A 40,404-nucleotide genomic window follows, 5' to 3' on the forward strand; every position below is an offset into this window, starting at 1 on the left:
GCTTATGCATATATCAACACCCTGCTAAAACAGAGCCTAATTTTTTAATAATGTTTCTTATGACTTTCTAAATGAGATATTCTATCTGCTCTTTCTTGATACTTTCCTGGACCAAATCTCTCATCTAAACTTAAATATCCTGTTACTCTACTTACACCTTGTATATCAGTACTATCACAAGTTGGACATTTACTTTCGTTACTGTGTAAATAAGTTCCACAATCTTTACAATATCTTATATGGAAATTTACTCCCATATAACTTATATTAGTGTTTTTATATGCATAACTTATTATATCCATAATAACATCTTCAGTTGGGAAATCATCAACTTCTATATAAGTTATATGTCCTCCATTACAAAGTTTATGATATGGAGCTTCTATATCAATTTTATCCTTAATTGATATGGCATGCCCTACTGGTACATGATAACTATTTGTATAGTATTCTTTATCAGTAATACCTTTTATCATTCCAAATGTTTTTTGATCTTGCTTTATAAATTTACCTGATAATCCTTCAGCAGGAGTTGCATAACAGCTCCAATTTAAACTATATTCTTCTGTTAATCTATCGCAATACTCTCTTATATGACCAATTATCTTTAATCCTAATTCTCTTGCTTCTTCAGTTTCTCCATGATGACTACCTATTAATGCTGTTAATGTCTCAGCAAGACCTATAAATCCGATACCCCAAGTTCCTTGTTTTAATATAGGTTCAATAGAATCTTCTGGCTTTAAATTTTCTGAACCCACCATTAAATTTTGACCTGCTATAAATGGTAAATCTTTAACCTTTAGATTCTTTAATACATTATATCTATGCAATAAAGATTCCTTAGATAAAGATAATCTAGCATCTAAAATTTTAAAGAACTTATCTACATCACCTTTGGCTTGTAATCCTATTCTAGGTAAATTAATTGTAGTAGGAGCTATATTTCCTCTTCCTTTACATCCTGGTTCTCCATTTACATTTTTCATAAGATAAGTTCTACATCCCATAGTAGCTGGAACATATCCTTTATCATAATATTCTTTATTGAAATCTGCATCAATGTTCATAAAAGTAGGATTCATTCTTTTAGCTGCTACTCTACAAGCTAATTTATATAAATAATAGTACGGATCATTTTCTTCTCTATTAACCCCTTCTTTTACTCTAAAAATTATGTTAGGGAAAATAGGTTGTTCTCCTTTACCTAATCCTCTTTCATATTCTAAAAGAAATACTTCACAAACTAATGCTGCATCATCATTAGTTGGTATTCCTATATTTACAGAACTAAAAGGTACTTGTGATCCAGCTCTACTATGCATAGTATTTAAATTATAAATAACACCTTGCATTGCTTGATGAACTCTTTTTCTTAAAGTTTTCTCTATAAGTCTGTTCATCTTTTCTTTTGGAATATCTAATTCTTCTAATTCTTTTTTTATCTCGTCTCTTGTTGGAGGAATAAAAACTGCCAAATCATTATCAAAGTCTGGATGAGATTGCCCCCCAAACATATCATTTTGAGTAGATTGTAATAATATGCATGATAATTCTGCAGCTGTCTCTATTCTCTTAGGTGCATTTATTGTTCCATATCCTGTATTAAAACCATTAATTAGAATTTCTTTAGTAGGTATATGAAGACAATTAGTAGTTAAATTATAACTATCTAAATCATGATAATAAAGATCACCTGTTTCGTGAGCTTTTGATAAATGTTTGGGCATAGTAGATAAATTATGCCATTTATTAGATTCAGAAGCTATTCTTAATAACTTAGAACTAAAATTGTTTCCTACATTCGCATTATCTCTATCAGTTTCAACACCTATTTTTTCTATTGCTTTCATTAAATCTGACTTTATGTCTCTTACTCTTGTTCTTTCTCTTCTATATGATGAATATGCAAAAGCTATATTTTTATCCTCTTCACCTAAAGCTTTCTCAACCAAATTTTGAATTGCTTCTACTGTAATTTTTTCTTTTTTCGTATCTTCTATATAAGTAATCACCTTTTGTACAGTTTCCAAAACTTGGCTTTCTCTTAAAGTAACCCCAATTTCTAGCGCAGCACCTTTAATCGCTTGAGAAATCTTCTCTCCGTTAAACTCAACCGTTCTTCCATCTCTTTTTACAACATATAGCATTTTGCTTACCTCCACAACACAATATATAGTACTTTAATAATACTGTACTATTATACTTGATTAAATATGCGTTAGCAATACCGTTAATGTTTAGTTTTATTGGTGATATTTTTTAATTATTAGTGAATATATCTTTTTATCTCTATATTTGGTTAAATTTTAAGGTTGTTTTCAATTTGACTTCTTATAATTAACATTATACAAGAACTTATCACTATTGATAACTATANNTATAGTTATCAATAGTGATATAATTAATAAATAGAATATATTACTAGGAGGAATTTTTAGTGGATAAAATTGCATTACTAACTGACAGTGCATCCGATATATGTACTGAGGACCTAAATAAATATAATATAAAATTATTACCTTTTAAAATTATCTTTTCTGATAAAGAATATGATGATAAATTGGAAATAACTTCTGATGTTCTTTATGAATTACTTCCTAGAGAAATTCCAAAAACATCATTACCAAGTATCGAAAGACTTAACAACACTCTTAATCAATTAATTGCTGAAGGATATACACATGCAATTATAGTAACATTATCAAGTGAATTTTCAGGAACATATAATTCAATGAGATTAGCATGTGAAAGCTTTGAAGGTATAGAAACCTTTGTATATGATTCAAAAAGTTTAAGTATGGCAGAAGGTGTAATAGTATTAGAAGCCGCAAAACTTATTGAAGAAGGAAAATCATTTGATGAGATAGTAAAGATAATTCCTAAACTAAGATCTAATATAGATATATATTTTACTATAGATACTTTAGAATATCTAAAAAAAGGTGGAAGAATAGGTAGAGTTGCTGGAACTATCGGGGACGTTCTTAACTTAAAGCCTGTTATAACAATAGATAACAATGGTTGCTTCCATACTTACTGTAAAGCTCGTGGTAAAAAGCAATCTGCATCAAAATTATTAAAAGTCGCTAAATCTTATACCGAGAATAATAAATGTAAATTCTGGGTTATGGATGGTAATGCACTGGATGATGCAAAAGCATTATGTGAAAATATTAAGAGTTTAAATAATGTAATAGAATGTAATTTAGGGTATAGTATAGGACCTGCACTTGGAGTTCATACTGGACCTGGTCTTTTTGGATTCATTGTTGAAAAGGTAGATTAATATGTCTGACTTTAATTTTTCTCATATAGATGATATAAAAAATGAAGAAAAAAGATTATACCAAGAATATAAGAGTAAAATTTCTGAATTAAAAAAAGTTAAGAAAGAAAAGGAAGCTGTAGGGCAAGTATTTACCAAAGGTCTTTTGCCTATATATGTTTTATATATATTATCATTAAATCCCACAAACGGAAATGAAATTTCAAATCAAATAGGTATAAGAACTAATAACAAATGGATTCCTAGTACTGGTGGAATATACCCCCTACTAAAAAAGTTAGAAAAAGAAGCTCTTATTGTTGGAATATGGGATGATCCCAATAAAAAATTTCAAAAAATATATCATTTAACTCCAAAAGGAAAAATAGAATATGAACATAAGAAAAAACTTCTAAAACCTAAAATCGAAGAATCCTTAGAAGTATTTAAAATAATTTATAATGACCTTTACTAATTTTGTGCCTTGTTTTAAAATAGTTTATATTTTAAAGCAAGGCACTTTTTAGTTAAACTATACTTTTACAGAGTGTTTATATCTATATAAGAACAGCTGGAAAGAGTAATTAAATTTAACATCACAAAATTCCTTAATTCTATTAATGTATATTTATTTAAATAATACTAAAAATACTATTAAAGGATGGTGTTAATTTATGAAAGGCTTTATTATTGATTCAACTTATAAAGAAGATATTGTAATAGATAAAAATAATATTAATTCTACAGTGCCATGTAATAACATTCCTAATAATTCATTAAATGGTTCTAAAATCCATTTAAATGATGTTTCATCAAGTTATATCACTCATTATAATAAAGACAATAAATATAACCCATATAACGTAGTTGACTACCTATAGTTATATGGGTAAAATAAATATATATTATAGTGCTAGGGGAGCCTTTGTGCTGAGATTTGATTTATTTCATAAACCCTCGGAACCTGATCCAGTTAATTCTGGCGTAGGAAAGTATAACCGCTTAATATATATTTATTATACTAATAAACATTAAAAGTCTTTTAGTATATTTTATTGTTCTATTTGAATAATAAAAATTTATATTTATTGGTTAACAATCTCCTAAGCACAATTAAGGAGGTTTTTTTTATGAATATTTTTAACGATTGGGCGAAACAAATTTCGAAATTGTATAGTCATTTGCCCGAAAATGTACAAACTATTATTTCTAATCCATTATCACTTATTACTTTATTAGGGTGTATTGCTATACTAGTTGTATTAGTAAAAGCAAAAAAAATTAAATTTACACCTCAATTAATTGCTAGAATCGGTATAGCCTTAGCATTGGCAACAATTCTAAAAATTCTTAGAATTTATCATTTTCCACAAGGCGGAAGTATAACCTTTGGTAGTATGGTTCCTATTTTGCTAATTGCATTTATGTATGGACCACAAGTTGGATTCCTAACTGGATTCCTTTATGGAATGATCACTTTAGTTATGGATCCTTATATTCTACATCCTGTTCAAGTATTATTTGATTATCCATTACCATTCCTATGTTTAGGTATCGCTGGATTTTTTCCAAATAAAAAGTATTTAGGCGTAACACTCGCAGTGTTAGGCAGATTTATATGCCACTTTATATCTGGAGTTGCTTTCTTTGGATCTTTTGCACCTGAAGGAATGTCTCCAGCATTATATTCTCTATCAATAAATGCTCCTATAATCGGAATAGAAGGAGTCATTTGTTTAGTTATAGTTGCTGCTCTTCCTATGGCAAGAATAATTTCAGTCGTATCAGATAATAATAGAGTAACAACATAGATTAAATATTATAATAATATATTTTTCATTTTTATAATAGGCTATGTTTTAGCAGAGTGTTGATATATGCATAAGCAAAGTGGACTGAGTAAATTAAATTCTGTAATATATAATACTAAATGTGATTAATAGATATAAAAAAATGTGGTGTTAANNTTAACACCACATTTTTTTATTCTACTGAGATTGCATTAACCGGACAACTTGTTTCTGCTTCTTTTGCAGAATCTTGGCATGCGCTTGGTACCTCTTCAACTATAGCACCAGCTTTGCCGTCATCTTCCATATCAAAACATTCTGGACATATTGATGGGCATAAGCCACATCCTATACAAGTATCTTTATCTACTTTTGCTTTCAAAAAACTCACCCTTCCATTATAAAATTACATTTATAGTATTTCCATAAGAAAGATGAGTTATGTATATTAATATAAAGCTTCAAATATTAATGAATATAAATCATTATCTATAACGTAAGCTTCTGCTTTACCTTTTTCTAGAGCCTCTGTTAACTCTACATTTATAGGTAATTCACCTATTAAAGGTAGTCCTAAATATTCTGCATGTTCATCAGAAGATTTTGTACTAAATACTCTTATCTTCTTATCGCAGTCTGGGCAAGTAATATATGCCATATTTTCAACTACTCCTCTAATTTTTATCCCTATCTTTTGAGCCATTATAACTAGCTTTTTAACAATCATTGATACCATGTCTTGTGGAGTTGATACTATTATTACCTCAGTAATAGGAAATTCTTGCATTACTGTAAGAGCTATATCACCAGTTCCTGGTGGCATATCTATAAGTAAATAATCTAATTCTTCCCAATTAGTTTCCATAAACATTTGCTTTAATACTCCTGTAATTACAGGTCCTCTCCATATAACTGGATCTTCTTCAACTGCTGTTAAAAGATTCATAGATATAACTTTTATTCCTGAATCAGTAATTACAGGTTCAAATTTTACCATATCATTTTCTAATGGAATTATCTTTCCTCTTTTTTCATTAATGCCAAAAAATCTAGGCATAGATGGTCCTGTTATATCTGCATCTAAAACTCCTACTTTATATCCTTTTTTAGCTAAAGTAGTTGCCATTATTCCTGTAACGGTAGACTTTCCTACTCCACCTTTTCCACTAATAACGCCTATTACATTTTTAATTTTTCCATATGTAGGTATGATTTTAGGTATAGAATTTTCACATCCTTGACCTTTTGATCCACATGAATCTTTACTTGGACAATTGTCACAGCTTCCCATTATTTGTTCCTCCTCTTACCACTCATTTGGCATTTTATTCACTTCTCCAATATCGATATCCCAATTTCTAAAATTATATTCTGCTGATATATAATAAGTATTGAAAACTTTATCCTTTTTATTATCAACGGTAATCATAGTTTTAAAAATGGTACTATTATATCCTCTGTTTTTAACTTTAATTATTGTATCAAATTCATTAGAATTGTTTTTAACAAGTTTAGCATTTGGAATGACTTTATCAATATTTTTTTCAAATTGTTTCAAATCTGTTGAAAGTATGTATTTTAAACAATCAATATCACCACTTATATCTATTCCTACTTTATTAGAAGCATCTATTTTAGATTTTTCAGATTCCAATACTGCTAAAATAGTTTGATAATATACATATTCAAAATTTCTTGGTTTTCTTACAAAAGATAAGTTTTGTATTATTGTATCATCTAAACGGTTTGAAATTGAAAAACATTCTTCATCATTAAAGAAATTTCCTTTTCCTCTTTCATCAGCACCAACTATATAGTCATACTTTTTAACCTCATCTCCCATGCAAATTTCAAAATAATAATCTGCATCTAATGAGCTTCGTTCAGATACTTTTTTACCATTTGACAATAATTTGTACATATCATTTATTGCATTAGGCTCAGTAATTATAAATCTAAATCCAGTATCTCTAGCACTTTGAATTACAATTTTATCCACTTTGCTTTGATTTACATATTCGAAATTATTGTTTTTAATCCCTAGTGTGATAGCTAATTTATCGTAAGTACTGCATCCAACCAAAATAGAAGTAATAGTAATTAGAGTTAGAAGCAATATAAAAATTTTTTTCTTAAACAACTTATTTCTTCGCTCCCTTAAAAAATTTATGAAAATTAAAAATAACTAATCCAAGAACTAATGTAAATACAGCTATAAATTGAGATGTTGATAATAACCCAACATTCCCCCTTGGATCATTTCTAAAAAATTCTACCATAAATCTTCCTATACTATATATTATCAAGTACATAGAAACTACTTTACCTGATTTCTTTTCTTTTTTAGAATAATATAACAAGAAAAATCCTAGTAAAAAATCAAAAATTGATGAGTAAATTTGAGTTGGATGTACATGAATACCTGCTGGTGCAAGTGAATTTATTGGAAACTCTACCCCTATTGGAAGATTAGTTTCTTTTCCATAACAGCATCCAGCTAAAAAACATCCTATACGTCCAAATCCTTGTGCAATAGCTAACCCTGGTGCAACTAAATCTAAAATCTTAAGTACTTTCCAGTTCTTACTTTTACAATATAAATATATTGTTAATGCACCCAGTATTAATGCTCCATACACAACAAATCCATAACCAAAATTCAACAATATACTTGGATCTTCTAATATACTTTTAAATTCAGTTATAATAAAAAGTAATTTACCCCCTATTACTCCTCCAATTACAGTTAAAATAATTAGATTTAATAAGGAATCTTCATCATATCCTTTTTCTCTTCCTTTTTTTAAAAGCAAAGATGCTGCCGCAAGTATTCCTATAGCAATCATTAAACCATAACTTTTTATTTCTAGACCAAATGCCTTAAATAAAATTATTTTCATGCATATCTCCTTAAAATATTTAAGTATCATAGATGAATTCTTAATCCCTCCATGATACTTAAATTATAATACTTATACATATTAATATCAAATTTTATTAACTTTGTATGTTTATCCTAGATATTATAGTATTAAAAACAGTTTTTACATTTTCCTTATAATCGTCTTCCTTTACATTAAATAAAACTTTTATAATTTTGCCATCATTACTATTTAAATAATAACAACTATTTTCAAATGTATAACCCTTTTTTACTTTAGTTTTATATTGAGATAAAACTCCTGATGTTCCTTCTAATTTAAAAGGCATTATTTGCTCATTTTTATATGATAAAGGTAAATTTTTTAAGTCACTTTCTGCAAAATTTCCAAGATCAATTTGAGTATTTATAACCTCTAAGTATCCAGTGATTTTATCATTTTTATCTTTAAAATTTGCCTTATAACTAATATACTGTCCTTGGCTTTCCTTTTCCGATACGCTCCATTCACTTGGTAATGAAAATATATATCTTCCCTCATCAAAATTATAATCCTTAAATTCGTTTATCCCATTTTCTACAAGAGCAACTTCTGTAAATGTTTCTTTAAAAAACGATTGTGTTACACCTAACACTATCATTAATGAAAGTAAAATGGACAATATTAGTATTTGCTTTTTATTCATATTGCCTCTTCTACTTCATAGGAACTACAACTGTTGAGTTTTGGAAATCATAGAACATAAGCCAATAGCCAGAGCTTCTAGTATCGTTATGTGCCCATGTAACATATCCTGTTTTGCCCTCATATGGTTGTTCTGAAAGATCTTTACTTCCTGGTATTGCATAAACAATATGAGTCAATTCTCCTACAGAATTACACTTATATCCTAATAGAAAATACTTAGTTTTACTTATATAAGGATAATAATTTAACATCGGATAATATACTAATGTATATTTGTTGTAATCTGATATATTAAATAAATCATCAATTCTATTTATAGGTACCTTATACCATTTACAATTTTTAATACCATCTAATCCTTCATGATATTCTTCAAATCCTTGTGCAATTTTTTCAAAGTATTCACCAATTTTGCCTTTTATATTAAAGCTATTTGATGACTCCATCTTTAACTTTTCAATATCTTTTTCATATTGTTCAAAATCAGCACCATCAATTCTAGTATTTTCTTCTATTCTTCTGTGATTTACTGTCTTTGTACAATAAGATTCGTCATTTAACTCATCAATAATTTTTTTGCATTTTTCAGTTTCGCTAAAATTATATTTATCTTTCTTTGTTTTCTCTTCTTCATTCTTCTTTTCTTTTTTATATTCTTTTTTATGTTCTTCTTTTACTACTTCACACTTATCCTTGCATTTTTCTTCACACTTTTCTTCACATTTCTTTTCACATTTTTCTTCACAGACATCTTCACATTTCTTTTCGCATTTTTCTTCACAGACATCTTCGCATTTCTTTTCGCATTTTTCTTTGTATTTCTTTTCGCACTTATCTTCACAGGCATCTTCACATTTTTCTTTGTACTTCTTATTTTTATTGCGATTATCATCTTCGTTGCATTCAAAATCCATATCTATATTTATCTTATCAGAATTGTTTATAGACTCTTTCTTTTCACTACCTTTATCTTTCATATTTGAGGTAGTATCTGATTTTATAGATACTTTACTTCCAGTATCTTCTGGTTTTATAATTGTTTTACTTCTAGTATCATTGGTAGTTATTTTCTCTGAAGCATCATCTTCTTTTGCAACTTTAAGCTTTTTCCAATTTTCTTTTGGTTCTTCTCCATTTATGAAGCCATACATCATAAATGCAACTTCTCCTGAATTTGCTTTACAAATAGCAGCGCCATTTATTTTTTCATAAGATATGCCTAAACCAGCTATGTTATTTATATAGTATTCTTTACTTGTATCTCCTTTTCCAACATCATTTATTTTTAGAGACCCCAAATCAATTAATTGTTTCATGTCCTTTTTACAACAGATAAGTACTACGGAATAATCTTCTTCTTGTTTCAGATTTTGAGCATAAAAAGATATTTTACACTTATCTCCCTTTGCTTCCACTTTAGCATATCCAGACAAAGCTTTTTCGGTAGACTCTGAGTTGATTTTTTCATCTTGCTGTAAAATTATAAAATTTCTATATAATTTATTATGTGCCACTACCATAATCCCTCCACATATATTTATTCAATAAAGTATATGCTTTTATTGATAGATTATGATTAAATACTATAATGCTAGATCGTCTTTTAATTAAATATTTATATTTATCTATGAGCTTTTATACTCAAAAATCAACACTAATTTTAAATTAAATATATAATTTAATTATTTTTTCTAAGATCATATATGCTATCTGCTAAAGCTGCAAATTCTTCAATAGTTAATGTTTCCGCTCTTCTTTTCGGATCTATATTGCAAGAATCAAAAGCTTTTTGTAAATTTTCTTTTGAAAGACCTATTAACTTAGTAGCATTCCATAAAGTTTTTCTTCTCATATTAAAACCTGATCTAACTATATCAAATAAAAGTTTTTCATCTTGTACGTTAACTCTTGGTTCATTTAATCTGTCTAATCTTATAACTATAGAATCAACCTTAGGTCTTGGCATAAAACTTTCCGGTGATACTTTTCTTATAATTTTAGTATTACAATAATACTGAACCAAAACAGATAATGCTCCGTATTCTTTACAATTAGGTTCCGCATTTATTCTTTCAGCCACTTCTTTTTGTATCATTATAGTTAAAGATTCAAACTTATGATTTTCCTTAAGTAACTTTACTATTATAGGTGTTGTAACATAATAAGGAAGGTTTGCAACTAGTTTAACATGTTCTTCATCTTTCATTATTTCATTAAAGTCTACTTTTAAAGCATCATTATGTATTAATTCAAATTTATCATATTCACCTAATTCTTGTTGTAAAATAGGAATCAAGTCATTATCTAATTCTATACAAGTTACTCTCTTAGCTTTTTGCAATAACTTAGCTGTTAAAGTACCTACTCCCGGACCTATTTCTATAACAAAATCATTTTCATTAACGTCTGCTCCATCTACTATATCTCTAAGAACAGAATCATCTAATAAAAAGTTTTGACCTAAACTTTTTGAAAACCTAAAATTATATTTTTTAACTAATTCTTTAGTTTTTATATCCATTAAATCCATCTATTTTATCCCTACTTCCAATTGTTTTTCTATTTTTTCTATAGCGTCTGCAAATTCCTCTTTTGTTATTCCATAATTATTTAATCTAGAAATCATTTGAGCTGTATTACAATATCCTATACCTAAAATTTTACCAAGCATACTTCTTCTTACTTTAGATGTTGAGTCATTTGTTAATTTAAAGTAAAACATATCTTGCATAGTAAAAAAGTTTCTTTTTTCCTCAACAGTTATTTTAGCTGTTTCAAGTGCTTTTAATATTACTTCAGGACAAGCATTTTCCACCCCTATATCTCCATCTTTAAGACCATCTTCTTTAGAAATATACGCATGCTTTATTCCTTCTACTCTTTTAGAAATAATTCTTCTTATCTTTTCACCAGCAAAATCTGGATCAGTAAGAACTATTACACCTTTTCTCTTTTGAGCTTCTTTTATTCTCTCTATAACCTTAGCATTTATTCCAAATCCACCTACTGCTATTATTTCAGCATCTAATGCTTTTTTAACAGCATCAACATCGTCTCTTCCTTCAACCACAATTACTTCTTTAATCAATCTTATACTTCCTTTCATTACTGCATGATTAATATACCTACTAATAATAGTATATCAAACTTCAAATTATTTAAATAAAAAAAAGAGATAACTAACATGTTATCTCCTAAAAATCAACTACCATTCTCCTGGATAAGCTACTATGAATAAATTGACGGGTCTTCTTCCCCATTTTATACATTCATTTGATGAATCTAAGTATAAATCAATTATATTTCCTTTTATTGCACCACCAGTATCAGCTGCAATGGCGTATCCATATCCTTCAACATAAACTTTACTTCCTAAAGGAATAACTGATGGGTCAACAGCGATTGTACTTAATCCATTAGAATTTCTAACAGGTCTTCTGCCTGTAGCTGTAGTACTATGTCCACTATATGCAGTTGCAACAACAGATAATTTTTTCTTATATGCTATATTACCTGCTCCCCTACTTGCATATACATTGCCTGTCCCTTTTACAACAATCTTATTTACAGGTTCAGCAATAACTTTAGTACTTTTTACTTCTTTAGAAATCTCTTGACCATCTTTAATAATAACTTTATATGTTATTTGTTTTTCTCCATTAGTTCCTTCACTCTTAACTTGTTGAACGCTACTATCAAGACTTGAATCTTTTTGTACCACTGTATCGAAGTTTATTTTTTCCTTTTCTACAATGTCTTTAGTCTCTACCTTAACAATCTTAACGTCTAAGTTTTGTTCTATTCCTGTATCTAAAGAAGGTAATACTTCATCTGTTCCTTCTTCAAATTCTACACCTTGCTCTTTTAGTACGTCTGATTCTGTTTGTAGCATATCTCCAATAGTATCTTCTGCTGTTTCTAATGTTACAACTTTATCACTAAAAGTAATATTTACTGGAATAGCTTTCTTAATTGTAATTAATTCTTTTTCAGATACTCTAGAATCCAATGATGGTTCTACCTTATCTTTTTCTGCCAATTCTATTCCATTATCTTGTAACACATCTTTCACAGTCCATTTATACGTGACAAAATTTTCTTCTTTTCCGTCTATACTTATAGTAAGTGTTTTTCTTACACTCATTAATGTCGCTGTAATAACAATCGCCACAGCAATTGTTGTTATTATGATTTTTGCCTTCGGACCGTTAGAAAAACTTTTCTTAAAATAATCTTTTAATTTTTCTACCATTGATTTCCCTCCTTTGGCAAGAGCGTATACTGAATTATATCCTAAAGACTTAATCTTGTCAAATTTGATAATCTCTTGCACCTTATAAACCCCTGTAATAATGCACTTTTGCATAATTTTTTTAAAATAATTAAATATAATAATTATAATAGCGATATTTATGGGTTTTTTATATCAATGTTATTGAATCAAAAAATTATAAATTGTTTATGAATTATCTTAGAAATTAAGTGAAAAACAAAATTATTTTTCTAAAATATTACAATTAATATTTTACCTTATTTTTCCTTTTTAATCAAGCTATAAAAATTCTCATTAAATCTCATATTCAATTCATATGGATCGATTTCTCTTATATGAGCTATTTTTTTTATTATATATTCTATATAGTCTGATTTGTTTCTTTTTCCTCTATTAGGCTCCGGCGCCATATACGGACAATCAGTTTCCACTAACATTCTATTTAATGGTATTTCCTTTGCAACCTCAACAACTTTTTTTGCATTTTTAAATGTTACAACACCTGTAAATCCTATATAATACCCTAACTTAATACATTCCTTTGCAAATTCAACACTTCCAGAAAAGCAATGTACAACACCAGTTACATCTGGAAATTCTTTTATTATTTCTAATGTATCTTGATGCGCATCTCTGTCATGAATTATTACTGGCAAATTAAGTTCTTTAGCTAAATTCATTTGCTTTCTAAATACTTCCTTTTGAATTTCTTTTGATGGGTTTTCATCCCAATAATAATCTAATCCAATTTCTCCTATAGCTACTATTTTGTCATTAGATTTTATATATTCTTTAATTTCATCTAACGTATTATCTTTAAATTCATTGGCATTTTCAGGATGTATTCCTAATGCTCCATATATAAAATCATACTCCTTAGTCAATTCATAAGTAGTTTTTAAGCTATTATAAGATGCTGCACAATTTAAGACTCTAACCACACCATTTTTTTGAATTTCCTCTAATACTTCTTTACGATCATTTTCAAAAGATTCATCATCATAGTGAGCATGACTATCTATTATTTTAAATATTTTTTCCATAACAGCATATCCTTTCAAGTATTGAATATATCTCTTCCTTAATTTACTTTCAAATATTCAATGTTAAATTTTAAATTAATTTTAAATTGTCACAGATTTGACATATTCAAATAGTATATTTAAATTGTAAAGTAGTTAAAGCATTATTATTTACCCCTTTTAACCATTATATATTAATGGTTACGGAACACCTCACCCCCTAAATGAGGTGTTCCTTTTATTTTATATTTATCTAACTATACTTCCGCTTAAAATTTCACCTGGATCTACAATCTTTAATTCACTATCATCATCAGGTGCTGCACATAAAATCATACCTTGTGACAATTCTCCTCTAAGTTTTACAGGTTTTAAATTTGCAACTAAAACTACATTTTTACCTATTAATTCTTCTGGTTTGTAGTATTTAGCAATTCCTGACACCACTTGTCTTTCTTCGCCACCTAAATCAACCTTTAATTTTAAAAGTTTTTTAGCACCCTTTATTGGTTCACATGCTAATACCTTAACAACTCTTAAATCCACTTTTTCAAAATCATCAATTGTGATTTCTTCTTTTATAGGAGTTATTTCTCTTTTAGCTGGTGCTTGTGCTGCCTTTAATGCTTCTAACTCTTCAAGTTTCTTTTCTACATCTATTCTTGGGAATAAGTTTTCGCCTTTAACTACCTTAGTTCCAGCTTTTATTCCATCAAATGACTTTAAAGATTCCCATGATATTTCAGAAGTATTAATTTGTTCATTAATCTTCTTAGCTGTATCTGGTAAGAATGATGAAATCATTACTGAAGCAAATCTTAAACTTTCAATTAAGTTGTAAAGTACTGTTCCTAATCTAGACTTCTTACTTTCATCTTTAGCTAAAATCCAAGGAGTTGTTTCATCTATATACTTATTAGCTCTGCCTATTAATTCAAATATATGCTCTAGTGCTAAAGGAATGTTTAATTCATCAATAGCTTCTTGAACTTTGTTTGGAGCAGCTAATGCTAAGTTTATTAATTCTTCATCAAATTCTCCACTTTCAGCTTGTGGTTGAATTTCTCCTCCGAAGTATTTTTCAATCATTGCGACACTTCTTGATAAAAGGTTACCTAAATCGTTACAAAGATCTGAATTTATCTTTTTTATGAATATTTCATTGTTAAATAGACCATCTGCGCCAAATGGAATTTCTCTTAATAAGTAATATCTTACTGGATCTACTCCAAATTCGTTAACTAATACAACTGGATCTACAACATTACCTTTAGATTTTGACATCTTTCCACCATCAACAAGTAACCATCCATGGCCAAATACTTGTTTTGGAAGTGGTAAATCTAATGCCATTAACATTATTGGCCAATATATTGTATGGAATCTTAATATATCTTTTCCTATTAAATGTACATCTGCTGGCCAGAATTTATCATATAATTCTTTATTATCTTGACCATATCCAAGTGCAGTAATATAGTTTGATAATGCATCTATCCATACATAAACAACATGGTTTTCATCAAATGTTACTGGAACACCCCAATCAAAGCTAGTTCTTGAAACACATAAGTCTTGAAGACCTGGTCTTAAGAAATTGTTTAACATTTCATTTTTTCTTGATTCTGGTTGAATGAAGTTTGGATTTTCTTCTATATACTTAATTAATCTATCAGCATATTTGCTCATCTTAAAGAAGTACGCTTCTTCTTTTGATTTTTCAACTGGTCTACCACAATCAGGACAATTTCCATTCACTAATTGAGTATCTGTCCAGAATGATTCACATGGAGTACAATACCATCCTTCATAAGAACTCTTATAAATATCCCCTTGATCATGTAATTTTTTAAATATATCTTGAACTGCTTTTACATGATAATCATCTGTAGTTCTGATAAATTTATCATAGCTTACATTCATCATGCTCCAAAGATCTTTAATACCTGCTACAATCTCATCTACATGTTCTATTGGAGTAATTCCTTTTTCTTCTGCTATTCTTTGAATTTTTTGACCATGCTCATCAGTACCTGTTAAGAACATTACATCATATCCTGTTAATCTTTTAAATCTTGCTAAGGCATCAGCAGCTACTGTAGTATAAGTATTTCCTATATGTAGCTTCGTTGATGGGTAATAAATTGGTGTAGTTATATAATATGGTTTTTTACAATCTTTGCACATTTTTAATAATCCTCCTTATTTTAAACAATACTCTAAGTATTGTTTTTAGCACTTTTAATATAGTGTTGTAAAGAACAAAATCGCTAAGGCGACTTTGGAGCTGTCGATTTTTTTAGCCATGCGCCCTTTCCAAACGTAGTACAGGAATAATGGTGCGGCATATGATTATTTTTTATTCTTTAGGGGTACTCATAATACCTTTAAAACACATTATTTTAAAAGTTATCCACAAATTTTTTAATAATATAAATTCCTAAAAAATAAAAAAAAGTCTCTATATAGGTATATTAAACCTATATAGAGACGTATATACGTGTTACCACTCTACTTTTTATTTATTTCACAATAAATAACTCAATAGGTGACTATCATCACCTTGCATTATAACGGATGCTGCCGTAAATTCCTTAACAAATATTGCTCGGGAAATATGCTCCGAGGCCATCTTCATGAAAATTTCTTCTGCTAACTTTCACCATACATTAACTCTCTTTAAAAATTCCTTTTCATTACTCTTCTCTTCATAGCATTTATATACTTATTATAATAGAATAAATATATTTTCCTGTCAAATAAAAAGCTGCATTATATTAAGTTTTTAACTTATTCAAAGACATAGGTTTAAGTACTTCTTTAATTTCTGATAAAGATTTATCCATACTAGCTTCAACAGCTGCAGTAATTGCACCTTCTACTAAAGGAGCATCTATAATTTCTACATTTTCTCTAATGTTATCATCTAAAAATTCTATAGCCATTTCCGTGTTCATAAATGCACTACCTAAGTCAAATAATACAAGTACACCATTATCACTATAAACAGACTCTATTGCACTAGTTATCTTAGAAATATCTGTGCCTATTCGTCCATCACTAGTTCCACCTGCATCTACAATTGAAACTTCTGGCGCCATTTGAAGTGCAACTTCTCTAACACCTTTTGCTATAAAATTACTATGTGAAACAATTACTATACCAACCATAGTTAATTCTCCTCTTTAGTTAATTCTTCTACTATAGTATTTAAGATTAAATACATTGAAGTAGCTCCTGCATCGATATGTCCTATACTTCTTTCTCCTACATAACTCGCTCTACCTTTAGTTGCAACTATATCTTTAGTATGTTCCATACCATTTTTAGCTGCCTCTTTAATTTCAAGTAATACTTCTTTAACAGATTTATTTTCTCCAATAGACTTTTTAGCTGCTTCAATTGATGGTGATAAAGTATCAATCATTGTTTTTTCCCCTTCTTGACCTTTACCTCTCATCTTTATTCCACCTAAAGCCTCTTCTAAAACTTTGATAAAATCATTTATGTCCATTTCACTTTTTTTATTGACTACCATAGCAGCTTTCATAAAAGCAGTTCCATATAACGGACCCGAAGCTCCTCCTACATTAGACACTAAAGCCATACCAGAGTTTTTAAATATATTTCCCAAATCATCTTCAGGCAAATCTTTTATTTTTTCAATAACAGCTTTAAAACCCTTGTTCATATTTAGTCCATGATCACCATCGCCTATTGCTGCATCTAATTCACTTAAATATAATTTATTTTCTTCTATAACTTTTTCTACTTTTATTAGAATGTCTTTTACTTCCTTTACTGTTACCATAATTAACCCTCCTCTAATATGATGATACTAAATAACCTTAAATCCTGGAGTATCAGCTTTTGCATCAAGTAATTCTTTAAGTTCACTATCAAGTTTTAGTACTGAAACAGAACATCCTGCCATTTCTAGTGAAGTCATAAATTCTCCAACAAAAGTTTTATGAATACTTATTCCTTTATCTTTCAATAATTGATTTATTTTTTTATTTACAATATATAATTCCATATAAGGTGTTGATCCTAATCCATTTATCATAACAGCTACTTCATCACCACTTGAAATTTCTATATCTTCTAGAATTTTACCTAATAAATGTTCTGCAACCTGATCAGCAGTTGATATTTTTTCTCTATGAGTTCCTGGTTCTCCATGAATACCCATACCAATTTCTATTTCATCTTCTCCTAAAGTGAAGTTAGCCTTTCCTGCTGCTGGTACTATACAAGATGATAAAGACATTCCCATACTTCTAACGTTTTCAATTACCTTTTCAGCAACACTTTTTACTTCTTCTAAATTTCCACCAGCTTCAGCCTTAGCTCCAGATAATTTATGAACAAATATTGTTCCTGCAATACCTCTTCTTCCAGCTGTATATAAACTATTTTCAACTGCTACATCATCATTAACTATAACTTGTTCTACCCTTATACCTTCCATTTCAGCCATTTCCTTTGCCATTTCAAAGTTCATAACATCCCCAGTATAATTTTTTATAACAAGAAGAACTCCATTTCCATTGTCAGTTGCTTTAATTGCTTCATACACTTGATCAGGAGTAGGTGATGTAAATACTTCTCCACAAACTGCGCCATCTAACATTCCGAAGCCAACATATCCTCCATGTGCTGGCTCATGTCCACTACCGCCACCACTAACTATTGCGACTTTATTTTCTGTTTTTTCACTTCTTACTAATACATTAGCATTATCCAATTTTTTTAAATACTCTGGATGTGCTGCCACAATACCTTCTAACATATCTGATAAAACATTATCTGGATTATTTATTAACTTCTTCATTATTAAACGCCTCCTAAATATATAATTTTAGGCCTTGCTAGAATTTATCCAGCAAGACCTTTGATTTTATTTTAACTTTATAATAATAGCTATTTAATTAAACAATTGCTTGCCATAAGAAAGCACCGATTAAACCACCAACTATTGGAGCTACTACTGGAATCCAAGAATATCCCCAGTCTGAATCTCTTTTGTCTGGTATAGGTAAAATAGCATGTGCTATTCTTGGTGATAAATCTCTACAAGGGTTAATTGCATATCCTGTAGGACCACCTAAACTTAAACCTATTACAAAGATTAATCCACCAACACATAATGTGTTAAGTCCTGGTGCCATTTGAACAGCGCCTAATCCTAATATACCAAATACTAACATGAATGTTCCAATAAGCTCACCCATAAAGTTTATTCCAGTATTTCTTATTGCTGGAGCTGTACAGAATACTCCTAATTTGCCATCTTTGTCATCAGTTGCTTTAAATTGATCATAGTACATAATAAATACTAATATAGCTCCTAGGAAAGCTCCTAAGAATTCACCTGCAAAATATTCTGGAACCACTGACCATGGAATAGTTCCGATTGCAGCAAGTGCTACTGTTAATGCTGGATTAAAGTGAGCTCCACTGTATCCTCCAAACATTAATGCTGGAATAGCAACAGCTAGTGCCCAACCAGTTGTAATAACTATCCAACCTGCTCCTGTACCCTTTGAATCCTTTAAAACAACGTTTGCAACAACGCCATCTCCTAGAAGGATAAGTAACATTGACCCGATTAATTCAGCCATAAAAATTGACATAAATAATACCTCCCATTTTATAAATTATTTATTTACACTTATATTAGTAGCAATAATCATGCCAAAATATTCTAATTGTTACATTTAGGACAAACAGTACCTTTACACAATATTTCATTATTATATACATTGGTGTTTTTTCATAATATTGGTCAAAATTCCCAAGTGAAAACGTTTATATTGCGCTTTTTTACCAATAAATTATATTTTTTGCACTTATATTTATTCCAATAATCTGTATTTAAAATCTATTAATCGCACTTATTTCATATCATTAAAACTTTTTCTAACTAATACACTGCTAATATTATAAGCTATCAATACTTTTATAGAAGATTTATTCTGAAATTGTTACAATATCTTTACAATTTTAATACATTTATGGTTCACAGATATAAATTTATTTTCTTCTCCAATTAACTGTTTTTTCTATTCCAAATTCCTTAGCCTTTGCTGCTATTGTCTTGTGATTTAATCCTAATACTTTACCTGCTGCATTAAAACTACCATACTTTCTCAATGCTTTTTCTATTATCATCTTTTCATATGTTTTCATTGGCAATACTTCATCTAATTCTTGAATCGTATTTAAAATTTCATTTTTAGAAGATCCTCTAAAATCGTTCTCAGTAAATATTTTAATATTATTTTTACTTTCTTTTTTTGTTGCTTCATTTATATACAAAGGTATATCTTTTGTAGTAATAATTTCACTTTCATTTAAAGCTAATATTCTTTCTATTACATTTTCTAACTCTCTGACATTACCATTCCATGAATAATTCATAAATATATTAATTACATCTTTTGAAAATTGCTTATGTTCTCCTGTTTTTTGAAATTTATTAATAAAATGATTAACTAACATAGGAATATCCTCTGATCTATCCTTTAAGCAAGGAATTAATACTGGAATAACATTTAATCTATAATATAAATCTTCTCTAAATTCACCTGACTTAACCATTTCTTCTAAATTTCTGTGTGTTGCTGCTATAACTCTAACATCCACCTTTATAGTTTCTTCCCCACCAACTCTTTGAAATTCTTTATATTGCAATACTCTTAAAATTTTAGCTTGAGTATTTTTATCCATTTCACCTATCTCATCAAGAAATATAGTTCCATTATTCGCTAATTCAAATTTTCCTAATTTTCTTTTTATAGCACCAGTAAATGAACCTTTTTCATGTCCAAATAATTCACTTTCTATTAAATTTTCTGGTATAGCTGCACAGTTAACGCGCACAAACGGACCTTTTTTTCGTTCACTTGCATTATGAATGCCCTCTGCTATTAATTCTTTACCAGTACCACTTTCCCCTCTAATAAGCACTGTTGCAGAACTTTTAGCTGATTTAGTAGCTAAATTTAATATTTCCAAAATTTTCTTGCTTCTTCCTATAAATTTATTAAATGCCTTATGGGGTTTATTTTGAAAAATTACTTCATTATTATTTAATTTATTATTAATGACCAAACCATAAGTATTATATATATTAATATCCTTTAAAAGATTATCTTCATTAATATGGCTTTCTAATAACACTTCTATATTTTTAAATACTAATTCTAAATCATTACTTCCCTCTATTATTAAAGTTAATTCCTTCGCTTCTGATATGTTTAAAAGTATATAACCTAATATTATTGTAGCTGGAATTTCTCCTCTCTCTTTAATATCGAGAATTATTTTAACATTATATGTTTCTTCTAAATCAAAAATTTTTTTTATAATAAATACTACTACTTCAAAATCTAAATACTTTTTGTTATTGTCAATTTTTATTTTCCTAACAATTCTCATGCATACACCTCTAATCTATAAGTAATCTTTAAATATATTCTTTTGAAAATAAAAATACTATAACTCCTATTGTTACTGGAATTGAAATAATATCTAATTATATAAAGAAACTATTAAGTTAAAATTCACTTAATAGTTTCTTTTTTAACTATTTAAATTTATATTTCTCTAGTTGCATTCTTAAGAAAGTTCTTTTCTTCATCATTTAAATAATGACTTAACTTAGCATAAGTTTCTGTATGGTAATTATTTAACCATTTTTTTTCTGTTTCTGTTAATAATGATTCATCTATTCCTTCTATATCTATCGGACAATATGACATTACTTCGAATTTGTAAAATTCTCCACCATCATGGGTCTCTATGTCATTAGCTACTAACATTACATTTTCAGTACGTATTCCATGCTTTCCTTCTTTATATACTCCTGGTTCATTTGTTAATATCATTCCTGGCTCTAAAACTACAGTGTTAGGGACTGGTCTTATTGATTGTGGTCCTTCATGAACACTTAGGAAAAATCCTACTCCATGTCCTGTTCCACATTTATAATCCATACCTTCATCCCATAAAATAGTTCTTGCTAATACGTCCAAGTTTGAACCTGTTGTTCCTTTTAAGAATTTTGCTTTCATAAGATTTATATGAGATTTTAAAACTAAAGTAAAATCTTTTTTTTCTTCATCTGTTAATTTTCCTAAAATAAAGCTTCTAGTTATATCTGTAGTTCCATCTAAGTATTGTCCACCAGAATCAACTAAAAGTATTCCTTCTGGTTTTAATTCATAAGCACTTTCCTTTGTAGCTGAATAATGCATCATAGAAGCATGTTCTTTATATCCAGCAATTGTTCCAAAACTCTCTTCTACAAAAAGATCTCCTTTGCTTCTTAACTCTAATAACTTATCCGCTACAGTAACTTCTGTTATATTTTCTTTGCCTACATTTTCTTTAAGCCATTTTAAAAATCTAACCATAGCTACGCCATCTTTTATTTGGCATTTTCTAAGATTTTCTATTTCAACACTATTTTTTATAGCCTTCAATTTTGTTGTTATGTTTAATGCTTCTATTACTTCTACATTTTCATTTATTAATGTATAAATATATCCACTTACTTTATTAGGATCTAATATAACACTATTTTTTATATCTTTCACATCTTCAAATATGTTGTTATATTCATCTATTTTAATACCTTCATTGTTTAATTTTATTTGGTCTTCATTTGATAGTTTATTTTTATCTATATATAATGTAGCTTTTTCTTCATTTACTACTGCATAAGCTAATACAACCGGGGTATCTTTAACATCATTTCCTCTTATATTGTAAAGCCAAGCAATATCATCTAATGAAGATATTATATAAGATTCTGCACCTATCTTTTTCATTTCTACTCTGACTTCTTCAATCTTTTCTTTTGCTGATTTTCCACAGTATTTTATATCATGTAAAAAAGCTTTTTCTTTAGGTAACTCTGGCTTATCATTCCAGATTTCTTCTATTAGGTCTTTGTCCATCACTATATTTATATCTTTTTTATCTTTTATTTTCTTAAATTCTTTATATTCATTTATAGAAAATAGTCTTCCATCAAAACTTACTGTTTCTCCTGATTTCATATTTTCCATTAACCATTCATGTAAAGTTGGCCATCCTGGTATTCTCATTTTGTATAATTCAATTCCTGAATCTTTTAATTGTTGCTCAGCTTGAATAAAATATCTACCATCCGTCCAAAGAATTCCTTTTTTTCTTCCTATTAAAGCTGTTCCTGCTGATCCTGTAAATCCTGTAATATATGCTCTTGATTTAAAATGTTCAGCTACATATTCACTTTGATGAAAATCACCACTAGGAACCACATAGTAATCTATATTTTCATTTTTCATTATTTCTCTTAATTTTTGTATTTTTTCAAAAGTTCTCATATAATTCATTACCTTTCTTTTAAATAATTTCACCCATATTATTTATGTAAATTTCTTTATTTATATATAGTTTATTTCTATGTATAAATAAGAAATCGTTATCCTTTTGTTAATGACTAAAACTTAAACTTAAAGAACAAAAATAAGATACCAATTATCATTGGTATCTTATTAATTATATCACAATTTAAATAAATTATTTATTGTAAATAATATTGTTTTCATTACAAATTTTATAAATACTATTCTTCACAATTTTCTATTGGTTTGCCCACAAAATATACTAATGCTACTATTGCTATTATTGATATAGGTAGTACTGCCCATACTGGCAATCCAAGTCCTACTGGTATATAACCGAATACTACAGTTATGCCTGCTACTGATAAAGAATAAGGTAATTGAGTTTTAACATGTTCTATATGATCGCATCCGGCACCCATTGATGACATTATTGTTGTATCTGATATTGGTGAACAATGATCTCCAAATATTGCACCTGTAAGAACTGCACTAGCACTCATAACTACATATCCCATTTCTGGTGAAATTGAATATGAAAGTGGAATTGCAAGTGGCATTAAAATTCCCATTGTGCCATAAGCTGTTCCTGTTGCAAATGATATTACCGCTCCTAAAATAAATATTATACTTGGTAATAAAAAGCTTGGAACTGTACTTGATAACTTGCTTACTAAAAATACAGCTGTACCAAGATCTTTAATTACTGAACCTAAAGACCATGCAAGTATTAAAATAACTCCTGTTATTATAAGACCTTTCATCCCATGTATCCAATTATCTATAGCTTCTGATAATGTGAATATTTTCTTACATACTGACATCACTATAGCTACTATAGATGCAAATAATGCCGATTGGAACAGTGCTACTGCTGCATCCGATGCTGCAAAGGCTTCTCTTATGGCTTCAAATGATGCTGGTGAATTAGACATAACATTTATTAAAACTTGATTTTCTCCACCCATTATTGTTGTATAGCCACTATAATAAAAACTTATAAGTGCAGAAATAATCAATGCTCCTATTGGGATAATAGCATTCCAAATACTTAATTTTACTCCGTCTTTTACCTTTACTTCATCTTCCATTTCTTTGTCTAAAGCAATTTCCTTATTTGAAGAAATTCCTTTTCTTGCTCTAAGCTCGGCTTTTCTCATGGGACCAAATTCTCTTAACATAAGTGAGCTTACAACAACAAATACTAAAATTAATATATTATAAAATCTATATGGAATTGTATTTAAAAATACTCCAAATGCATCTACTTCTTGTCCTATGCTTGCAAAACCATCTCTTATAAGTCCTAATTCTAAACCAATCCATGTTGATATTATTGCAATCCCTGCTACTGGAGCTGCTGTGGCATCAATTATAAATGCTAATCTTTCTCTAGATATTTTCATTTTATCTGCAACAGGCTTCATTATTGGTCCAACTATCAATGAATTTGCATAATCATCAAAGAATACAAAAATTCCAAGTAACCAAGTAATTATTTGAGTACTAATAGGGCTTTTAGCTTTTTTAGCTAATGATTCTGCAACTGCTTTTGCTCCACCCATTCTACTAACTAAACTAATTACTCCTCCAATAGCCATAACTTGAAGTACTATTCCTGCATTCCAGGGATCTGCTAATGAATTTAATGCTCTTTGTACAAAATCTAAAAATGCTTGAATAAGTGCATAGAATGGATTTCCACTAGATAAATTTAATAAAAATGATCCAGATAAAATACCTATAAACAACGATATTACAACATCCTTAGTTATAAATGCTAGTACTATAGCTACCAGTGGTGGCAATATAGTAAACCAACCAAATTTGCCTGAATTCATTACTGATGGATCTACCTCCTCAGCAAAAGCAACTGTTGATGTCATAAAAAACATCATAAACGTTAATAAAAATACATAATACCTATTAATTTTTTTCATTTTATTTTCCCCCATTTATTTTGTGAACATCTGCTGAGGCTGGCTATAAGAACAAAATCGCTAAAGCGACTTTGGAGCTGTCGATTTTTTAGCCATGCACCCTTTCCAAACGCAGTGCAGGAATAATGGTGCGGCATATGATTATTTTTTATTCTTTAGGGGTACTCATCATACCTTTAAAACACAGTATTTTAAAAGTTATCCACAAATTTTTTAATAATATAAATTCCTAAAGAATAAAAAAAACCTAGAGTGATTAACACTCAAGGTTTAAAAATAGTCAAAATAGACTTTAAAAACTTCATGAATGATAGCTCACCACAAACTAATTTGTGACAGTCTTATACATATTCTGCATAAGCCCAGCTTTATAACCTTAAAACATCAGTTATAAGCTTCGGCAAAATTCCCTTTCTTATTACCTCATAGTGTTTACCTCAGTAATAATACTTTTAAATTTTGCGCCTCTACCTCTTTCGCATATTCACTTTTATTTATAATTCATTATACAGCATATTAAAATTTTTTCAAATGTTATTTTTTTGTTTTATTGGAATTTTTATATATGCATACATAAACATTTATTTAAAACAAATCATTATTGTTTCATATTAAAACGCCAATATTTTATCATATTTATTAAAAGTATTAATGCAAAAATAGTTGAAATGCTATAGCCAACAACACCAATTAATGATACTCCATTATACTTAGGTCCTACATTTTTAGTTATTACTAGAGATGAACCTATAATTAATGACGCTATCAATAATCCTGTTATCATCCTATTTACCATTTTATTTAGCTCCTGAAATATATAATTTTTATCTTGTACTATGAGTTGTAATTTAGCTTCTCCTAAAGACATTTTAGTTAATAACTCTGATACTTTAGAGGGTATCCTAATACCATCCCTTCCAAATGAATATAGTGATACTATTAATTCTTCACTTGTAAGAATGTCAAATATTATATCCTTGTTTTTTGCTTTTATAAAAGATATTATAACATCTATAATTTCTAGCTCAGGATCTATTTCAGCTATAACCCCTTCTAATATTACTACTCCTCTTATTAGTGATACTAATTCTCTTGGCAACTGTAAATTGCTTTCCTTTGTTAAATAAAATATCTCCTGTAATAATACAGATATTTTTATATTCTTTATTGATGTAGTTAGATATGTATCAAACATATATGATACTCCATCATATAAATGCATTTTATTTACTTTTCCCTTTTTTATTGAAACCGCTAATATATATTCTATAAGTTTTTCCTTATCTCTAGTTGCTATAGCTAACATCATTGAATTTAAAGTTTTCTTCGTATTATCATTCAATTGTCCTACAATGCCAAAGTCAATAAAACAAATTTTACCACAATTTATTAATAAATTTCCCGGATGAGGGTCTCCATGAAAAAAGCCATCTTTAAATACTTGCTTACAATAAGATAATGCTAATTTTTTTGCAATATCTTTATTATCATATCCTTCATCTTTAATTCTTTGTAAATCATTTATTTTAAATCCATCTATTTTTTCTAATACTAGTACTTTGCTGCTTAATAATTCCTTTACTATATACGGTGCATAAATAGGTACAATATTTTTATTGTTAAGCCTAAATTTTTCAATATTTTTTCCTTCTAAAATAAAATTTAATTCTTCTTCTGCAGTCATTTTCAATTCTCTCAAAGCCTCTATAGGATCAATGGGTAAAGTAATTTTTGTTTTAGTAAATTTAAATATTCTCATTAAGATAGCTATATCCAAATGTATTTTTTCATAGATGTCTGGTCTTTGTATTTTTATAACTACCTTTCTTCCATCTTTTAATACACCATCATAAACTTGAGCTATAGATGCAGATGCTATTGGAATCACATTAATATTTTCAAAATATTCTTCTAAGGAGATATTTAATGAGCTTTCTAGAACAGATTTCATTACCTCAAAATCTTCTTGTGGAGCAGAATCTTGTAATTTTACTAATTCATCTATATACTCCTTAGGAAGTATATCTGGTCTTGTACTCATTATTTGACCTAGTTTAATGAATGTTGGTCCAAGTTCCTCAAATGCATTTCTTAAATTCGTAGGAGATTTCTTATATTCAACTTGTTTGCTGTCAAATATATATCCAAAACCATAACTTGCAAAAACCTTTATTATTTTTTTAAATCTCTCTGAAGATTGATTAGCCACAGATTCTCTCCTCCTTAGAAGAATAATTTCTTATTTAAAATAGAATCTTTATTTATCTTTTAATTTTTCTTCTATATTGTTGATTCTATCTTTTAGTTCATTAAATTCTTCTTTCGTAATAAAATCAAATTCTTGAAGTATGTCATAAATATCATCTTTAGTTAATGGTTTAATTTCATTAATTTTTTCATTAGCCTTAGATTTTACATTATCTTTTTTTTCTTTTATCTCCCTTTTCAATTCTTCTGAAAGTTCTTTGCCTTCTTCTATTGTTACTTTGCCTTTTTCAACTAATGTATTTATAACTTCATTAGCTTTTTCATAAGTCATAGTTGTTGCTCCAACCATAGCGACAAACAAATTTCTTGCTTCTTTAATCAACAAAATCATCTCCTAAAATATATGTTTAATATATACTATTAAATTAAGTTATGAATGGGAATTAATATTAATTAAATCTTATTATATGTTTAATTTATAAATTTTATTTAATTAGGAATAAATTAACCATTAAAACTGCCATTATTATAGCTGTTAAATCAGCAAAAATAGCTGCCCATAATGTATGTCTTATTTTCTTTACTTTTACAGCGCCAAAGTAAACTGTAATGGTATAAAAAATAGTTTCTGTTGTGCCCATTACAACTGAAGAAATTAATCCTATTTTAGTATCAGCTCCAAAACTTTTTATGATATCTGTAAACACTCCTATAGCTCCACTGCCTGAAAGTGGCTTTATAATTATTAATGGTATTATTTCTTTAGGTAATCCTATTAAATTTCCTATTGGTGCAATTAAATTATTTAAAACATCTAATAAATTAGATTCTTTAAAAATTTGCACTGCTATAATCATAGCTAATAAAGCTGGAAATATTCTTAGGCATACATTTAAGCCTTCTTTAGCACCCTCTATAAACCATTCATAAACCTTACGCCCCTCTATCATCCCATAACTTATAATTAATAAAAAAATTATAGGAATTATACTTTTACTCAAATAATTAAGCATATATCATCAGCTCCCTTAAAAATATTTCTGTAATATCTTTGCACATATTATTCCTACTGTCGCTGCTGTAGCTGTAGATATTAAAGCAGGAATTATAATAACTCCCGGATTAACAGAATTGCAAGCTGCTCTTATAGATATAATTGTTGAAGGTATTATTTGAATACATGCTGCATTTAAAACTAAAAAAAGCACCATGTCATTAGATGCCCTCTCCTTCTTACCATTTAGTCTATCCATTTCTTCCATAGCTTTAATTCCAAAAGGTGTTGCTGCATTAGAAAGTCCCATCATATTTGCTGTAAGATTCATAACTATAGCACCTAAAGCTTTTTCATCCTTGGCTGCATCTTTAAAAATAAGTTTTAAAAAGGGCTTCAATACTCTGGATATTTTTTCTGTCAAACCACTTTTTTCTGCCACCTTCATAACTCCACACCAAAAACACATTATTCCAGTAAGCTCAATTATAAAAGTGACTGTTGACCCTGATGCATTAACTATTGATTTAGAAATTATATCTCCATTACCACTTATTAAGCCAACTAAAATTCCAAAAAAAATCATAGCAAACCAAATATAATTAATCATATTCTCCTCCAAAATGTAATTATTCTTTACATATATATGCCTTGCACTTATTTTTTAGTAGTGATAGGATATATGTATTCAATATAAATTGACTTAAAGGAGAAACTTTATGAAGGAAGAAAACTTAAAAATAGCACAACAAGATATAGAAAATGCACTAAAAACTGTACAAGATATGGAAAAATCTCTTAGTGAAAATGCTGATTCAAAAGAACAAATAAAAGAAAAGTTTATATTGTTGTCTGAAACAGTTCAAAATTTAGAAAACCTTTTAAAAAACGAAGGAATATTATAAAAATAAAATCCCACATCTTAATTTTAAGATGTGGGATTATTTTATATAAAAATTAAGCTTCTAATACTTGAGTGCTGCTCTTCTTAATTGAATCTTTTTTTAAATTATTATTATATCTTAAGAATACTATTAATGTTATTAATGATGAAATCAAATCAGAAGCTGCTCCGGCAACCCATACGCCTGTTAATCCAATGAATTTTGGAATTATTATTAAAAACGGTATTAATATTATAACTTGTCTTAATAAACTTAAAAACATTGAAACTTTGACTTTACCTATTGATTGGAAATAATTTGTTGTTACTATTTGAGCTCCTATTAATGGTAGCATAACCAAGAAGATTCTCATTCCTGATGTACCAATTCTTAAAAGCTCTGGATCTCTATTAAATATTGAAATTAATAATTCAGGTATTGTTTCTACAACTATAAATCCTATTGTTACTATTACAGTAGCTACTATTGCTGTATATTTTAATGTCTTTTTAGTTCTATCATATTTTTTAGCTCCAAAATTATAACCTACAATTGGTTGCATACCTTGATTCAATCCAAAAATAGGCATTAAAAATATCATAACTAAACTATTTATTATTGTCATAGCTCCAATTGCAGCATCTCCTCCATACATTTGAAGAGAATTATTTGAAATTACTTGTACTGCACATTGAGCAACTTGCATACTAAATGGACTCATACCAATTAAAAATATGCTAACAACAACTTTTTTATTTAATTTTAGATATTTTCTTCTTATTTTAAGTATACCCTTACCTTTAGTAAAGTAGTATAAAATCCATATAGCTGATACTATTTGAGAAATTACAGTGGCAATTGCTCCACCTGCTACTCCAAGATCTAGTACAAATATAAATATTGGATCTAATATTATATTTATAATTGCTCCTATTAGCATTGAAAGCATGGCAACTTTAGGACTTCCATCACTTCTTATAGAGTGATTTAAACCAAAACCAATCATATTAAATATAGTTCCAATAAATATTATTCTAATATAATCAACTGCATAACCTATAGTGTTTACACTTGCTCCAAACATAATTAAAAGTGGACGCATAAAAATTAATCCTACTACAGTTAATAATATACTTATTATTATTATTAATGTAAATGCATTTCCTAAATGATGTTCTGCACTTTCTTTATCATGTTCACCTAATTTAATTGATATTCTTGTAGCTGTCCCTATTCCAACTAACATACCAAATGCCATAACAATTGTCATAATAGGCAATGTTATCCCAACTCCAGTTATCGCTAAATTCCCTATTTCAGGAATATTGCCTATATAAATTCTATCAATTATATTATATAAAGTAATTACTAACATTCCAACAATAGCTGGTATTGAAAATTCTAATAATAATTTTCCTATTCCGATTTCTCCTAATCTCTTTTGATCGTTCAATAAAATTCCTCCTCTTTTTGTATAATTCTTATAATTACAATACTAATCATTCTAACATTTAGTAAAAAATTTTACAATTCAATATTTCACGCTAATTACATTGATTTAAACTAAATGTAAACTTTTAAATTAAACCTTTAACTAATTCTTTAAGTTTTTCGTATGTAATATGATTATAAGTTGCTATGTCAATTTGATGCTTATCTTGTACGACTATAGTAGGAACTTCAGTAATATTATATTTATCTATAAGATTTTGTTGTTCTTCGTTAGTTACATAATCTAAGCTTATATGGACTAAGTTAAAATTAATCTCATCCTTCAAATCCTTTAACATTATCTCAGACTTTAAGCTTTCTTCTTTATTTATTAATCCTTTAAAAAATATAACTGTTGGTAATGACTTGTCTATATCATTAAGCGATTTAACATATTCTAATTTATAACTAAATTCTTCTTCTGTGACTTTTGAATTTTTCTTATTAACAAAAAATCCTGCTAACAAAATAACTATTATTATTAAAAAGCACACAAGTACCCTTTTTTTCATTAATTCACGTCCTCCTTAAATATATTTTATCTATAAAAACCGTATTTATTATATAAAAATAAGGTGCAATAAAATAACTTAATACTTTTATTGCATCTTACTTATAATAATACCTTTTATTTAAATTGTACTATCTCTTTCTACTAATTCATGTTCTAAAACATAATGAGCTGTTTCTAGCTCTTTATCATTTAAGATTTTTATTAACATTCTCATTGCAACTGATCCCATATCATATGTTGGTTGAGAAATAGTTGTTATCTTTGGATAGAAAATTGAAGCTGCATAGTTATCATTAAATCCTATAACACTAACATCTTTAGGAATTTCATATCCTTTTTCTCTTAATCTATTTATTGCTCCCATAGCAATTTCATCTGATGCACATACAATTCCATCAAATTTTTTATTTTTACTTATGAATTCATCAATAGCATCATATCCTGTTTTTACTTTTACTGTATCTAAGTATACTAATTCTTGATCTAATTCAATGCCGTCTTCTTTAAGAGCTTTTTCGTATCCTATGTATCTATCTCCCCAAGCATTCATATGATTCTTTTCAGTTCCTATAAAAGCAATATTTCTAAGACCTTTTCCTATTAAATACTTTGTGCTATCATAACTTCCTTTTATATTGTCTATTGTAACACTTGGCAATCTGCTTTCTTTATCTTTAGTTTCAACAAGAACAGTTTTTAAATTTAATTCATTAATCAATTCTAAAATTTCTTCTTGAAGTGAACTACTCATATAAAGTACTCCATCTACCATTTTTTCTTTAAGAACTCTTAAATATTCTTTTTCTTTTTCTATATCTAAATCTGAATTACATAAGATTACATTGTAATCATATATATTAGAAACATCTTCGGCTCCTCTTACTATTTCTGGGTAAAGTTGATTTGATACATCAGGTAATAGTATACCTATAGTTTTTGTTTTTTGTGTTTTTAAACTTCTAGCTATTATATTAGGTCTATATCCTAATAATTTTATTGCATCCAATACTTTCTTTTTAGTATCTTCATTAACCACATCAATATCGTTTAACACTCTAGAAACTGTTGCTATCGAAACTCCCGCTTCTCTTGCAACGTCCTTAATAGAAGCTGCCATAACCATTCCTCCTTTATATTTTAAAGTAATTATATAAACTACTATTTATTGATAAAAGGCTAGAGTCAAAAGTAGTAACTTAGATTCTAGCCTATTAAATGTATTATTACTTAACAACCTCAACTGTCATATCTAAGTTTTCACCATTTATAATAGTTTGTGTATAATCACAAGTTTCATTATAAATAATATCGGAAGTTAAAGTTTCTTTCTTTATTGTTTCTGAGAATTTTTTAATTATATCTAATAATAACTCGTTGTTAGCTACATAAAGTTTTATCTTATCAGCTACTTCAAAGCCTTTATCTTTTCTCATGTTTTGTATTTTAGAAATAACTTCTCTTACATGGCCTTCTTCTCTTAACTCATCAGTAATATGAGTATCAAGAACAACACCAATTTCACCTTCACCAGCAAAAGCATATCCTTCTAAACCTTGCATAGTTACAAGAATACTTTCTGAATTTAACTCAATTTCAGTTCCATCAACATTTATAACTTCAACGTCTCCGCCCTTAATCTTTTGAGCTAATTCCATTTGGTTTCTAGCAGCTATTTCTTTTCTGATTCCAGGTATTAACTTACCATAAGTTCTACCAAGTACAGGTAAATTTGGCTTAAGTTCAAAGTTAACATGTTCTGAAAGATCTGCACCAAATTGAATTTCTTTAATATTTAACTCATTAGTTATAATATCACCATAATATTCAGGAAGTGATGCTATAGAAACTAAAATTTCTGAAAGTGGCTGTCTGTTCTTAATATTAGCACCATTTCTAGCACTTCTACCAAGCTTAACTATTGTGTAAGCTAAATCCATTTCTTTTTCTAATTCCTTGTTTATAGCACTTTCATCAACTTGTGGCCATCTAGTTAAGTGAATACTTTCTTCTGCTGCATTATCTAAATTAACTACTAAGTTTTGATAAATTTCTTCTGTTACAAATGGTACAAATGGTGCTGCAACCTTTGATAAAGTAACAAGAACTCTATATAAAGTTACATATGCTCCTATTTTGTCATCATTAACAGTTTCTGTCCAGTATCTAGATCTATTTCTTCTTACATACCAGTTAGATAATTCATCAGTAAATTCTTCAATACTTAATGCTGCTGCAGTTATATCATAAGAATTTAACTTCTCATCAACAGTTTTAATTAATGTATTTAACTTAGACATTATCCACTTATCCATTACATTTTCAGACTTAAAGTCAGCATATTCTAATGGATTGAATGAATCTATATCTGCATATAACACATAGAATGAATATACATTCCATAAAGTGCTTAAAAACTTTCTTTGAGATTCTCCTACATCATCAGTTGAGAATCTAGTTGGAAGCCATGGAGCACTTGCAGTATAGAAATGCCATCTTGTAGCATCTGCACCTTGAGAAGATAAAACTTCAAAAGGATCTACAACATTACCCTTAGATTTTGACATCTTTAAGCCCTTCTTATCAAGAACATGACCTAAAACAATACAATTTTCAAATGGATTTCTATCAAATACAGCAGTTGAAATTGCTAGTAATGTATAGAACCAACCTCTTGTTTGGTCAACAGCTTCTGATATAAATTGAGCTGGATAGTTTTGTTCAAATAATTCTTTATTTTCAAACGGATAGTGTAATTGAGCAAATGGCATTGATCCTGAATCAAACCAACAGTCAATAACTTCCTTAGTTCTCTTCATTTCCTTACCACAATGAGCACATTTTAAATGTACATTGTCTATATAAGGTTTATGAAGTTCTATATCTTCTGGTACATTAATTCCTTTTTCCTTAAGTTCTGCAATGCTTCCTATACATTCTTTGTGTCCGCATTCACATTCCCAAATCGGAAGTGGAGTTCCCCAATATCTATCTCTTGAAATACCCCAGTCAATAACATTTTCTAAGAACTTACCAAATCTACCTGTTCTAATGTTATCAGGGCACCAATTAATCTTGTTATTATTCTCTAAAAGTTTATCTCTTAGAGATGTCATTCTTACAAACCAACTTTCTTTTGGATAGTAAAGAAGTGGTGTGTCACATCTCCAACAATGTGGATATGAGTGAAGATGTCTTGCAGTTTTAAATAACTTATTATTTTCTTCAAGCCATTTGCAAATACTATCATCACACTTCTTAACAAATTTACCTGCCCATGGAGTAACTTCTTCTACGAATTTACCTTCTTTATCAACTAAATTGATAAAAGCTATTCCATTTGCTTTAGCAACTAAACTATCGTCTTCACCATAAGCTGGTGCTATATGAACTATACCAGTACCATCTGTTAATGTTACATAATCGCCATGAATTACTTCAAAAGCTTTTCCTTCAACTTTACCAAAAGGCATTAATTGTTCATATTTAGTTCCAAGAAGTTCTGTTCCCTTGAATTCTCTTATTATTTCGTAATCTTCTCCAAGAACTTTATCAGCTAAATCTTTAGCTAATACATAAACTTCTTCTTCCACTTTTGCTTCTATATATGTGTAAGCTTTATTTATACAAAGAGCTAAATTTGATGGTAATGTCCATGGAGTTGTTGTCCAAGCTAATATAAACTTGTTTTCTTCTCCTACTACTTTGAACTTAGCAATAGCAGTTAAGTCCTTAACATCTTTATATCCTTGAGCAACTTCATGAGATGAAAGAGCTGTTCCACATCTTGGGCAATAAGGCATTACCTTATGTCCTTCGTATAAAAGTTCTTTATCCCACATTTGTTTTAAAGCCCACCATACTGATTCAATATATGGATTGTGGTAAGTTACATATGGATGCTCCATATCAACCCAATAACCAATTTGTTCAGTCATCTTTTCCCACATGCTAACATATGTAAATACGCTTTCTTTACATTCCTTAACGAATTTCTCTACACCATATTCTTCGATTTGTCCTTTTCCTGAAATACCAAGTTTCTTTTCTATTTCAAGTTCAACTGGAAGACCATGAGTATCCCAACCTGCTTTTCTTATTACTTTATAACCCTTCATAACTTTATATCTTGGGATTATATCTTTCATAACTCTTGTTAATATATGACCAACATGTGGCTTTCCGTTTGCTGTTGGAGGGCCATCATAAAAAGTAAAATATTCACCATCTTGATTTGAGTCAAAACTCTTTTTTATAATGTTTTTTTCATTCCATAGTTTTGCTACATCTTGTTCCATATTTACAAAACTTCTTGAAGAATCAACTTTTTTATACATTTTATTTTCCCCTTTCATAATTAGTACTTTTTCATTATTACTTTTTAAAATTTAATATAAAAAAAACTCCATCCCACAGGACGAAGTTAAAATCGCAAACCACCTAAGGCTAACACTTTATTAATAGTGTTTAGTTCAAGTACTTACATACTCTATCCCTTAACGCAGGCCACGTGACAACTTAATAAACATAAATGCCTTTCAGTTTCCAACTCCTAGGTGATCTTCTCTTAGCTTCCCTATAGCTTTGCACCAACCAGCTATTCTCTAAAAGTTAAGTCTAAGTTACTTTTCCTAATCAAAGTCTTTTCTTTTTATTGTAACATTATATATTAACAATTTTTAAATGTCAATTCATGGTCTTAAAGCTACTGTAAATATTTAAATTAATTATTGATATTTTTACAATTTTATACTCTATTTCTTTTAAATTTATTTACAAGAACTAAAAATATTCTATTTAACTTCACTAATCTACATATTAATAGCTAATCACCTTTATTATGTAAATCATTAATTACATATTGAGAATTCTGTTTATGCATATTATTATTATTTACATTATTACTCTCACTATTCACATTTTTTTCTATTTCATAGGTTTAATTTTATTTTATTTATTATTTCTAAAAACTAAAGTAGCCATTGCAAATACCGTAATTGGCACAGTCCAAACAAGACCAAGACTTCCTGCAAAAGCTGTTATTATTTCTGTAGATATTATTTCCATATTAATAATATTAGTATACGTCATTTTTTGAGCAGCAAGTAAAAATATTAAGCTAAAGGCTCCGCCTGCATAAGCTAGAATTAAAGTATTAGACATAGCCCCTATAATATCTTTACCAATATTCATACCACTTTTTATAAAATCTTTTTTACTTATATTGTTTTTTATTTGTAATACTTCATCCATGGCAGAAGTAATTGAAACACTAACATCCATAACAGCGCCTAAAGAACCAATTATAATTGCTGAAAACATTATATGTTTAAAATTAAGACCTAAACTAGAATTAGAATATGCAATCATTTGTGATTCAGTTTCTGCAAGGCCTGTTATTTTACACATATTTCCTATAATAATCGCCATAATAGTTGCAATTACAATTCCACCAATTGTTCCAATTATTGAGATTATTGTTTTTTTATTTATTCCATTTATAAAAAATAAAGAGGATGCCACCGTTAAAATACAAACTACTAGGGTTGCTATTAGTGGATTAAATCCACTTATTAATATTGGAAGTAAAACTTTTATTATCATGAAACTTGTAAAAATCAAAGTTAATATAGATTTAGCTCCCTTCTTACCACAAATTAAAATTACAGAAAACATAAATATTCCGATTAGAAGATATAAGTAATTTTCTCTAACCATCTCATATAAATGTATTGAATTTATTTGACCTTCATTTGAAACAGTATAGTTTATTACTATTTCATCATCTTCACTAACAATTATTCGATGCATATCTATAGATTCTATTGTATTTCTTATTTTATATTTTTCTCCTACATGTTCACCATCAAGTATTGTAATTTCAAATTCTTGCTTAGTTTCTAATACATTTTTGCTTTCATCATCTAATTCATATATATTATCATAAGTTATTTTATCCACTCTTGCTTTTGCAAAGGAATAATTTTTATTAATATTAAGTTCTTGTTTATTAGCTTGTATAGTTGAAAATGTGAATAACCCTAATACCATTATTGCTAATATAATTATGCATGCATATTTGTTTCTATCTATTTTTTTCATAATTACTCCTACTGTAAAAAATATTATGTTTAAAATCAAGTAAAGTCATAGGGAGTAACTTACAGTATCTCTATGACTTTACAATGTTTTTATTTTAGCTCTATCTTAAGTATGTGTTTAAAAACTCTACTGAAATTTTACTTAAAATAAATTCTATTTTATTTGCCTTTTACGTCATCCCAAGTTACAGATTTTGCATTAGAAGATGTTTGTTCTTCTGCAACGCCAGATAAAGTTAAGCTTCCATTATTAATACATTTAACTGCTGCTTTTCTTTGTTCTTTATCCCAATTGTTACCTATAATACTCCAGTTATTATCACATCTAGGAGTTATAGTTCCACCTTTAACATCTTTAATATATTCTCCAATTAACTCTCTTATTCTTCCTTCACCTAAACCTGCTGTTTCTTCTGATTTTCCTACAAGTGTTGGAAGTTGTTCACCTTCTTTAAAGATAACACCAGGAGTTAATAATTGAGTTGCTCCTCTATAGTTATTAACTGTTAAATAAAGTTCATCTGAATCATTTATTTTGCTTCCATCCATTCTAGTTAAATTAACTATTCTATTTCCAGCATCTTTTGATATATCTACATTATATTTTATGCCAGCAAACATATCAAAATTATATCCTGGTGTATTTGGATTAAATGAAACTGTTAAATCTCCAGGATTGTACTTATTGTAATAAGAAAAAGACCATTCCATATATTTCTTAAGTTGACTTCCTGTTATCTTAAGGGCATATAATGTATTGTCAAATTTATATATATTAGCAGTATCACACTTCTTTATTGGTCCTTCTAATATATTTTGTCCATCTTTAAATACTGCAGCAGATGAAACATCTATTTTATGATTTGCTACCTTTTCTCCATAATACATTTGAACTTCATTTATTAAACTAAGCATTGGAGTAGGCTGAATTTTAGCTTGATCTATTCCCTTAACTTCATTTGCAGGTGTTAAATTACCACCTTTTAAAGTACCAATAGGTGTATTAGCATCATCAATTGCTCTTTTATTATAACTTTCTAATGACTTTGCGATTTCATTATTAACTTGTACAGCTGTTCCATTCTTAGGTGCCATATCATAAAGAGCTGTAGTGATATCTTTTGATTTATCTGCAACTACATATTCACCTTTAGAATTTTTAGTTAAGTTAATATTAATTTGACCAAGAGTTTTAGCCCATTTATAAGCTTCAACTATTACTGTTCCATTAGTTTTTGCTTTATTATAATCAGCTATAGTTGCTTCAGTGATAGTTCCGTCTTTTGTTATTGCTTTAACCTTATTATCACTAGGATTTAAAGAGTATATTTTATGATCATAATAATAATCACCAGCTATTTTTACATGGAAATGTGCTGCTACAAAAGCTGTTATTTCTGGACATTGTTCTAATATTTCAATAGCACTTGATCCATCTGTACCATATTCTTGAGTTTCTCCAATATGATCAACAGCAATTATTGTATTTACATTTTTCTTTTTAAGTTCTGCAATTGCAGCCTTAGTTTCGTCTACTGGATTAGTAACTTTATAACCCTTTAAATTAGCAGAATCCCATTTAGTAATATTAGGTGTTACCATACCTATTATTCCAACTTTAACTCCACTTCTTTCAACTATTGCATATGGTGCTGCAATTCTTGTTTTACCATCGGTATCATATACATTTCCACCTAGTACAGTACCATTAAATTGTTTCATTATATTTTTTAATGCTGGTATTCCATAATTAAATTCATGATTTCCTAAAGTAAAAGTATCATAGCCTATTTTATTCATTGCAGCTATCATTGGATTACTTGACTCATTTATAAATAATGATTCTGAGTTATCTTGGATAATGTCTCCTGCATCAACAACAATTGTGTTATTAGGATTTTTAGCTTTTAATTCATTAACTGCTGTTGATATTTGTGCAAGGCTTCCTGAGTTGTCCGCAACATTTACAGCATAATCATACGGTAAGAATCTACCATGAGTATCTGTAGTTGTTAAAATTTGCAAGTTAACGTTACCATCTTTGGCTAAAAGAGCTTCTTTACTAGAACTAGTTGTCTTGTTTTCAGTTAAGTCAACTACTTCATTATTAGTATCAGTTTTAGTATCTGCTTTTACTGTCATTGGTGTAAATAAAGTAAATACCATCATTGACGCTACTATTGACGATAAGAATTTTTTGTTTTTAAAACGTCTAAACATTAAATTTTTGCCTCCTAAATTTTTAATTTTTTTGATATGTTTGATTAATTTTATATATATAGAAAATTATAACATATAGGTTTTTATAAAAAAAGACATGCTACTGTAATCATTATCATTAATTATGATAAATTTTATAGTTTTATATAAACTATTCATATCTTTTAATATTTTATAGCTTATTTACTTAATAAACATATAATTTAAATTGCAAAAAATTAAATAAAAAGAGATGCATTAACATCCCTTTAACCAATTAGATCCATATTTATAATAGTTTTACAACTTAAATATAATATTTTATTTTAATTATATATTAGTTTTCTAATACTTACTTAACTAGCTGTTTTTATAAATCATAGTAAAATATTTACTTAGTATTTATTGATTTAATGGATAATAATTATTATTTAATATTGACTCATTTAAATTAAGATGTTTTAATTTAATAAATAAGAATTTAAAGCATATAAGGAGAAAATATATATGGATAACAATTTAAATAAAGATATTTTAGATAAAATAACAAAGACTTGCACTTGTAAAAGTATAACTAGAGCAAAAATTAAAGAAGCTATAGTAAATGGTGCATCAACTTACGAAGAAGTTCAAAAAGCAACCGGTGCAGGATCAGGATGTTGCAAAGGAAGAAAGTGTTCAGAAAAAATAAATGATTTAATAAAGGAACTAAACTAATTTACTATGTTTAAATATCTGTTGATATATGCAATAGGT

35 protein-coding genes, 2 riboswitches and 2 other annotated features are annotated in these 40,404 nt (G+C 28.4%); of the genes, 6 read left to right on the top strand and 29 right to left on the bottom strand.

Annotated elements, in window-relative coordinates:
* Positions 1 to 44: 44 nt before the first annotated feature.
* Positions 45 to 2,150 carry an anaerobic ribonucleoside triphosphate reductase gene (locus NG904_RS02300; RefSeq protein ID WP_252215660.1) on the bottom strand — a complete coding sequence of 702 codons (2,106 nt, stop codon included), beginning with the start codon at positions 2,148 to 2,150 and terminating at the stop codon, positions 45 to 47.
* Positions 2,151 to 2,440: 290 nt separating this feature from the next.
* Between NG904_RS02300 and NG904_RS02305 the strand changes: the two genes are divergently transcribed.
* The 4 genes from NG904_RS02305 (at position 2,441) to thiT (ending at position 5,079) form a co-directional block, all read left to right on the top strand.
* Complete coding sequence (locus NG904_RS02305; RefSeq protein WP_252215661.1) at positions 2,441 to 3,289, top strand: DegV family protein; 849 nt, start codon at positions 2,441 to 2,443, stop codon at positions 3,287 to 3,289.
* A 1-nt stretch (position 3,290) separates the two neighbouring features.
* Positions 3,291 to 3,743, top strand: a complete 453-nt coding sequence (locus NG904_RS02310) for a PadR family transcriptional regulator (protein WP_252215662.1) — start codon at positions 3,291 to 3,293, stop codon at positions 3,741 to 3,743.
* Positions 3,744 to 3,942: 199 nt separating this feature from the next.
* Positions 3,943 to 4,149 (top strand): hypothetical protein, encoded by a 207-nt coding sequence (locus NG904_RS02315; protein WP_252215664.1) that lies wholly within the window; start codon positions 3,943 to 3,945, stop codon positions 4,147 to 4,149.
* A gap of 24 nt (positions 4,150 to 4,173) precedes the next feature.
* Positions 4,174 to 4,276, top strand: a riboswitch (TPP riboswitch).
* Positions 4,277 to 4,398: 122 nt separating this feature from the next.
* Positions 4,399 to 5,079, top strand: a complete 681-nt coding sequence (gene thiT / locus NG904_RS02320; RefSeq protein ID WP_252229515.1) for an energy-coupled thiamine transporter ThiT — start codon at positions 4,399 to 4,401, stop codon at positions 5,077 to 5,079.
* Positions 5,080 to 5,251: 172 nt separating this feature from the next.
* Here the strand turns inward: thiT and NG904_RS02325 are convergent, their stop codons facing one another.
* The 22 genes from NG904_RS02325 to NG904_RS02430 all read right to left on the bottom strand — a co-directional run bounded on the left by NG904_RS02325 (position 5,252) and on the right by NG904_RS02430 (position 29,072).
* Positions 5,252 to 5,440 carry a ferredoxin gene (locus NG904_RS02325; RefSeq protein WP_252229517.1) on the bottom strand — a complete coding sequence of 63 codons (189 nt, stop codon included), beginning with the start codon at positions 5,438 to 5,440 and terminating at the stop codon, positions 5,252 to 5,254.
* Between the two features lie 66 nt (positions 5,441 to 5,506).
* A complete protein-coding gene (locus tag NG904_RS02330; RefSeq protein ID WP_252215673.1) occupies positions 5,507 to 6,349 on the bottom strand; it encodes an Mrp/NBP35 family ATP-binding protein in 843 nt (280 codons plus the stop codon).
* A 15-nt stretch (positions 6,350 to 6,364) separates the two neighbouring features.
* Complete coding sequence (locus NG904_RS02335) at positions 6,365 to 7,198, bottom strand: YhfM domain-containing protein (RefSeq protein ID WP_252215674.1); 834 nt, start codon at positions 7,196 to 7,198, stop codon at positions 6,365 to 6,367.
* A gap of 1 nt (position 7,199) precedes the next feature.
* Positions 7,200 to 7,958 carry a prolipoprotein diacylglyceryl transferase gene (locus NG904_RS02340; RefSeq protein ID WP_252229519.1) on the bottom strand — a complete coding sequence of 253 codons (759 nt, stop codon included), beginning with the start codon at positions 7,956 to 7,958 and terminating at the stop codon, positions 7,200 to 7,202.
* 97 nt (positions 7,959 to 8,055) lie between these two features.
* Complete coding sequence (locus tag NG904_RS02345) at positions 8,056 to 8,625, bottom strand: hypothetical protein (RefSeq protein WP_252229521.1); 570 nt, start codon at positions 8,623 to 8,625, stop codon at positions 8,056 to 8,058.
* 10 nt (positions 8,626 to 8,635) lie between these two features.
* The gene (locus NG904_RS02350; protein WP_252215681.1) at positions 8,636 to 10,147 is read right to left on the bottom strand and encodes a DUF7922 domain-containing protein; all 1,512 of its coding nucleotides are present in this window, start codon (positions 10,145 to 10,147) and stop codon (positions 8,636 to 8,638) included.
* A gap of 158 nt (positions 10,148 to 10,305) precedes the next feature.
* Positions 10,306 to 11,157, bottom strand: coding sequence for a 16S rRNA (adenine(1518)-N(6)/adenine(1519)-N(6))-dimethyltransferase RsmA (gene rsmA, locus NG904_RS02355; RefSeq protein ID WP_252229523.1), 852 nt, complete (start codon positions 11,155 to 11,157; stop codon positions 10,306 to 10,308).
* Positions 11,158 to 11,715 carry a ribonuclease M5 gene (gene rnmV, locus NG904_RS02360; protein ID WP_252215878.1) on the bottom strand — a complete coding sequence of 186 codons (558 nt, stop codon included), beginning with the start codon at positions 11,713 to 11,715 and terminating at the stop codon, positions 11,158 to 11,160. It lies immediately after the preceding gene.
* Positions 11,716 to 11,832: 117 nt separating this feature from the next.
* The gene (locus NG904_RS02365) at positions 11,833 to 12,879 is read right to left on the bottom strand and encodes a resuscitation-promoting factor (protein WP_252215685.1); all 1,047 of its coding nucleotides are present in this window, start codon (positions 12,877 to 12,879) and stop codon (positions 11,833 to 11,835) included.
* A gap of 278 nt (positions 12,880 to 13,157) precedes the next feature.
* Positions 13,158 to 13,943, bottom strand: coding sequence for a TatD family hydrolase (locus tag NG904_RS02370; protein WP_252229525.1), 786 nt, complete (start codon positions 13,941 to 13,943; stop codon positions 13,158 to 13,160).
* Between the two features lie 228 nt (positions 13,944 to 14,171).
* Complete coding sequence (gene metG / locus NG904_RS02375; RefSeq protein ID WP_252215690.1) at positions 14,172 to 16,109, bottom strand: methionine--tRNA ligase; 1,938 nt, start codon at positions 16,107 to 16,109, stop codon at positions 14,172 to 14,174.
* 296 nt (positions 16,110 to 16,405) lie between these two features.
* Positions 16,406 to 16,643: a binding site (T-box leader), on the bottom strand.
* 56 nt (positions 16,644 to 16,699) lie between these two features.
* Positions 16,700 to 17,092 carry a dihydroxyacetone kinase phosphoryl donor subunit DhaM gene (gene dhaM / locus NG904_RS02380; protein ID WP_252229527.1) on the bottom strand — a complete coding sequence of 131 codons (393 nt, stop codon included), beginning with the start codon at positions 17,090 to 17,092 and terminating at the stop codon, positions 16,700 to 16,702.
* A 2-nt stretch (positions 17,093 to 17,094) separates the two neighbouring features.
* Positions 17,095 to 17,733, bottom strand: coding sequence for a dihydroxyacetone kinase subunit DhaL (gene dhaL, locus NG904_RS02385; RefSeq protein WP_252215694.1), 639 nt, complete (start codon positions 17,731 to 17,733; stop codon positions 17,095 to 17,097).
* 27 nt (positions 17,734 to 17,760) lie between these two features.
* Positions 17,761 to 18,756: a dihydroxyacetone kinase subunit DhaK gene (dhaK, locus tag NG904_RS02390; protein ID WP_252229529.1), complete on the bottom strand. Its 996-nt coding sequence runs from the start codon at positions 18,754 to 18,756 to the stop codon at positions 17,761 to 17,763.
* 97 nt (positions 18,757 to 18,853) lie between these two features.
* Positions 18,854 to 19,558: an MIP/aquaporin family protein gene (locus NG904_RS02395; protein ID WP_252229531.1), complete on the bottom strand. Its 705-nt coding sequence runs from the start codon at positions 19,556 to 19,558 to the stop codon at positions 18,854 to 18,856.
* A 400-nt stretch (positions 19,559 to 19,958) separates the two neighbouring features.
* Positions 19,959 to 21,365, bottom strand: coding sequence for a sigma-54 interaction domain-containing protein (locus NG904_RS02400; protein ID WP_252229533.1), 1,407 nt, complete (start codon positions 21,363 to 21,365; stop codon positions 19,959 to 19,961).
* 158 nt (positions 21,366 to 21,523) lie between these two features.
* Positions 21,524 to 23,299 carry an aminopeptidase P family protein gene (locus NG904_RS02405; RefSeq protein WP_252229535.1) on the bottom strand — a complete coding sequence of 592 codons (1,776 nt, stop codon included), beginning with the start codon at positions 23,297 to 23,299 and terminating at the stop codon, positions 21,524 to 21,526.
* Positions 23,300 to 23,541: 242 nt separating this feature from the next.
* Positions 23,542 to 25,260, bottom strand: a complete 1,719-nt coding sequence (locus tag NG904_RS02410; protein WP_252229537.1) for a Na+/H+ antiporter NhaC family protein — start codon at positions 25,258 to 25,260, stop codon at positions 23,542 to 23,544.
* Between the two features lie 303 nt (positions 25,261 to 25,563).
* A riboswitch (Lysine riboswitch) is annotated at positions 25,564 to 25,738 on the bottom strand.
* Positions 25,739 to 25,858: 120 nt separating this feature from the next.
* The gene (locus NG904_RS02415; RefSeq protein WP_252229539.1) at positions 25,859 to 27,469 is read right to left on the bottom strand and encodes an ABC1 kinase family protein; all 1,611 of its coding nucleotides are present in this window, start codon (positions 27,467 to 27,469) and stop codon (positions 25,859 to 25,861) included.
* 48 nt (positions 27,470 to 27,517) lie between these two features.
* Entirely contained in the window at positions 27,518 to 27,850 is a 333-nt protein-coding gene (locus NG904_RS02420; RefSeq protein WP_252229541.1) for a phasin family protein, read from the bottom strand.
* 103 nt (positions 27,851 to 27,953) lie between these two features.
* Positions 27,954 to 28,481 carry a nucleoside recognition domain-containing protein gene (locus NG904_RS02425; protein WP_252215703.1) on the bottom strand — a complete coding sequence of 176 codons (528 nt, stop codon included), beginning with the start codon at positions 28,479 to 28,481 and terminating at the stop codon, positions 27,954 to 27,956.
* A gap of 15 nt (positions 28,482 to 28,496) precedes the next feature.
* Positions 28,497 to 29,072, bottom strand: a complete 576-nt coding sequence (locus tag NG904_RS02430) for a nucleoside recognition domain-containing protein (protein ID WP_252215705.1) — start codon at positions 29,070 to 29,072, stop codon at positions 28,497 to 28,499.
* Positions 29,073 to 29,181: 109 nt separating this feature from the next.
* Between NG904_RS02430 and NG904_RS02435 the strand changes: the two genes are divergently transcribed.
* Positions 29,182 to 29,367 (top strand): hypothetical protein, encoded by a 186-nt coding sequence (locus NG904_RS02435; protein ID WP_252215706.1) that lies wholly within the window; start codon positions 29,182 to 29,184, stop codon positions 29,365 to 29,367.
* Positions 29,368 to 29,419: 52 nt separating this feature from the next.
* Here NG904_RS02435 and NG904_RS02440 read toward each other — a convergent pair whose 3' ends face one another.
* The 6 genes from NG904_RS02440 to NG904_RS02465 all read right to left on the bottom strand — a co-directional run bounded on the left by NG904_RS02440 (position 29,420) and on the right by NG904_RS02465 (position 39,669).
* Positions 29,420 to 30,799, bottom strand: coding sequence for an MATE family efflux transporter (locus NG904_RS02440; RefSeq protein WP_252215708.1), 1,380 nt, complete (start codon positions 30,797 to 30,799; stop codon positions 29,420 to 29,422).
* Positions 30,800 to 30,923: 124 nt separating this feature from the next.
* The gene (locus NG904_RS02445; RefSeq protein ID WP_252229543.1) at positions 30,924 to 31,349 is read right to left on the bottom strand and encodes a viral A-type inclusion protein; all 426 of its coding nucleotides are present in this window, start codon (positions 31,347 to 31,349) and stop codon (positions 30,924 to 30,926) included.
* Positions 31,350 to 31,469: 120 nt separating this feature from the next.
* On the bottom strand, positions 31,470 to 32,468 hold the full coding sequence (locus tag NG904_RS02450) for a LacI family DNA-binding transcriptional regulator (protein ID WP_252215713.1): 999 nt from the start codon (positions 32,466 to 32,468) through the stop codon (positions 31,470 to 31,472).
* A 106-nt stretch (positions 32,469 to 32,574) separates the two neighbouring features.
* Entirely contained in the window at positions 32,575 to 35,685 is a 3,111-nt protein-coding gene (ileS, locus tag NG904_RS02455; RefSeq protein ID WP_252229545.1) for an isoleucine--tRNA ligase, read from the bottom strand.
* Positions 35,686 to 35,758: 73 nt separating this feature from the next.
* Positions 35,759 to 35,996, bottom strand: a binding site (T-box leader).
* Positions 35,997 to 36,298: 302 nt separating this feature from the next.
* On the bottom strand, positions 36,299 to 37,450 hold the full coding sequence (locus NG904_RS02460) for a YibE/F family protein (RefSeq protein WP_252229547.1): 1,152 nt from the start codon (positions 37,448 to 37,450) through the stop codon (positions 36,299 to 36,301).
* Between the two features lie 158 nt (positions 37,451 to 37,608).
* A complete protein-coding gene (locus tag NG904_RS02465) occupies positions 37,609 to 39,669 on the bottom strand; it encodes a 5'-nucleotidase C-terminal domain-containing protein (protein ID WP_205449081.1) in 2,061 nt (686 codons plus the stop codon).
* 486 nt (positions 39,670 to 40,155) lie between these two features.
* On the opposite strand from NG904_RS02465, the gene NG904_RS02470 reads away from it, so the two are divergent.
* The gene (locus NG904_RS02470) at positions 40,156 to 40,365 is read left to right on the top strand and encodes a (2Fe-2S)-binding protein (protein WP_012451448.1); all 210 of its coding nucleotides are present in this window, start codon (positions 40,156 to 40,158) and stop codon (positions 40,363 to 40,365) included.
* Positions 40,366 to 40,404: the final 39 nt, after the last annotated feature.

It is taken from the genome of Clostridium sp. ZBS15 (genome assembly GCF_023845705.1).
Lineage (GTDB): Bacteria > Bacillota > Clostridia > Clostridiales > Clostridiaceae > Clostridium > Clostridium aquiflavi.

Bases quoted from the DNA above. Each gene is read 5' to 3' on its own strand.
- NG904_RS02300 (WP_252215660.1), bottom strand. From the start codon at position 2,150: ATGCTATATGTTGTAAAAAGAGATGGAAGAACGGTTGAGTTTAACGGA.
- NG904_RS02310 (WP_252215662.1), top strand. From the start codon at position 3,291: ATGTCTGACTTTAATTTTTCTCATATAGATGATATAAAAAATGAAGAA.
- NG904_RS02315 (WP_252215664.1), top strand. From the start codon at position 3,943: ATGAAAGGCTTTATTATTGATTCAACTTATAAAGAAGATATTGTAATA.
- thiT (WP_252229515.1), top strand. From the start codon at position 4,399: ATGAATATTTTTAACGATTGGGCGAAACAAATTTCGAAATTGTATAGT.
- NG904_RS02330 (WP_252215673.1), bottom strand. From the start codon at position 6,349: ATGGGAAGCTGTGACAATTGTCCAAGTAAAGATTCATGTGGATCAAAA.
- NG904_RS02340 (WP_252229519.1), bottom strand. From the start codon at position 7,958: ATGAAAATAATTTTATTTAAGGCATTTGGTCTAGAAATAAAAAGTTAT.
- NG904_RS02345 (WP_252229521.1), bottom strand. From the start codon at position 8,625: ATGAATAAAAAGCAAATACTAATATTGTCCATTTTACTTTCATTAATG.
- NG904_RS02350 (WP_252215681.1), bottom strand. From the start codon at position 10,147: ATGGTAGTGGCACATAATAAATTATATAGAAATTTTATAATTTTACAG.
- rsmA (WP_252229523.1), bottom strand. From the start codon at position 11,157: ATGGATTTAATGGATATAAAAACTAAAGAATTAGTTAAAAAATATAAT.
- NG904_RS02365 (WP_252215685.1), bottom strand. From the start codon at position 12,879: ATGGTAGAAAAATTAAAAGATTATTTTAAGAAAAGTTTTTCTAACGGT.
- NG904_RS02370 (WP_252229525.1), bottom strand. From the start codon at position 13,943: ATGGAAAAAATATTTAAAATAATAGATAGTCATGCTCACTATGATGAT.
- metG (WP_252215690.1), bottom strand. From the start codon at position 16,109: ATGTGCAAAGATTGTAAAAAACCATATTATATAACTACACCAATTTAT.
- dhaM (WP_252229527.1), bottom strand. From the start codon at position 17,092: ATGGTTGGTATAGTAATTGTTTCACATAGTAATTTTATAGCAAAAGGT.
- dhaL (WP_252215694.1), bottom strand. From the start codon at position 17,733: ATGGTAACAGTAAAGGAAGTAAAAGACATTCTAATAAAAGTAGAAAAA.
- dhaK (WP_252229529.1), bottom strand. From the start codon at position 18,756: ATGAAGAAGTTAATAAATAATCCAGATAATGTTTTATCAGATATGTTA.
- NG904_RS02395 (WP_252229531.1), bottom strand. From the start codon at position 19,558: ATGTCAATTTTTATGGCTGAATTAATCGGGTCAATGTTACTTATCCTT.
- NG904_RS02400 (WP_252229533.1), bottom strand. From the start codon at position 21,365: ATGAGAATTGTTAGGAAAATAAAAATTGACAATAACAAAAAGTATTTA.
- NG904_RS02405 (WP_252229535.1), bottom strand. From the start codon at position 23,299: ATGAGAACTTTTGAAAAAATACAAAAATTAAGAGAAATAATGAAAAAT.
- NG904_RS02410 (WP_252229537.1), bottom strand. From the start codon at position 25,260: ATGAAAAAAATTAATAGGTATTATGTATTTTTATTAACGTTTATGATG.
- NG904_RS02425 (WP_252215703.1), bottom strand. From the start codon at position 28,481: ATGCTTAATTATTTGAGTAAAAGTATAATTCCTATAATTTTTTTATTA.
- NG904_RS02430 (WP_252215705.1), bottom strand. From the start codon at position 29,072: ATGATTAATTATATTTGGTTTGCTATGATTTTTTTTGGAATTTTAGTT.
- NG904_RS02435 (WP_252215706.1), top strand. From the start codon at position 29,182: ATGAAGGAAGAAAACTTAAAAATAGCACAACAAGATATAGAAAATGCA.
- NG904_RS02445 (WP_252229543.1), bottom strand. From the start codon at position 31,349: ATGAAAAAAAGGGTACTTGTGTGCTTTTTAATAATAATAGTTATTTTG.
- NG904_RS02450 (WP_252215713.1), bottom strand. From the start codon at position 32,468: ATGGCAGCTTCTATTAAGGACGTTGCAAGAGAAGCGGGAGTTTCGATA.
- ileS (WP_252229545.1), bottom strand. From the start codon at position 35,685: ATGTATAAAAAAGTTGATTCTTCAAGAAGTTTTGTAAATATGGAACAA.
- NG904_RS02460 (WP_252229547.1), bottom strand. From the start codon at position 37,450: ATGAAAAAAATAGATAGAAACAAATATGCATGCATAATTATATTAGCA.
- NG904_RS02465 (WP_205449081.1), bottom strand. From the start codon at position 39,669: ATGTTTAGACGTTTTAAAAACAAAAAATTCTTATCGTCAATAGTAGCG.
- NG904_RS02470 (WP_012451448.1), top strand. From the start codon at position 40,156: ATGGATAACAATTTAAATAAAGATATTTTAGATAAAATAACAAAGACT.